Origin of the sequence: Ornithinimicrobium panacihumi, assembly GCF_052073805.1 — a bacterium.
In the GTDB taxonomy this organism is placed as follows: Bacteria; Actinomycetota; Actinomycetes; order Actinomycetales; family Dermatophilaceae; genus Ornithinicoccus; species Ornithinicoccus panacihumi.
The window spans coordinates 112,423-167,504 of the sequence record NZ_JBQGWG010000003.1; the positions used below are offsets into that span (position 1 = coordinate 112,423).

Sequence of the window (55,082 nt, forward strand, 5' to 3'; positions counted from 1 at the left end):
CGCCCCGGCCGAGCAGCCGGCCCCGGCACAGGAGCGCATCTCCGCCCCGGCCGACGCCTGGGAGTACGTCATCGTGCCCGGCGACACCCTGGGCGAGCTGGCCCTCGAGCACGGCACCACGATCGACCGGCTCGTGGAGCTGAACTCCATCGAGAACCCGGACCTGATCTTCGCCGGCGACACGATGCTCATCGGCTGACCGACCGGCACGAGCACCGCATACCGAGCAAGGACCCTCTGCCCACGGGCAGGGGGTCCTTCTCTGCCCCTCGCCCCGGGTCGGGACGCAGGAGGCCTTCGGGGCAGGGCCATCGCAGGCCCCTACGGGTTTGCTCGCCCACAGCGAGCAAACCCGTAGGGGGCCGCGGCAGCCCTCTCACCTGCGCAGATGCGGGATCGGCTGCCGCCAGGTGGGCTGCGGCTACTCGGTGCGGAGCTTGACGAGGTGGCCGACCACCCGCGGGACCCAGCCGGTCTCGCGGCGCATCCACCGGACCGCGACGAGGTTGCCGGGCACGACAACGAAGTCGCCGGCCGCGACCGCCAGGTCGGTGCCGAAGACGTCGGTCACCATCTCCCAGGCGAGGTCGGTGTGGCGGTGAAGGTGCTCCCCGATCCCGATGGCGTAGCGGGCGACGATCTCGTCGTGGTCCTGCCCCTGGCTGCTGGTCCACGCGGCCAGCGCACGGTCCAGCCCGTCGGAGATGGAGCCGAGGTCGTCGACGTCCACCCCCTCGGCCTCCAGCGCCGCCAGACCGGCCTCGACGTGGGCGCGCTCGTCCTCGGTGAGGCGACGGCCCTCGGGCTTCAGCGGAAGCTCCTCCAACGGGGCGTCGCCCGGGTCGGGCAGCACCTTGACCCGCTCGGCGGCCCGTGCCTGCGCGCGTGCGTCGGCCGAGGTCCCCGCGCGCTCGCCCATCGCGTTCTTGAGCCGGTCGAACAGTCCCATGCCCGCCAGCGTAGTGCCGGCCCACGCGCAGGAGTTTGGTCACGGTTCAGTCAAGATCCTTGCGTTACCACGGGGTAGCGGATGGTCTGACCATCACCGAATCCGACCCCAAGGAGACTCCACATGCGACGTATGACACGAACCACCGCCGGACTGGCCAGCGCCGCCCTGCTCGCGGTCGCGATGGCGGGCATCCTTCCCGGAGCGGCCCAGGCCAAGCCGGTCAACTCCCACTGCGGACTCGAGCCCGGCGGCAACCGCGCCAGCTTCGTCGACCACGCCCAGCTGACGAAGAAGCTGGAGCAGATCGAGAGGACGACCAAGGGCACCGTCGACGTGGACGTCGCGGGATACAGCAACCAGGGCCGTGAGATCTACGAGGCCCGCGTCGGCACCGGCGACACGGTGATCCTCATCCAGTCCCAGATCCACGGCAACGAGAACCACGGCACCGAGGCGTTGCTCAACCTGCTCGGGCGACTCGGCGGCAACACCGCCGAGGCCCGCGAGATCCGCGAGAACGTCACGATCGTCGCGGTCCCCCGCCTCAACGTGGACGGCGGCGAGCACGACACCCGGCAGAACCACATGAGCTGGGACGAGGTCGTGGAGGACTTCCCGCAGCTCGAGGGCGTCGACCCGGCGTGGAACTACCGTGGCGCCGTCCCCGGCTTCGACGTCAACCGTGACTTCAACCCGGACCTCGACTACGTGCCCCAGCCCGAGGACTTCCCGGGCAACAGCGCGGACACCGGCTGGTACATCACGCCGGAGGCCCAGACGATGCGCGACGTCTACGCCGGGCTCGAGAGCGAGTTCGGGATCGTGGACTACTTCGTCGACCTGCACAACCAGTGGCCCTGCTACGCCCAGGAGGGCACCGGCAACATGTCGCCGCTGTCGATCTCGGCGAAGTTCATCGAGGACCCGACCGAGTTCGGCGACTGGCCCAACTTCGACTACGACGCCTCCCGACGGGCCAACGTGGCGGTGTACGACGCCCTCCAGGAGCGGGGCAACTCCGGCTTCGGGCACCTGACCCTCTACCCGCAGGACACCAACCTGCCCGGCACCGCGCTCGGCTCGTTCGCCCTGCGCGGCAGCGCCACGGTGCTCTTCGAGACGTCCAGCAACACGCAGTCGGACGGCCAGAAGGCCAACGGCAAGCTGATCAAGCAGGTCGAGACGGGCGTCATGGGGCTGATCACCGCGGTCGCTGACGGCAGCATCGACAGCCTCGACCCGGAGGACTACGAGGAGATCCCCGAGCGGGTCTACCTGCCCGCGGACTGAGCCCGGGGCGTGTGCGCCACACCGGGGCGATGCACGAGCTGAGCGAACTGGGGCTGTCCCCGGAGGCCAACGCCGCCTACGAGGCGTTGCTCCGGGGACAGCCCTTGCCCTGGAGGACGGGCCCGCCGCCGAGCTGGAGGCCGCCGGGCTGATCCATCGCGGGGGCCCGGATGAAGTCCATGTCGTAGGCGGTCTGCTCGGTGTTGATGAAGGGAGCCAGCGGGTCCTCCATGCAGCCGGGGACCCGGGCGGCGTCGTCCTCCCAGGTGGTGTGGTCCTCGTCCGGGACGTAGGAGCAGACCACGCCGTCGCTCTCGCCGACACCGCGGGGGTCGAAGCCGAAGAAGTCGTAGTGCTCGGCCAGCTCGGGCGACATCATCGCCATGCCCGGGCCTCAGATGACACCCTCGCCGCCGGGGCCGCCCGGGTTGACCAGGGCCATGCCCTTGCGGTCCTCACCGGCGGTCTCCGTCTTGGAGACGCGGATGGTGATGGTGTTGCCGTCGGTCGGGTTGTTCCAGTCGCGCGGCACCTCGACGTCGGCGCAGGCGGTCCCGGTCAGGATCAGAGCCGGCGCGCCCGGTCTTCATGCTGGACATCGGTGTCTCTTTCACTGCCACCCAACCCCTCTGGCGGGCGGCCTGCCGTCCACCGTCCCCGCTACCGGTGGCCGGATCAAGGCTTTCCGCTGGCGGGCACCTGCCGTGGCGGAGAACTGCCACCACCGCACCACGTGCGGAACACCGTGCGACCCCGCCCTGTTGTCGCCCACATGAGAGGCGAGTACAAGGTCCCCGGCGGCAAGCTCGTGCAGGTCGAGCTCGAGACCGACGAGGGGAGGATCAGCGAGGCCTTCGTCTCGGGCGACTTCTTCCTCGAGCCGGACGAGGCCCTGGAGGACATCAACGCGGCCCTGGTGGGACTGCATACCGAAGCCAAGGTCGAGGACATCGCCGCCTCGATCGCCCAGCGGATCCCGGACGAGGCCCAGATGATCGGCTTCTCCCCCGAGGCGGTCGGCATCGCGGTGCGCCGGGCGCTGGGGCACGCCTCCAGCTGGGAGGACCACACCTTCGACCTGATCCCGCCGGTGACGATGGACCCGCGGATGCACGTCGCGCTGGACGAGGTCCTCGCCGGTCGGGTCGCGCGCGGTGAGATCGGGCCCAGCCTGCGCTTCTGGGACTGGGACCGCGGCCTGGTCGTGATCGGCAGCTTCCAGTCCTACAAGAACGAGATCGACGACGAGGGCCGCGAGCGCCACGGCATCGACGTCGTGCGCCGCATCACCGGCGGTGGCGCGATGTTCATGGAGCCGGGCAACTGCATCACCTACTCCCTCATCGTCCCGGCGTCGCTGGTGGAGGGGCTGAGCTTCCAGCGGTCCTACGAGTTCCTCGACGACTGGGTGATGGGCGCGCTGGCCGAGCTGGGGATCAGGGCGCGCTACGTCCCGATCAACGACATCGCCTCCGACAAGGGGAAGATCGCCGGCGCCGCGCAGCGTCGGCTCGCCGGTGGCGTGGTGCTGCACCACGTGACGATGGCCTACGACATTGACGCCGACAAGATGCTCGAGGTGCTGCGGATCGGCCGCGAGAAGATGTCGGACAAGGGCACCAAGTCGGCCAACAAGCGCGTCGACCCCATGCGTTCGCAGTCCGGGCTCCCGCGCGCCGAGATCATCGATGCCTTCATGAAGCACTTCGAGTCCCGGTATGCGGTCTCTCGCCGCGACTACACCGACGCCGAGCTCGCGGACGCGGCCGAGCTCGTCGAGACGAAGTTCTCCACGGAGGAGTGGACGCACCGCATCCCCTGACCCGCCCCTCCCCGACCAGGAGCGGCCAGCGGTTGACCGGCGACACGGTCTGCCCTCGTCCGGCGACACACTCTGGCCCCTACGGGTTTGCTACCTGTGGGCGAGCAAACCCGTAGGGGTCTCAGAGGTGGTCTCGGCCGCCGACGAGGCTGCGCCTTCCACCCTCCGCCTTCCGGCTTCCGGCTTCCGGCTTCCGGCTCAGCCTGCCGACTCCCGCAGTGCGGCCGCGCTGGCCTCGGGAGAGAGGTCGAGGCGGCGCAGGAGCTGGGCGTTGAGGGCGACGACCACGGTCGAGGCCGACATCAGCAGCGCACCGATCGCCATCGGCATGACGAACCCGATCGGGGCCAGCACGCCCGCCGCGAGCGGGACCGCCACGAGGTTGTAGCCGGCCGCCCACCACAGGTTCTGCTTCATCTTGCGATAGGCCGCCCGGGACAGCTGGATCACGGAGAGCACCGAGCGCGGGTCGTCGCTGGCCAGAACCACGCCGGCCGAGCCGATGGCCACGTCGGTGCCGGCACCGATCGCGATGCCGACGTCGGCCTGCGCCAGCGCGGGAGCGTCGTTGACGCCGTCGCCGACCATGGCAACCACCCGACCCTGGTCCTGGAGCTCCTTGACCTTGTCTGCCTTGTGCTCGGGCCGGACTCCGGCGAACACCTCGTCGATGCCAAGGTCTTGAGCGACCGCCTTGGCCACGGGCTCGGCGTCACCGGTGATCATCACGACCGAGATCCCGAGCGAACGCAGCGTCTCGACCGCCTCGCGCGACTCCTCGCGCACCTTGTCGGCCACGGCCAGGGCGCCGATCACGGACCCGTCGCGGACCACGTGCAGCACCGTCGAGCCCTCGCCACCCCAGTCTGAGCTGCCCTCGAGGGGTTGGAGGCCTTCCTCCTCGAGCAGGTAGGGCCCACCCACCCGCACCGTCATCCCGTCGACGGTGCCGGTGACACCGACCGCGGGAGCGGCGGAGAAGGCGCTGACGCCGGGCAGGTCGAGGCCACGCTGCTGCGCGGCGGTCACGATGGCGCGGGCGAGCGGGTGCTCGCTGTCGGACTCGACGGCGGCCGCGAGCGCGAGCAGCTCGTCCTCGGAGACGCCCTCGACGGGCAGGATCTCGCCGACGGCCGGGGCGCCCTCGGTCAGGGTGCCGGTCTTGTCGAAAAGGACCGTGTCGACCAGGCGGGTGCGCTCCAGGGCCAGGCGGTCCTTGATGAGCACCCCGCCCTTGGCCGCCCGCTCGGTCGTGATGGACACCACCAGCGGGATCGCCAGGCCCAGCGCGTGGGGGCAGGCGATGACCAGGACGGTGATGACCCTGACCAGCGCGGTCTGGGGCGTGTCGATCATCAGCCACACGACGGCGGCGATCACGGCCGCACCGAGGGCGAACCAGAACAGCCACCGCGCCGCCTTGTCCGCCAGGCGCTGGGCGCGGGAGGACGAGCTCTGTGCGTCGGAGACGAGCCGCTGGATGCCGGCGAGCGCGGTGTCCTCGCCGACCGCGGTGATCCGCACGCGCAGGGCGGAGTCGGTCGCGACCGTGCCTGCGACGACCTGGTCGCCCACCCCGCGCCGCACGGTCGTCGACTCGCCGGTGATCATCGACTCGTCCAGCGCCGCCTCACCGTCGACGATCTCGCCGTCGGCGGGGACGCGGGCCCCGGGGCGGACCACGACGACGTCATCGACCTGCAGGTCGGCGGGCGACACGGTGACGGTGCGGCTCCCCTCGACCTTCTCGGTCTCGTCGGGCAGCAGGGCCGCCAGGGAGTCGAGCGCCGAGGACGTCTGCGCCAGGGAACGCATCTCGATCCAGTGCCCCAGCAGCATGATCACGATCAGCAGCGCCAGCTCCCACCAGAACTCCAGGTCGTGCGGCAGCAGGCCAAGGCTAGAGGCGAGGGAGGAGACGAAGGCGACGGTGATCGCCATACCGATCAGCAGCATCATCCCGGGGCGACGCGACCTCAGCTCATCGACCGCGCCGGTGAGGAAGGGGCGCCCACCCCAGACGAACATGATCGTGCCGAGGACCGGCGCGACCCATCTGATGCCGGGCACGTCGGGCAGCTCGTAGCCCAGAAGGCCGGCGAACATGCCGCTGGTCAGGACGGTCGGCACCGCCAGTGCGAGCATGATCCAGAAGAGGCGGCGGAAGATCGCGACGTGACCCTCATGGCCACCGTGCCCGCCGTGACTTCCGTGCCCGCCGTGACTTCCGTCATGGTCCTCATGGCCTTCCGCATGTCCGTGGTGGTGGTCGTGCTCGACGTCGTGGTGGCCGTCGTGGGCCATTGCTCACTCCTCGGTGTCGGAATGCTCTGACCCAAGCGTCAACGCCATACCCCTGGGGGGTATTCCTCGCGCCTCCATCCCGTCGCCGAGGACGCCCCTGCGCAGGACAAGCTCCTCGCGCTGAACGGGCGCGACCCTGCCTGGTCGGCCTGAGCGCTCCCCTCGCCACAGTCTGAGCGCTCCCCTCGACGCGGGCTGAGCGCCGCGCTCGGCACGGCCTGGGTGGCGCCCCCGGCCTGGGCTTCGTAGCTCCCTACGGGTTTGCTCGCTGTGGGCGAGCAAACCCGTAGGGAGCAGACCGTGTCGCCGGTCGGGGTGGGGGTTGTCGAATCTGCGGTGCTTCGTTCGTCATGGTGGTGAGGTCGCGCCCGCGGCCCGCAGAGGAGAGGATCCAGATCATGACGGAGTACATGGTGGTCATCGTGGGTGACAGCAACCGCTGGTGGTCCACGATGAGCCGGCAGGAGCGTATCGATGGCTACTCGGAGTACACGCGATTCGGGGAGGAGGTCACCCGGCGGGGACACCAGGTCACCGGGGGCGCCGAGCTGCACCCGACCATGGAGGCACGGACTGTCCGGCCCGGTGGCGAGACGGTCACCGACGGGCCTTTCGCCGAGACGGTCGAGCACGTGCTCGGCTTCTATCTCGTCCGGACCGACGACCTGGACGACCTGACCGACTGCTGCCGGATCATCGCGTCGCTCGGTGACGGCGTCGAGATCCGTCGCGTGGTCACCCCTGAGGACCGTGCCGCATCTACGGGAGAGGCGTCATGAAGCACGTGGTCCTGCTGCTGTCCATGGGCGAGATGCCGCCGTGGGAGGAGCTCTCCGAGGAGGAGCAGACCGGGCACATGCAGCGCCACGACGACTTCGGCCAGGCCTGCCGCGAGCGCGAAGGCGTCCAGATCCTGGCGGGTGAGGCCCTCGACGGCACCCCGACGGTCGTGCGCGTCCGAGGTGGCGAACGGCTGGTCACCGACGGGCCCTACGCGGAAGCTGTCGAGCAGCTGGGCGGCTTCTATCTCGTCGAGACGCCGGATCTGGAGACCCTGCTGGAGCTGGTCGAGCTCCTGCCGCCCTACGACATCCAGCTCAGCCCCGTCGGGGAGGAGTGAGCGGCATGCGGCGCTATCTCATCCTCATCGCCTACCCGGCCTCGCCGCAGGCCTGGGAGTCCTTCTCCGCAGAGGAGCAGGCCGCCTTCTTCGAGCAGCACGCGGCCTTCTCCGCCTACGTCGGGGAGCACGGCCGTGAGATCGCCTCCGGCGCGCTGGCCGACACCGACACGGCGACCACCGTGCGTCACGTCGACGGCCAGGTGGTGGTCACCGACGGCCCCTTCGCCGAGACCGCGGAGATGATCGGGGGCTTCTACGAGGTCGAGCTGCCCGACCTCGACACCGCCATCGCAGCGGTGCAGCTGCTACCGAAGGGCTACACCCTCGAGATCCGGCCCATCGTGGCCGTGTCCTGACCGCATGCCCTCCCTGACCGACGGGCCGGTCGAGGGGAGCCTCGACCCGGGCAAAGCCCTGGGGCGCGTCGTGCGCGAGGAGTGGGGACGCCTGGTCGCCCTGCTCCTCGCGCGCTACCGCCGGCTGGACCTGGTCGAGGACGCGCTCGGTGACGCCGTCGAGACTGCCGCCCGCACCTGGCCGGACAAGGGCGTGCCGGACAACCCTGCCGCCTGGCTGCACACGACCGCGAGCCGGCGCGTCCTGGACCGCTTGCGTTCGGAGGCGATGCACCAGCGCCGAGAACCGCTGCTGGTCGCCGAGGCCGAGCGCACCCACGAAGGAGCCGCGGCCATGGCCGACCCGGGCGGGCTCATCGAGGACGAAGTCCTGCGCCTGGTGCTCATGTGCACCCACCCGGCGCTGCCCCCGGAGTCGGCCAGCGCCCTGGCGCTGCGTCTGGTCCTGGGGGTCAGCACGCACGACGTGGCCCGGCTCTTCCTGGTCAGCGAGACGACGATGGCCGCGCGGATCACGCGGGCCAAGAAGAAGATCGTGGGCGCGGGCATCCCGTTCGCGGTGCCCGGCGCGGACGTGCTCCCCGACCGGCTCGACACGGTGGCGCGCACCGCATACCTGGCCTTCACCGCCGGCTATGCGCCGGGCAGCGGCCCCGACCTGCTGCGCGCGGACCTGGCCGGGGAGGCGATCCGGTTGGTGCGGATCGTGCTGGCGCTGCGGCCGGGCGAGCCTGTCCTCACCGCGCTGCTGGCGCTCATGCTGCTCCAGCACTCGCGGCGGGACGCGCGGGTCGGAGGCTCCGGCGAGCTCGTGCTGCTGGCCGACCAGGACCGGTCGCTGTGGCGCAAGGACGAGATCGAGGAGGCGGGGGAGCTGCTGCGGTCGCTGGCGGGCGCGCGTGAGATGTCGCTGCCGGCCGCGGTCTACCTGCTCCAGGCGCAGATCGCGGCCGAGCATGCCCTGCCCGCGACGGCGCGGGAGACGAGGTGGGACCGGGTCGTGGGGCTCTACGACCAGCTCCTGCGCCTCTCCCCCTCACCCGCGGCGCAGCTGGCCCGGGCCGTCGCGGTCGCCGAGGCGTCCGGCCCGGGGGCGGGGCTGGCCGCGCTCGAGGGCCTCGACCTGCCGGGCAGCCACCGCCTCCCCGCGGTCCGTGCCGAGCTGCTCCTGCGGGACGGGCAGGAGGAGGCGGCGAGAGCCGCATACCGTGAGGCGATCCGGTTGTGCCGCAACGAGACCGAGCTCGAGCACCTGCACCAGCGACTGGCCGGCCTCGACCGGTGAGGATCAGTCCTGCGGCGCGGACCCGAGCTCGTCGTCGAGGACGTCCTGCCAATCCTGGCCGCTGAGGTCGAAGGGCGTGCCCCGGGTGAGCATCAGCGCGTCCCGCCAGTCGGTGTCGGCCAGCGCGAGACCGTCGCGCAGCCGCCATGCCGAGGACGGCGATGCCCCGCGCGATGCCGAGGCCCAGGAGGCGTCCGGCGCGCGGGGCCCGGGGGCCGCGGCGGGTTGCGGAGCGACCTCACGCGTCGGGGCGATAGGGGTGATGGTCGGCGCCGGCGATGTCGTCGGGTGCTGGTCGATCAGGGTCACGACTGGTGTATGTCGTGTCGAGACTGATTCGTTCACCTCACCTGATCCGGTGCTCGGGTCGGGCGGATGGCGCCGCGCCGGTTGTGCCGGGGCCGTCTCGGGAGCGCTGCGGGAGGGGCCAGTGGGCCCCTACGGGTTTGCTCGCTGTCAGCGAGCAAACCCGTAGGGCGCGAGGGGCGGGTGTCCGGAGCCGGCGGAAGGCCGGGGGTGGAATGGCCGTGACGTCGGGTGGGACGGTGTGTGCTCCAGCTGTCAGCCGGGACCGACTTTGAGACTTGGCGCACTCCATGGGCTGATTCTGCGACGGGCTCCCCTGCGGAATATGCGACAGAGCGTCCGCAGACAGTCGCCAGCCGACGGGGCCTTCCGCCCCGAGGGCGGGGCCACGGCCTCCCGGGACGAGCACGGTCGTGACAGAAGGAATCCGCCGAGACGCGGGAGCCGAGGCTGCCCGCATGGAGGGGCGAGACATCGCAACTTCGCCGATGGGCGAGCTGGTTGGAATGACTGAGCGGGGCCCGGTCGAAACTGGGCCCCGCTCAGCCCCGGTCGTGTTACCGCTTCATGAATGCGAACGCGCCCCAGCCGAGGTAGCGGCGCTGGTAGCGGACGTACTGTCCCGCCGCGGTATCGAGTTCGGCCCTCAGCTCGGGCACCATCTCGTCCTCAGGGTGGGCGTCGATGAATCGGCGGATGTTGAACCACTGGGCTGCGACGTAGCGATCCCAGGAGTGCTCGTCCGCATGGACCATCTCGACCAGGTCCCAACCCGCGTGCTGGACAGCCTCGATGAGTCCCCACAGCGTCGGAAAGTCCTCGACAGACTGCGCGAAGCTGCCCCTGATGGCTTCCGGGATGGTGGGGACCTCCCGCCAGTAGCAGTCGCCGATGAGGGCGATGCCTCCCGGTTTGAGCGAGCGTGCGAGCAGTTCCAGGGTGCCGATCGGGCCGCCGCCAATCCAGGTGGCACCCATGCAGGACACCACATCGACGGGCTCGTCGCTGACGTATCCCGTCGCGTCGGCCTCGATAAAGGTGACCTGGTGGGCGACGCCGAGCTGTGCTGCCCGCGCGACGGCCGCCGCGACGAAGGGCGGGTTGATGTCCACCCCGGTGCCCGTGATCTCGTGGGCTCGGGCCCACTGACACAGGGTCTCGCCCTTGCCGCAGGCCAGGTCGAGCATGCTCATGTCCGGCCGGAGGCCCAGGGCGTTGCCGAGGTCGGCGACCTTGGCGGGCGTGAACGGGTCGAGGATGCGGTGGCTCGACTCGGCGATGGTGAAGCGTCGTGGAATGGCCACGATGAGAGTCCTTACATAAGGGTCCTTCTACGATTGATGGGCAGCCTGCCGGCAGCAGCCGACGTGCATCGGACCGTCACAAAATCACCTCATGGCTCGGAAGGTATGCCCAATCTAGAGGGCACGCGACCACAGCACCACCGACAAATTCGTAAGCATCCAAGCGCTCCTCCGCTGGGGCGGCCTCAACATCCTGGACTGCCGCGTGGAGGACGGCTACGTTCGTCCGACATTGCCGCGTCGTGCGCATGCCGGAGGACGCCGCACCGAGGCCACGATCTATCAGCCGCGCGGCGGCAGTCCCAAATCCTTCGCTGACACTGTCAACGGTGATGGATTGTTAGACAGGACTCCCGTCTCACACCGATTCTGAGACGGGTTCCGCTGAGGAACTTGAGACGGCGGCATTTTGGCAGCCACGACGATCCAGCCATGCGCGCATCGGACGCCTATCGCGAGACAGGGTTTCGTCATACGATAAAAGCATGACGATGGAAGATGGTGTGACGGAGGAGCAGATCCAGCAGTGGGCCGATGAGGCCGAGGCGGGCTACGACGTCGAGCAGTTGAAGCGACGGGGTCGCGGCCGTCCTGGCCGGGGGGCTGAGCCGATGCAGGTCATTGCTGTGCGCCTCACGGCTGAGGAGATCGCCGCCTTGGATGCCTACGCGGCACGGGAGAACGTGTCCAGGTCAGAGGCGATCCGTCGGGCGCTGGCCGGCCACGCCGCGTGAAAGTCCACTCCAGCGCGCTCAAACACGGCGTGGTGGCCGAAGACGCGACTCAGGCAGCCGACCTGCCGCTGTGGATCGAGCCCCTGGAAGAGGAGGAGTGGCCGCACCGGGAACTCCGGCTCGGCTTCGACACCCAAGCACGCCTCTTGGAGACCGTGGTCCTGATCTTCCGCAGCGGCAACGAGATGGTGATTCACGCCATGCCGGCTCGCAGGCAGTTCTGGGACCTGTTGCCCTGACAGTCGGCGCCGCGCCTGCTCAACGGAGTTGGACCCCCACTTCTGCTGCGACGGCTTCCACCAAAGTCGAGAGTCGCTCGGTCCTCACCGGCATTGAGCCCCGGATAGTTGGCCAGCGTGAGCAGACCCGGGCCGACGAAGGACCAGGTTCGCGCGCGGATCCACGTTTCCTCATCCACATCCGCAACCTTTCGGAACTGCTCGCGCGGTGGTGCATCCAGCATGCTCCAGGCATAGAGGAAGTCGATGGAGCGGTCACCCACTCCCATGCCCCCGAAGTCGATCACCCCGGCCAGACTCCCGTCGGAGCGAACCAAGACGTTCTCCGCGGACACGTCGCAGTGGACGAGGCAGGGCGGCTCCGTCGCGGGCGGGACGTCACGCAGGAGCCGCCACGCCTCGCGAACAGCCCGCTCATCGAAGAGGTCGGCAAGCTCTGCAGCAGCGCGGTCGGCCCACCCGTCGATCGTGTCCGTCACCGGTTCGCCGCACCGGTAGCCCCAGTCCGCCGAACCGGCCGAGGCTCCGTCGGTGTCGATCGCATGCAAGGTGCGCAGGAAACCTCCGAGGGTCACGGCGAGCCGAGCCTGCTGTGCGGCGTCAAGTGTGCCAGGCAGATCACCAGCGACCCACGAAACAATGGTCCAGGGGTGCGGGAACTCAGAGGGGTCGCCGACAGCCACGACTCTCGGCACCGGAGCAGGCAGCTTGTCCGCGATGTGGGGTAGCCAGCGCACCTCATTGAGAAGGTCAGGGACGTAGCCGTCGGTCCGAGGCAGGCGAACGGCAAGTTCATCACCGAGGCGGAAGACCCAGTTGCTGCTGCCGGACGTCGAGATCTCACGAACCGCCAGATGGGCCAAGTGGGGCGCCTGTCGACGCAGGAGTCGCTTGACGATCTCGGGTCCAGGTGCGAGCTCGGACGATTCGTCACCGTCGGCGGTTGGAGTCACAACTCCCATGATGTCCACTTCCGTGGTCCGCACGACTGGGTTTCACGCACCCCGACGCACCACCCTCGGCAACGCCGGCCGGGACCTTGCGATCGAGATCGGAGCGACCGCAATCAACCGACAGATGGGGATGTGACCGGACGAGCCGTCTCAAACTCCGCAGCTGACGTCTCAAGATCCGCCGCTGGAGTGGCGATCTGTCTCACGCCGTCTTGTACTCCCGAGCAGTTCTCAAAATGGCTCGCCGTTGACACCAGCGCGGACGGTCAGGCCTGGGAGCGGAGGTACCGCCCGAAGTGCGGGACGGTGAAGGCGATACGGCCCCGCTCGCCGGAGTAGATCAGCCCCTTCTTCAGCAGGGCGTCCCGCGCCGGCGAGAGCGACTGCGGCTTGCGGCCCAGGTGGGTGGCCAGGTCGGCCGTCGCGACCGAGCCGACCTCGTCGATCTCCTCGCCCGCCTCGACGGAGGCGGCGGCGACGTCGGCCATGGCGCGGAGATACTCCCGCTCCCCCGGCGTCGCGCGCTCGTAGCGGGACCCGAAGAACCCCACGGCCAGCTCGGCCTCGGCCTCGGGCGAGGCGACGCGCACGTCCTCAGCGGTGATGGGTGTCGCCGGCGCGAGGTCCCAGACCTCCTTGCCGTAGGCCTGGATGAAGTAGGGATAGCCGCCGGTCGCCGCATACATCGCCTCCAGCGCATCCTCCGCCCAGGCGGCGTCCTCGTCCTCCGCCGGCGACTGCAGCGCCCGCGCCGCCTCCTCCCGCGAGAGCCGGTCGATGCGGTTGAAGCGGAAGAGCCGCTCGGAGTAGGACTTGCTCGCCGACAGCACCGCCGGCAGGTGCGGCAGACCGGCGCCGACGACGATCAGCGGCAGCCCCGACTGCGACAGCTCGTGGCACGCCGCGCAGATCGCCGAGACGTCGTCGGGCTGCAGGTCCTGCATCTCGTCGATGAAGATCGCCACACCCTTGCCCAGGTCCGCGGCGAGCCCGCCGACGTCGGTGAACAGCTCGACCAGGTCGATCTCGATGTCGCCGGAGTCGGCGCGACCGGTCAGCGCGGGCACGTCGATGCCGGGATTCCACCGGTCGCGCAGCTTGGCGCCCGGCTGCTCCTTCTGGGCGAAGGCCTTGATCACGCCGAGCACGTGGTCGACCTCGCTGCTCTGAGGGTGGCCCAGCTCGCGCACCGCGACGTGCAGCGCGGCGGCCATCGGGCGACGCATGCCCTGGTCGGGGCGAGCCTCATACTTCCCGGTCCCCCACCGCGAGCGCACGGCGACGCCGCGCAGCGCATTGAGCAGCACGGTCTTGCCGACGCCACGCAGCCCGGTCAGCACCATCGAACGCTCGGGCCGTCCGCGCTGGATGCGTTCGAGCACGACGCCGAAGCGGTCGAGCTGCTCGTCACGACCGGCGAGCTCGGGCGGGCGCTGGCCGGCGCCGGGGGCGTAGGGGTTACGGATCGGATCCACGCTGGGACTGTATGCGGCTCTCTAGGCTTTTCGGGATAGGCGCGCAGAGAGAGCGATCAGTCGCCAGACCCGAGCCGCTCCTCCACCTCACGGGCCAGCTTCGCCGGTGCCTGGATGCAGTAGGAGATCGTGAACAGCTCGACCACCTCGTCCCAGTCGGTCCGGTCGTCCAGGACCAGGCCGATCACGTTGCCACCCCACCCGGCCCGGAAGTACGGCATACCCAGGTGCTCGAAGGCGGCCACCTCCTCCGGGTCGCCGCGCAGGGTGATCCGGAAGAGGCCGTCCTCGCCGCCGAAGACGTGCGCGAAGGTCGCCTTGCCCACGCGCCAGCGCGTCCCGACCCACGCGCGCTCGGCGTAGGCCTGCGGCAGCTCGGCGGCGACGGCGACGAGCCGGTCGATCATCGACTCGGGCACCTCGGGTCGTTTCGGCACCCGACCATTCTGCTCGATGCCGGGGTATGCGGCGCTCTAGCGTCCGCGCTAGAGAGCCGGATATCTCGCTCGAGATGGTGGCCGGGTCGGCTCTGCGCCGGAGCTGGATCAGTGATGGATCAGGGATGGATCGGCTCTGAGGCAGCTCTGGACCGGCTCTGGATCGCAGGGCCGCGGCCGCGGTGGGAGGATGGAGGGCATGAGTGAAGTCCCCACGATCACCGTGTCCGAGATCCCCGAGGACGCCGTCGTCGTCGACGTCCGTGAGCACGACGAGTTCGCCGCCGGCCACGCGCCGGGCGCCGTCCACATCCCACTCGGCGACATCCCCGCGCGCCTGGACGAGATCCCCAGCACCGACGAGTCGCTGCCGATCATCTGCCGCAGCGGTGGCCGCTCCGGCCGCGCCGTGCAGTGGCTGCTCCAGCAGGGCTTCGACGTCGTCAACGTCGAGGGCGGCATGCAGTCCTGGGGCCGCGAGGGCAAGGCGATGACGTCCGAGGGCGGCCAGGAGCCCCAGGTCCTCTGACGGGATATCCAGCCATCTCGACCGGACGCTAGATAGCCGAAGATTCACCTCGAGGCGGTATCGTCACCCCCGCCATGACCGACTCCCCTGACCCCAGCGCTCGCCTCGTCGGCGTCCCCGCCGGCAGCCGCGTCGTCGTGCGCCACCTCATCGAGGGCGGCGCGCGGGCGACCGACGTGCTGGGCGAGCTGGTCTCGATGGACCACTCCGCGGTGACGCTCACCAGCCACGGGCGCCGCGTGGTCGTCCCCCGCAGCGCGATCGTGGCGGCCAAGCCGATCATCCCGCGCGGAGGCGGTGGACGCGGCGGCCGCGCCGGCACCTGGCGGGTGGCTGCGTTCCTGCGACGCGCACGGGTGGCGGTGCTCGACCTGGACGGCGTGGTCCGCCGCTTCAACGAGACCGCCTGGCAGGACCTGCACGAGCGATCCCTCGGCCTGCCCGCCGAGGGCCTGCTGGACCTGGCGTTCTCGCTGCCGGAGGCCACGGCGATGGTCGTGGGGAAGGCGACCTACGAGGAGTGGCTCACCGCCTTCCGCCGGCACCTGGGCGGGCTCGGTCACGACGAGCTGCTCGTCGAGGCGCTGATGCGCGACTGGGCCCTCGACCGCGGCACGCCGATCACCGCCACCACGGACGTCATGGACGAGCTCGTCGCCCGGGGCACCCCCGTCTTCGTCTTCACCAACGGCACCGACCGCGTCCCCGAAGAGCTCGAGAGCATCGGCCTGGGACGCTTCGTCCCGCACGTGCTCAACTCTCACGTCCTGGGGTGGGCCAAGCCCGCTCCGGAGGCGTATGCGGTCGCGCACGCCGAGATCCAGCGTCGCCTCGGGCGCACGGTCGGGACCGCGGAGGTGCACTTCACCGACGACCGCCCCGGCAACGTCGAGGCGGCACGGGTCTTCGGGTGGCAGGCGCGGGTCTTCACCGCCCCTGCCTGATCACCCTGCCTGACGACCCTGCCTGACGCTGGTCAGAGCTTGGCCAGGGCGGGGACGAGGACGACGGTGGCCAGCGCCCCGATGATCATGTAGGGACCGAACGCCATGAGGGTCCCCCGGGGCCGCCCCGCCACCATCAGCCCCAGACCGACCACGCCGGCAACCCCGAAGGTGATCAGGCCGGCCAGCAGCGCCAGCGGCCAGGTGAGGGTCCCGGTGAGCAGCCCCAGTGTCGGCGCCAGCTTCACGTCGCCGCCTCCCATCCCGCTGCCGGGCACGAAGACCATCAGGGTGTACACCAGCAGGGCCCCCATCCCGCACGCCAGGATCTCGGTGAGCGGGGCGAACCGGTCCGACCACAGACCTACCGGGACGACAGCCGCCGTCGTGGCGGCAAGGGTCGGCAGGGTCCACCGGTCGGGCAGCCGCTGGACGTCGAGGTCGATCGCGGCCAGCACCACCAAGGGCACCGACAGCACCAGCACGAGCACCAGGTAGAGCGGCTCCTCCGGCCACCAGGCGAAGCCGGCCAGGCCCCAAGTCAGCGCGAGCGCGACCGGCAGCCAGCGACGACCACGCCGGGGCAGGTGCTGCTCGTCCTCGCGACGGTAGCCGTGCGAGAGGAGAGCGACCCGCAGGAGGTATCCGACGACCGCACCCGCGATCGCCAGCAGGGCGGCGATCATCGCTGCTGCTGCGTGCGGACCTGGCGGAACCGCCAGTCGAGGCGCTCCGGCTCCTGGGTGCCGACGACGAGTGCGCCCAGCGACAGCTCGATCATCCATCGGGGCAGTTCCAGCCAGCCGCGGGTCGTGGTGAACATCGTCCAGTCCCCGAGTGCGCCGAGCAGCACGGCCCAGAGCAGCCACGCCAGCGCGCCGGCAGCGATGGCGGTGGGCACGAAGTCGACCGAGGAGTCGACGTCGTGGCGTGCCCGGATGGCACGGCCGACGAAGATCCCGGCGGAGCCGCGCAGCAGCGACAGCATCAGTCCGACAACACCGTTGGCCACGATGGGGTCGAGGAAGAGATACCAGTCCTGGAAGTAGGGCAGGACGAACAGGACCGAGAGCACGGTGATGAGGCACCCGAGCACCCCGCCGATGAGCACCCCGGGCCACGAGATCCGCCAGCTGGACATCCCCATCACCCCTCGCAGTTGGCCAGCGCGCGGGCCGGCTCGCCCGTGCGCATGTCCTGGATCGTGGCCCCGGTCAGCGTCCGGACCGTCTCGGTGTCCGACCAGCTGACCCCGACCGGACCGACCGCGAAGCCGTCCTCGCTCTTGACCTGCGCCGACAGGTCGGTGCCGTAGATGTCATAGGTGGAGTTGATGATGATCGCGTCCTCGTTGGTCCGACCCCACAGGCCGAGCGCGTCGGTGAGCCACTGCTGCGTCGACTCGGGGCTATTGGCGTTGTAGGGACGAGGCATCGCCACCTTCGCCACCGTCCCGTTGGGCAGGGTCACCCCACCCGTGATGAAGAACGCGTCGTAGGCGGCGCGGTTGGCCGGGTCGGTGAGATCCAGGATGCGCTTCTCCTCGGTCGCCGTGCCGGTCTGGGCCCGGGCCTTGCCCGAGACACCCTTGACCGCCGGCGGCGTCAGGCCACCCTTGAGCGACTCGCGGCTCTCCGTGGTGAACGTGATCGAGATCGGGTTGCCGTGCTCGTCGAAGTCGACCGTGTAGGAACCGGTCCCGCCCATCCCGGGAGAGAGGTTCAGGAAGGGAGGCAGGTCGGCGAGCTGACGCTGGGAGTCACCCGGCATCCCCAGCGTGAAATCGAGCTTGCCGTCCCACTTGGCGGTCCCGGTGAAGGAGTTGCTGCCCTTGTCCGGGCCGTCGGTGGTCAGGGCTGCGGTCACGGTGCCGTCGACGCTGGCGCTGATCTCCGCGCCACCCTCGATCAGTCCGGAGGTGATGTCCAGCCCGGCCGAGCCCTGCAGCGAGAGGTCCGCCGAGACCGAGTCGGCCTGGCCCATCCGCTTCGCACGGTCCCGGGCCGCCCGGGACTCCGCGCTCTCCTCCTTGCCCGTCACCGTGTGGTAGCCCCAGTTCCACAGGTCTCCGACGCCGTCCTTGAGCCGGGTCGCGCCTTCGTCGAGCGTCTGCGCGCCGGGGACCGCGGTCTGGACGTACTGCTTCAGTCCGCCCCGCCGGTCGTCCAGGAAGGCGTGGGCCTCTTCGCTGCCGCCGTACTCCTCGGGGAAGTTGTAGGTGTACTTCAGCGAAGTGCCGACGGTGACCTCCGCCTTGCCCTTGACGTCGACGGCGTCCTGGCCCTGTCCGTCGCCGTCCGTGCCGTCGCCCGACTTGCCCCCCTTGCCGTCGTCGTCCTTGCCGGACTTCGGCTTCTTGGCCTTCAGGCCCACCCCGGCCTCGCCCTTCTCCGTGAGGGTGACCGAGCTGCTGCCGTCGGCGTTGTCCTTGATCTGGTCGCTGGTGCCCTTCTCCGCAGTGACCACCTTGACGTTGGCGCCGTAGGAGTTGCCGCGGTTGACCTGGCGCACGGTGCACTTGTTGTCGTAGTCCTTGGTGCGGTCCTCGGTCGCCGCCTCCGGGGGGGCGCAGTCGGGTCCGGCACCGGGCAGCGCCGCGAACGCCCGGCAGAGCGCGTAGGCGACGTTGGGGCCGATGATGTTGGTCGCTGGCGACGCGACCGCCGCCCCCAGCAGCACGGCGACGAGGAAGGTGATCCCCGCCTGCTCGATAGATGCGGCGCCTCGGTCACCGACCCGGCGCTGCCGACTCGTCCCGTGCGTCATCGTGTCCCCTCCACCTGTGGTTCCATCCTCTTCTCGACGGTATGCGGTGCACCCCGCCCCTCCCTAGGCGCAAAGGTCCCCACTTGGTCGCGACCGGTGGGGACCTTCGGCCCATGCCCATCAGCCCTCGACCGGCTCGCCCTCGTCGTTGACCACGCCGCGCACCTCGTCGGGCCGGACCTCGATGGACTCCTTCATCCGCTCCCAGGCGGCCTCGTCGAACTCGGAGACGGGAGCGGCATACCGGAAGCCGAACTTGGGCAGGCCCTCGGTCTCGACCAGGAGCTCGACCTGGCGGATCCGGGTCGCCCGCATCGGCGTGCCGGTGACGGTGCGCTCGACCGCGGCCGAGGTGTAGTAGACGTCGAACTCACGGGCGCTCGCCGCCCCGCTGATCTCCACCTCGGTGCTGCTGTCGAGCGTGGCGTCGGCAGGCAGTCCGCTCTGCAGCTGCATCCGCAGGACCTGCTCGCGCAGGTCGATCTCGCCGACGTGGTCCCGCTCGAGGAAGACCAGCAGCCGTGGGGGCGGCGTGGCCTGCCCGGTGAAGGGCACGCCGACGTCCATCACGCTCTGCCGCACGCGCTGCTCCTCCGGCCTCGGCATCCAGCCCGGCGGGGTGGCGATGCTGAATCCGGCGCTCTGCCGCAGCACCCAGCCACCGGGTGCGGGGGCAGTGCGTTCCGCCGCGTCGCCGGGCGCCACGGTGGCGTGCGCGAAGTCCTGCGCCACCGGCGCCTCGCTGTCGCAGGCGGACAGCAGCAGCGCCAGCGAGGCGCCGGCCAGCGTCAGGAAGGTGCGGCCGCGCATCACGGCACCACGATCTCCACGCGGCGGTTGCGCGCCTGGGCGGCCTCGACCTGCTCCGGCGTGCCGGTCTCCTCGACGGCCGGCCGGCTCATCCCGTGCCACTCGACGGTGATGTCCCAGCCATCACCGAGCTGCTCCTCCAGAGCCTCCGCCACGGCCTGGGCCCGCTGCTCTGACAGCTCCATGTTGCGCTCGGCGCTGCCCTGGCCGTCGGTGTGCCCGGCGACCACGATGGCCCGGCCGTCCTGGGCCTGGAGGGTCTCGACCGCGACCGCCAGCGCCTCGTCGGCCTCCGAGGTCAAGGTGGCCTCGTCGAACTCGAAGAGCACCTCGGTGTCGAGGTTGACGGTGAGCTCCTCGCCCTGCTCCACGGTAGCCCCCGCCTGCTCGGTGCGGGCCGCGTAGGTGCGCAGGCTCTCGGCCGGGCCTTCGGCGGCGGTCCCGGCAGCCTGGGCGACCAGGGGCAGCCCGGCGTCGGGCAGCAGCACGACTTGGTCACCGCCGGGGTCGGCGACAGCCACGTCGAGGCTGATCTGCTGGCCGGAGGGTGGCATCGAGCCGACGTGGCACTGGTCGTCCTTGGCCATCCGACCGGTCGGGTCGGTGGCGGACCATGCCGTCAGGCCCTGGAAGCAGTTCTGCGTCTCCAGCTCGGGGAAGGAGAACTGGTGCCGGGCCAGGGTGTAGGTGGGATCCAGATCCGAGGGGTTGGCGATGGTGGCGCGTGCGGTCACGGTCCCGGCCTCGCGCGCCAGGGACTCGACGGTCAGGACCTCGGCCCAGCCGAAGGGCGTGCTCGACGTGGAGGGGAGATCGGTGACCAGGACGTCCTCGAGGGTCCCGATCCCCATCACCTCGACGTCCAGGGTGTCGACGCCCGACGGCGCCGAGAGCACGACCCAGGCCGGGGCCTCGGGGCCTTCCAGCCCGTCGTAGGGCTGGGTCGACAGGCTGCACAGGCAGCGGTCGTCCGCGTCACGGACCGGCAGGTGCGAGACGCCGTCCTCTCCCCTGACCGCCACGTTGGAGAACTCGTAGCCGCCCATCGTCCGGAAGTAGCCGGGCTCGAACCACTCGGCCGAGGCGGTCGTGCTCTGCGACTCACCGACGATGCGGCCCGTGACGACGACCCTGCCCTCGGCGAGGCGGTGCACGCCGAAGAGGGTGAACTCCTTGCCATCCTTGGTGATCGTGTCGATCGCCTCCGGCCAGGCACGCTCGGTGCCGGCGGCGACCGGCACGAAGGTGTTGATCGGGCCGGCGCTGGTGCTGGCAGCGTCGTCCGTGGCCGTGCCTCCGTCGGGCGCCGCCGAGGTCCCCGCCACGTCGTCCGGGGACTGCGAGCCGGTGCCCACGTCCGTGCCGGCCTCCGAGGAGGTCGGGGCGGTGGGGTCGGTGTCGTCCGTGCAGGCGGCCAGCGTGAGGCTGGTCGCGGCGGCGAGGGCCACCCAGGTGAGGGCACGGTTCATGGGTTGTTCCTTTCCGGTGGAGAACAGGTCGGCCTGGCCGACGTCATTCCACGAGGGCTACCTGCCAGGTGACAGGCTGGCGGAGGACCCGGAGCAGGTCCTCCAGGTCCTCTCCGCCGATCACGACCGGCCCGTCGGGGTCGGGCTCGGGGGTGGGGGTGGGCTCTTCGGTGGGAGGTTCGGTGGGCTCCGGGTCCACGACGGGCGGCTCGAGGACGATGTCGTCACCGCCGAGGCACTCTCCGCCCCACCAGATGCCCAGGTCGCCGGCCCGCAGGCACAGGGGCCCACCGGTGAGCCGGACCTCGGCGGTCGCGGCGAACTCGGGCCGCTTGGACCCACCCTCGACCGAGACGCGGGTGGCCCGGGCCTCGGTGGCGAAGCGGAGCGCACGGGGAGCGGCCTGCACCGAGTAGGCGGTGAGGCGCGACTCGTTCGCCGCGGCCAGCCGGACGGCCTCCGACCTGGACGCGCCGGTCCACGCCGTGCGCGGCTGGTCCAGCAGCTGGCGCAGGTGACCGATCGCGAGGCCCGGGTTGTCGGGCAGACGCTCGAGGTGGTCCTCGACGGCGTCCGCATAGCCCTGGGCGGCGGCCAGCGCCGCGGCGTCGCCGGCGGTGCGGGCCTCGGTCTCGACCGTCACCCCGCGTCCCAGGAGCGCGATGAGGGCCACGGTCAAACTCATCAGCACCGCGACGGACAGCACCATCATCAGCGCCGCCTGCCCGGCCTCCGGCTCCTGCCTGTTCAGGCGGTGCACGAGCGAGATGGTGCCTGTCATAGCTTCTCCCTCCCCAGGGCGCAGCTTCTCCTCCAGACAGTGCTGCGCCCGGTCCACCATAGGGGAACCGGGCGCAGCGCCTCAAACCGAGGGTCAGCCGGTGATCTTGCCGAAGGCCTCGCCGACCTTGGTCTTGATCTGGGTGCCGATGAAGTTGTCGGTGCCCAGCAGCGTGATGGCAGCCGCGATCAGCATGGCGACCAGGAAGACGATGCCGGCGTACTCGACGGCGCCCTGGCCCTTCTCGGAGCGGAGGCGGTCGAAGGCGCCCGCGATGTGGGCGGTGGCGAGGGTGTGGTAACCGATGATGGTCTTCTCGACGTTCTGCATGATGTTGTCTCCTTGACGTGGTGTTTCAGTTCTAGGGATCCATCCCCTGTGGACACCCCTCACGTTATGAGCCCACGAGGTCCCGCCACTAGGTCGCAAGGTCCCCATCCGGGTCCCTACTTCCGTTAGGGACTCAGGTCCCTACCGCTCCAGCCACGCGACGATCGCCCCCGCCCGGCTCGGCACGCCGAGCTTGGCGTAGATGCGCCCGAGGTGGTTCTTGACCGTCTTCTCGGACAGGAAGAGCACGCGGGCGATCTCGGCGTTGGAGCCTCCCCGCACCAGCTGGTCCATGAGCTCGACCTCCCGGCGCGTGAGACCGAGATTCGGCCGCGTCGGGGTGCCGGCATCCGGGGGATCCGCGATCGGATCTGCAGCAGCCGGGGGCCGGCCCGCCCCGCCCGGTCCGGCGTCCGCCCCGGTCGCGGCCGAGGTCGGGTCCGGCCCGGCCGTGGCGGCGCTGAGCGCCACGAGCGCCGCCTGCGGGCTCAGGACCGCCCCTCCGCGGACGCTGGTGCACAGGGCGCCGTGCAGCTCGGCGGCCTCGAAGGAGCCGTGGACGAGATAGCCCACCGCCCCGAGCGAGAGCGCCTCCTTGATGATCGAGGGCTCGTCGGAGTGGGTCAGCATGACCAGCGGGGTCCCGGTCTCGGTCTCGCGGAGGACGGCCAGTCCGTCCTTGCCCGGCATCCGGACGTCGAGGAAGGCCACGTCGAGGCCCCCTTTGCCCAACTCGGCCAGGGCCTGGTGCCCGTCGCCGGCCTCCACGACCTCGCCGACCTCGTCCATCGCCTCGAGCATCATCCTCAGGCCCATGCGGACGATGGGGTTGTCGTCGACGACGAGGACCCGCCAGCCGTGACCCTTCATGTTGGTTCTCCTGCCGTCTGCGGCTGTTGCGCAGTCTCGTCCAGGTGGGCCGGCAGCTCCAGCACCACCTCCGTGCCCTCGCCAGGTCGGCTGAGGATCTCTGCCCGTCCGTGGACGCGGGTCATCCTGCGGACCACCCCGTCGATCCCGTAGTGCCCTCGGTGCACCCAGAAGTCCGGGGCCGTGCTGGTCATGCCGGCCCCGTCGTCACGCACGACCACCCGAACCCAGCCCTCGGACTCCGCCGCCAGGACCTGGACGGTCCTGGCCTGCGCGTGCCGGGCGACGTTCTCCAGCACCTCTTCGACGGCGGAGACCAGCTCGTGGCCGGCCCCCGGTCCGACCGCGAACGGGGAGAGGTCCACCCGCACGGTGAGATCCGGGTGCTCCCGGGCCCAGGCGGAGACCAGTGCCGCGAGCCGGTCGGAGCGGTCGTCCTGCGGGAGCGTGCGGCGCTCCGCCACCAGCCGCCGCGCCTCCTGCCTGGCCTGGTCGATGCTCTCCCGCAGCACGGCCACCTGGTCGTGGGCCGGGTGCCCGTCCCGCTCCAGTCTCATCGCGAGGTGGGAGGACATGAGGTGGATGCCGTGCAGCGATTTGGCCACGGAGTCGTGCATCTCCACCGACAGCCGGGTGCGCTCCTCGGCCTGGGCCGCTCGCAGGCGCTCGGCACGCAGGGTCACCTCCATGTCCCGGTAGGTCCCCAGCAGACCTCGCGTGCGGGCTGCGGCCACGACAGCCAGACCGAGCACGACCATCCGTGCACCGGCTGCGAGGGCCTCCGTGACCTGTCCGAGCAGCAGGTCGGCCAGGGAGAGCACGAGGTAGACGGTGAAGGGTCCGGCGAGCGCCACGAGCCAGGGGCCGGGGCGGTCGATCAGGGCCCACAGGAAGACGGTGGCTGCCACATACCCCAGGGCCCAGCCGCCGGTCCCGAAGCTGAGCAGGATGACGACGGCGAGCAAGGAGTCCAGCGTCGGCATGACCAAGGAGCGCGCGGCGCGTTCCCACCGCTCGGGCCGGCCCAGGTAGAGGGTCATCATCGTCAGCGCGGCCACGGACGACATCACCGCGCCGGGGTCGGCCTGCCGCCCGTCGATGACGACCAGGAGGAGGCCGATGCCGGCCCGGACGGTGAGGACCACGTGGACGACCACGTGGAGCCACTCCACCCCGACCCGGCGCTCACCCACCGAAGATGTCCCCGAAGACGTCTGCCTGGCTCAGGAAGAGCGCAGACACCACGAGCAGCAGCGAGGCGGGCACGATGATCGTGGTGACCACCAGCGAGATCTTGGGGATGGCCTTGGCCGTGGCCTTCTTGACCTCGGCGGCCCGGACACGCCGCACTTCCTGGGCGATGTCCTGGAGGGTCTCCGAGATGGGTGCGCCCAGCTCCTCGGCCTGGAGCATCGAGGTGACCCACGAGTGGAGCGCTGGCGCGTCGTTGCGCTGACGCAGCGCTTCGAAGGCGTCCCGCCTGCTCATGCCCAGGCGCATGTCGGTCAGCACCCGGTCGACCTCGTCGCTCAGCGGGGAGTCACCCTGACCCTGCGCCACCCGGCCCAGGGCGGTGCGCAGCGCCAGCCCTGCGGTCACCGTGACGGCGAGGATGTCGAGGAAGTCCGGCAGCTCCCTGGCGATGGCCCGCTGGCGCTTCTGCGCGGCGCCACGCAGCCACAGCTCCATCCACGACGCGAACGCGACGAAGCAGAAGATCCCGATCACCGGCTGGCCGGCGAGGAAGAAGAAGGCGAAGATAATCGCGCCGAGGGTGAAGAAGCCGGCCTGACGACGGACGTAGGTGCGCACCCGCAGCCCCTCGGGACGGCCCGCCCGGTCCAACCGCCGATCCAGTGCGGAGAGGCGCCGGTCTCCGTAGAGCCGGAGCAGGGCCTGCTCCGAGCGGCGACCGAGACCGTCGAGCACCCGGATCATCAGCGGCACCCGCTCCGGTTGGTCTGCGACCTGGCTGACGAAGCGCTCTTCCACCGCCTCCAGTCCGGTGCTGCGCAGGAGCCGCCACCCGCGCAGCCCCAGGAGGAGCACGAGCACGATCGCGGTCGGGAAGATGATCATGGCGGCGAGGCCGACGTCCATCAGACCTCCAGCCTGGTGATGCGCTGGATGAGGATCACGCCCAGCACGAACATCGCACCTGCCACGACGAGGATGATCTGCCCCACCAACGAGGTCGCCATGAGATCGAGGGAGCCGGGTTGGACGATGTTCATGAGGAAGACGGCTCCCACCCCGATGAGCAGGACCGTGTAGCCGCTGAAGACCGCACCGGAGACCGAGTTGCGCAATTCGCGTTCGAGCTCGCGGCGCTCGTCGAGGGTCGCGGCGATCGTGGTCAGAGAGGTGCTCAGCCGGCCTCCGGCCTGACTCTGCACGAGCAGGGTGCGGACCAGCACCTCAAGGTCTCGGGAGGGGAGGCGGCGGTGGAGGTCGCCCAGCGCGTCATTGAGGCTGTGCCCGAGTGCCATCTGGCGCTGCACCTCCCTGAACTCACCGCTGGCCGGCTCCGGCAGCTCCTTGACGACCAGGTCGACCGCGGTGCGCAGCGCCAGACCCGCCTGGGTGGCGTTGGCCAGCAAGCGGGCCAGGTCGGGGAGCTGGCCGATGAAGGCCACCACCCGCTGCTTGCGGCGTCGCTCCAGCAGCTTGCCGGCCGTGGCGATCACGGCCACGACGACGATCAGCGCACCCAGGTAGCCCAGGAAGGAACGCACGACCAGGGACAGGACGATGGCGATCGCCCCCACCAGCACGGCGAAGTCGAAGGGTCCCAGGGGCAGGTTGGCACCGGCGAGACGCAGGTCGAGCTGCTGGCCCCACCGGCTCCGGCGGAACCACTGGTTGAGGCGCCGCCGCCGTTCCCCGAAGCGGTCCAGTCGCTCGTCGCCCCGGGCAGACGCCTCGATCTCGCTGGACCGACGCATGACCTCGCGGTTGACGCTGATCGACAGGATCAGCGCGACGAGGGTGAAGGCGAGCAGGAGGCCGATCGCGGCAGGCGTCACGGTCACGTCCCGGCCCCCGTCCCGTGGAAGGCGTCCGGGACCCGCTGACCGGAGAAGTGCAGACGTTGGGCCAGGTCGTGGGGCAGCTCGTGGTGCAGGAAGGTGCCGCGAGCCCGCTCCCCGAGGACGGCCGGATCGGCGGCGAAACGGGCCAGCGGCACGGTGCGGAAGGGCTCACGACGCTCCGAGACTAGCGCCGCGACCTCGACGACCTTGCGGGAGCCGTCGTGCAACCGGCTCAGCTGGACCACCACGTCGACGGCCGTGTTGATCTGGTCGCGCAGGACCTCGGTCGGCAGCGCCATCTCGTCCATCGACGCCAGCGTCTCCAGGCGCCCGAGCGCGTCGGTGGTCGAGTTGGCGTGGACCGTGGCGAGCGAACCGGCGTGGCCGGTGTTCATGGCCTGGAGCATGTCAAGGGTCTCACCACCGCGGACCTCACCGACCACGATGCGGTCGGGGCGCATCCGGAGGCTGTTGCGGACGAGGTCACGGATCGAGACCTGTCCCGATCCTTCGACGTTGGCGGGTCGGGACTCGAGGCGGACCACGTGCGGCTGCTGCAGGGACAGCTCGGCGGCGTCCTCGATCGTGATGATGCGCTCGTGCTCGGGGATCATCCCGGAGAGGCTGTTGAGGAAGGTGGTCTTTCCGGTGCCCGTTCCACCCGAGATGATGACGTTCAGTTTGGCCCGGACGAAGGCGCTGAGGAGCTCGGCGACCGGCCGCGACAGGGTCTCGCGGACGACCAGCTCCTCGAGCCGGAAGGGGCGGGGGAAGCGACGGATGGTCAGCGTCGGTCCGTCCAGCGCGAGCGGCGGGATGATGACGTTGACGCGCTCACCGGACTCGAGCCGGGCGTCGACCATCGGGCTGGACTCGTCGATGCGTCGGTTCACCTTGGAGACGATGCGGTCGATGGTCTGCATCAGCTGCTCCTCGGAGGAGAACACCGTGGGGTGTCGCTCCACCCGGCCGCGACGCTCCACGAAGACGGAGTCCGGGCCGTTGACCATGATCTCGGTGATCGTCTCGTCCGCCAACAACGGCTCGAGGACGCCGAGCCCCAGCGCCTCATCCACCACCCTGCGGATGAACCCGGCCCGGTCCCGCGCCGACAGCACCGGTCCGTCGAAGCTGATGATGTCGCTGAGCCGACGCTCCAGGCGGGCTCGACGCTGGACGTCGGTCAGGCCGTGCAGCTCGTCCCGGTCGAGGTCCAGGAGCAGGCGGTTGAGGTACTCACCGACCAGGTTCCGGCCCTCGACCCGCTCCCTCTCTGCGCCTGGCAGTCGATCGCGGAGCGCCATCAGTCCACCCTCGCGAAGGTGGCGTCACGCGTGATCTGGATGTGGGTCACGGTCACCACCCCGGGGATGCCGAGGGGGACGCTCGCCTTGACCTGGACGCACGCGTCGGCACAGCTCAGCGCGCCCACGGAGTCCAGGCGCATCCAGCCAGGGATGGCCTGAGCCGCCGCCGGGCCCGCAGCCCCGCCCTGGCTCGCAGCACGCGCAGCTTCGCGTGCGGCGTGGGTGGTCGCGTCCACGCCGGCGACGATGGCGACGGCGTGGCCCAGGAAGAGGATGACGACCAGCAGGATGGGCAGCATGCCCGCCACCTCCACGGAGGTGGCGCCCCGCTCGCCGCGGACCCTGGCCAGGCCACGACCCCGGCGAGCCCGGATCGTGTCCGCCGCCCGGGCGGCCGAGCACGACGACATCGCGGACAAGCCAGGCGCCATGACGGTCACGGTCGTGCCTCCGGGGTGTAGCTGGCCGACTGGCTGACCCGCATCCGGAAGTCGGTGCCGATGGACAGGACGGTCGGGATCGAGGTGCTCACCGTGACCTTCCCCGCGCCGGTCCGCACGCTCGGGCTGGCGCCGGCCCATCCGGGCAGGGCGTCCGCCGCCTTGGCCTGGGCCGCGCTGGCGGAACCGGACACGGCATACTCCCGAGCCGCCTCGGTCGCGGCGTGACGGGTGAAGACGACGCACGTGGCGGCGAAGAGCACCTGAATCCCGAGCACGGTGGCGAGGAGGAAGAGTGCCACTGCCATCGGGGTCTCGACCGCGGCCTGGCCACGGTCCCGACGCCGACCTCCCTGGCGGCGGGAGGTGGCCGCCGGGGCGGCCACCAGCTCCAGCTCGCGGGCCAGGTCCACGACACCGGCGCGGATGGAGCCGCCCTTGGTCTGGGTCAGGTTGCCAGTGTTGTGCGCGGGCTCGAGCTGGGCGAAGGCATCGGGCAGGGTGACGGCGACCGGCCTGTCGAGGACCCGCTGCAGCAGGGAGCTCTGCACCTCGCGTTTGCGGTCGGCCCGGTTGAGCACGACGGTCACGGCGTTCGCCGGCCGGACCGAGAGGCGCTCCCAGCCGTTCATGGCGTGGCGGGCCGAGTTGACCGAGGCGATGTCGGGGTTGACCACCAGCACGACGTGGTCGGCCATCTCCAGCGCCGCGGCCTGGGCGCTCTCCAGGGTCGACCCGACGTCGATGACGGTGAGGTCGTACTGGAAACGCAGCTGGTTGAGCACCTGCGTCATGGCGCTCGAGGTGACGTCGTCGGCCTGCTCCACCTCGGTCGGGGCGGCGATCACCGAGAAGCCCGCCTCGGCGTCGACGGCCACCTCTCGGACGTTGCGGCCGGTGAGCTCGGTGGCCACGGCTGCGAGGTCGGTGAGGTTGCGTCGCGGCTTGACGTCGGTGAGGTAGGTGATGGACCCCTTGCGCAGGTCGGCGTCGACCAGGCAGACCGTCCCGGTCCGCGCGCACTCGTGGGCCAGCAGGGTCGCGATCGTGGAGGCGCCGGCGCCGCCGCGCGCACCCGCGACAGCCACGATCCGGCCACGCTCGTCGGCGGTGCCGCCGGAGAACTGACGCAGACCCTGGCTCCACTGCCCGACCGAGTCGACCCGTGCCTGGAACTCGTCGAGCGAGAGGGGCTGCAGCAGCACACCCCGGGCACCCAGCTCCATGACCGAGGAGAGCAGCCCCGCGTCGGACTCCGGCGCGATGACGAGGATGCCGACGAAGGGGCGCTGCCGCTGCAGCTCGGCGATGACCGAGGCGTAGCGGGAACGCTGCAGCTCGGTGTGGACCAGGACGACGTCCAGCTCCGGGTCCTCCAGCACCCCAGAGATCTCCGAAGGCGCCGAGCCCATGCCCAGCAGCTCGACGTCCACGGCCTCGGAGGCGACGGACTGGAGCGCGGACCTCAGGTCAAGGTCCTCGATGATGGCGGCGACGGTGATGCGGCTCATGCTCAGCCTTCCTGGCCGGACGGGGAGAAGACGGTGTCGCCGTCGACGCGGGTCTGGTCGTTGCCGGCCCGGAGCGCGAGGCGGAGCTTGACGCTGAAGGACTCGGCGTAGGCGACCCGCAGAGCCTCCTCGGTCGGCAGCGCGAAGGTGATGGGGACGCCCTGACCGGTGCTGAAGCCGCCCGAGCCGTCCTCGACGGTCACCTCTTCGGGCAGACCCACGTCGATCACCAGGGCTCCCTGGGCCCACAGCTGACTCGTGGGCTGCTCATCCTGGGTGCCCTGGAAGGTCGCGATGATGTCGACCAGGTCCCCGGACCGCACCTTGCCCGCCACGCCGGTCTCGGCGTCGACCATGATGGCGATCTCCCGGTGACCGGGTGCGATGCCAGGCCGGTCGATGAACATGCCGCGAGAGGCGTGGGTGCCCGCCCTCAGGTCCGCGACCGGGACCAGGCCCAGCACGTCTCGCGCGTCCCGCACGCTCTCCGAGGAGGTCCACCGCTCGGGCACCTCACGCAGCTCCAGGTCGTCGGCGGAGAGGGGTTCGAAGGCCTCGACGTCCTTGGCCAGGGCGACGATCTGGACGAAGTTGCCGGCGCGGGAGTTGACGTCGGCGATGAAGGCCAGGACCGCGACGAAGACGGCGATCGCCCCGAGGACGGAGACGATCAGGAGCATCAAGCCTCGACGTTGACGTGGGTTCATGCAGATGCCTTTCGATGCTCGGGCGCCTGACGCACGCCGCAGAAGGGGCACAGGGACAGCCGGGTCGGGACCTGGCAGTTGACGCAGGCGACGGCGTCTCGGGAGAGGATCTGGGCGACCACGTCCTCCACGCTGCCGATGAGCAGCGTGCACTCGACGGCGTGGCGGGCGCCCCACGAGGTGGCCGGCAGCTCGAGCGCGACGTCACGGGCGGCGGCACCGGCCGGGAGCAGGTCGGTGGAGAAGCGGGCGGTGGGGGCGCTGATGATCCGCACGCCCGCCTCGGGCACCACCCGCGGCAGGTCGACCGGCTTGAGATAGCGGCCCTCATGGAGGTCCAGGCCGAAGCGCGTCCACGGCAGCAGGCTGGCGAGGTAGGTCAGGAACGGAGGCGCGGGCTGCTCCACCTTGGTCGCCGAGGACAGGACGGCGTAGGTCCGCAGGAAGGGGGGAAGGGCCCTGGCCACCTCAACGCACTCCGCCGCGCCCAGGTCGCTCTCCCGCAGGACCAGATCGGTCATCGCGACGGCCGTCAGGGGGCCCGGGACGGACACCATGGCCAGCCCGGGGTGGGCGGCGACGGCGCGGGCGACCTGCGGGTTGCGCCGGTCTTTCTCCGCGACGACGATCACCGACCGCTCCGGGCCATCGATCGTTGCCAACTGCTCCAAGGCAGCGGTGTAGACGTCCTCTGCCGGGGCATCGGCCGCCAACGGCTCAGGCCACCCGGCAGCCGGGGGCAGAGCAACACGAACTATCGGTTGCATGGCAGCACGAACCCTCCCGATGAGACATCGACCCAACCCACCCCGCATCCCGACGGGGTTCGGGCGTCAGCATCGCACAGGCACGTGCCGATTCGTCAAGTCAGGCCACCGACAACCGGGCTCCCGGCTCGATCCCCCACGCGGTCAACGCCCCGGAGGGCATCTCCACCGTGTCCGAGCGCCCGGGCAGGGGCCAGGTCAGGCCCCATCCCGGACGCAGCGACCGGGTCGCCACGACCACCCCGTGGCGGTCGAGGACCGCCACGTCGATCGGATACCGCATACCGACCATATGCACCGAAGGACAACGGGTCAGCCACAGCGCGCCGATCAGCTCGTCGGTGCCCAGGAGGCCCGTGCGGACCTCGCGGCGGGTGCGTGCGACCGACACCGCGGCGACGTCCCTGCCGTCCACGAGAAGACGGTCCGGGCCGGGCCCGAAGACCCGCCCAGTCCCGCTTCCCGGCCCTCCTCCGGAGACGCCTCGGTCCGGCATCGAGGTCACGGCGCCACGCGGAACGATCCGAGCACCTCGGGCACGCGGGAGGAGTCGAACGCGTCCGGCTCGGCGAAGCCGATCACGGTGCCCGTGCCCCCCTGGGGGAGGTCGGCGAAGACTTGTCGCACGTGCCGCATCGCCCCGGGCGCCATCTCGCTGTCGAAGGTCGCGAGCACGGCGCCGCCCTCATCCACGTCCGGCCAGTCGATCGGCATGAGCTGGACGCTGGTGCCCTCGGCCTCCAGCTCGGCCTTCAGCCGTGCCGCCTCGTCGGCCGCGTCGGAGCCCTGGGGGTCCCAGCGGAGCATCGCCCCTTCCGCCGGGGCACCGTCACGCTCCTGGCCCCAGAAGGCCAGGGTCGGCTCGTCAGTCTGCTCGGCCGGCGTCCACTCCGAGGGGATGGCCACCTGGAAGAGACGCACGTCGTGCACGTCCATCCCGTCGGGGACCTCCTCACCGGGCTCCAGGGACGCCCCGGCCGGTGCCTGCGTGGCTACCGGTGGCTGCGTGGCTGCCGGCGCCTCGCTGGCGCCGGTGCCGTCGTCGGCCGTGGGCGCGACCGTCTCCTCGAGCGAGGGCGTGCCGTCCTCGACGGGCTGACCGCCCTGGTCACCCCCCGGGGTGCAGGCCGCGAGGGCCGTGGCGGTGGCGGCCGAGGCCAGGATCAGGGCGAGTCTGGTGGACACGTGGGCGTTCCTCTCGGTGGTCGGCAGGGCCGGCGGGATCGGCGAGGTGATCGGCGAAGACCGGCGGGTGGTCAGCGGGTGAACCAGGCGATGACCAGGCACAGCCCGGCGAACCCGACGAGGACCACGTCCTGCAGCCCGATCCGGGAGGGGTCGGACATCGTCAGGGTCACCCTCGAAGGGTCCTTCGGGTCGAACCGGCAGGGCACCGTGCGGCCCTCCTTGGACAGGATGCCCTCGTCGTAGAGGTCCACGCTGGTGGCCGAGAAGCTGCCCTGGGACGTCGACACGACACCGTGGACCTTGTAGGTGCGAGTCATGGTGGCCGTCGACTCCCCGCTGGATGTCCAGGGCTGGATCCGCTCGATGCGCAGCCTGCCCCGCTCGAACCCGCGGCTGCGGGTGCGGCGGTTCACGACGACGTAGAGGCACAGCACGGCCATCGCCACGGCGGCGACAGGCATCATCAGATTCTCCTCCCCGGTCGGTCGACGCCCACGAGTGTGCCACACCGACCCTGGACGCTCCCTGGAGCGCGATGGCCGTCAGCGCAGGAGGCGCGACATCCTCCGGTCGGCGAGGGGCTTGCCGCCGGTCTGGCAGGTGGCGCAGTACTGCAACGAGGAGTCGGCGAAGGAGACCTCCCGCACCTCGTCGCCGCACACCGGGCAGGCCTCGCCGGTGCGGCCGTGGACGTTCATCCCGGCCCGCTTGGCGTCCTTGAGCTCGGCCGCCGGCTTGCCCTCGGCCGCCAGCACGGCCGCGGTCAGCGTGGTGCGCAGCGCCTCGTAGAGCCGCGCCACCTCCTCCTCGGTCAACGACGCCGCGAGCGCGAAGGGCGACAGCCGCGCGGCGTGCAGCACCTCGTCCGAGTAGGCATTCCCGACCCCGGCCAGCACGGACTGGTCGCGCAGCAGGCCCTTGACCTGCGTGCGCCGCCCCTCCAGGATCGCCGCGAACTCGGGCAGCCCGAAGTCCTCGGCCAGCGGGTCCGGACCCAGCGACGCGATGCCCTTCACCTCGGCGGGGTCGCGCACGACATAGGCGGCCAGCCCCTTCTTGGTCCCGGCCTCGGTCAGGTCGAAGCCGCTGTCGTCGTCCAGCCGCACGCGCAGGGCGATCGGAGACTTCCCGGGACGGACGCGCGTGGCCGGCACCGCCTCATACCAGCGAAGCCACCCCGCCCGGGCGAGATGGAAGACCAGGTGCGTGCCGTCCACGTCGAGGTCGACGAACTTGCCGTGCCGCGCCACCGCCTCGACCGGGGCGCCGACGAGCGCGTCCGGCGGCGGGTCGAAGGTCTTGAGCACCGCGATCGAGCCCAGCTCGACGTCGGTGACGACGCGCCCGACCGCCCGCTCGGACAGGAAGTCGACGAGCGCCTGGACCTCGGGCAGCTCAGGCATCGCCCGACCCGGCGGCACCGCCGTCGGTCGTCGCCGCGTCGTCCGGCACGACCCCGCCGTTGCCGGTCAGGGCCGTCCCGACCAGCAGCTGGTGCAGCCCGAAACCGTTGGGCGCCTTGAACATCGGCGCCTGCACCTTCTTGCCCAGCAGTTCGTCGGTCGCCACCGGCAGACCGCTGGAGAGCAGCTGCTCGGCCGGGGTCAGCTCACGGATGCAGATCGCCTCGACCGCCTCGGGGTGCTCGACGGCGAACTCGGAGTAGATCACCGGGTCGTGCTGGCCGTCGTCGCCGACCAGGATCCACCGAACCCCGGGGAAGAAGTCGATCAGCTTGCGCAGCTCGCGCTCCTTGTGCTCCTGCCCGGAGCGGAACCAGCCGGTGTTGGTCGGCCCCCAGTCGGTGAGCAGCAGCGGACCCATGGGGTAGTCGTGCCGCCGCAGGAAGCGGGTCAGCGCCGGCGCGACGTTCCACGCCCCGGTGGAGAGGTAGAAGACCGGCATCCGCTCCTCCTGCGCGCGCAGCGAGCGGTACATGGCCGACATCCCGGCGACCGGCTCGCGCACCTGCTCGGAGCGGACGAAGGTGTTCCAGCCGGCGATGAGGATACGGGGCAGGTGGGTGACCATGACGGTGTCGTCGATGTCGCTGACCAGGCCGACCCCCACCTCGGGGTCGACGACGAAGATCGAGACGGTCACCGAGTCGCCGTTGGGCAGGTCGATCGTGGCGTCCTGCCAGCCCGGCCCCATGCCGTGCCCCTCGAGCTCGACCTCGACGTAGCCGCCGCGGTCGGTGACCGTCTCCACGCTCGCGGCGCCGAAGGTCACGCGCGCCTGCGACCCGAGGGCCGGCGCGGTGAGGAAGACGCGCCAGCCGCGCTGGGCGATGTCGAGCAGGGAGTCCTGGTGGTGGGTCAGGGCGGTGCGCCGCTCCTCCGGCTCATGCCTGGACAGGCTCACCCGCCCGAAGATCCGGGCCCGCTGCGGGGTGGCGTAGCCGCTGTAGCCGCTGACGCGCTCGTGCCAGCCGCGCCTGGTCAGTCGACCGTTGACGCGACGGCGCACACCGTCCTCAAGACGGGCTGCGATGTGGGGACGCGCCATGGGACAAGCCTAGTGGCAGGTATGCGGTCACATCCGCCGAGCGGCCACCTCGCCCCGGGTGCGGGGCGGGGTGGGATCACTCGGCGTCGGAGATCGCGGCCTCGTGCTGGCGGGCGGCCCGCTCGGCCGCCTTCTTCTCCGCGGCCTTCTTCTCGGCGGCCTTCTTGGCCTTGGCCTCCTCGGCCTTCTTCTCGGCCTCGAGCCTGGCCTCGCGGGCGGTGGCCGAGCCGGGGGCGCCCTCGGCGCGGCCCTCGGCCAGCGCGGCGGTCTCGACGGCGACCCAGGTGGCGCCGTCGACGACGCCGGTGGGCTCGAGGTCGGCCTGCTCCTGGACCTCGCGCACGGCGCCCTCGGTCATCGGGCCGAAGCTGCCGTCGGCGTCCACGCCGAGCAGGTCCTGGAGGAAGGAGACGGCGCCGCCGGCGTAGGGGATCGAGGTCTCGCCGGCGAGCAGCGCGCTGGTCGCGGCGGTGCCGTCGGGGTCGGCGACCTGGTCGACGTCGCCGATCGCGAGCTCCTGGTCACGGACAACGATCGTCGGGTGCGCCGCGCGCTCCAGGTAGGTCCAGGTCAGGGGCGTGACCGTGGCGGGGCCCTCACCGCGGCGCTCCGCCTGCAGGGCCAGCTCGGGGATCGTGGCCTCCCACTCGGTCAGGGCCTCCGCGGTCAGCGGGCCGAAGGCACCGTCGGCCTCCACGCCGAGCGCCTCCTGGAGGACCTTGACGCCCTCGCCCTCGTCCCCCTGGGTCAGGGTGGTGCGGCGCAGGGTGGTGAACTCGGTCAGCTGCCAGCGGTGAGGGGCCTGGGCCACGCTCGCGCCGGCGTCCTGCGCGCCGTCACCGTCGGCCTGCAGGTCGTCCGGGTGCCCGCCCTCGACCGTGGGCTCCTCGTCCGACTCGGCCCGCAGCTCGGCGGCGTGGTCGGAGGAGGCGAGCTGCTCCATACCGGACCCCTCGGCGAAGCCGGAGTTGGTCAGCCCCTGGGAGGTGAGCGCCGCGACCGCGGCCACAGGGTCGGGGATGACCGAGGAGAGGTTCAGGGACTCGCAGGAGGCGAACCGCGGCCACAGGTGGATCGAGGCGAAGGTCGTCGCGCTCGGCGCGCACGGGCCGAGGTCGGGCTGAGTCACGGCAACACCGGTCCACCACGAGGTGCGCATCTGGGCGCCGTCCCAGGTGAAGGAGAAGTGGATGTGGTCGTCGTGCGGGTGGCCGTCGTAGTAGGACCAGCCGCGGCCGTCGGCATACCAGATCTGGTAGTTCCAGATGAGGTACTCGATGCCGAAGCGCTTGGCCATCTCGCCGTTGTTGTCGGTGAGCCAGAGGATGACGGAGTCGGCGACCATCCGGTCGTTGGTGTCCCACGCCGCCAGCGGCCAGTCCAGGGCCCGGCCGTCGTGGTGGAAGGAGGCATAGCTGATGCAGGGGCGCGCGCCGGAGAAGTTGGGGCGGCCGTAGTGGTCGCTGACCAGCAGCGCGAAGGCGGTGACGCCGGGTCGGTCGAGCGGGTCGCAGGAGATCTGCTGGGCGAAGTCGCCGCGGGCGTCGACCTCGAGCGGCAGGTCGTCGTTCTCCGGCGGGGCGGGCACGACGGCGGGGTCGATCCAGACGGGGCTGAAGGTGGTGCCACCGGCGGGCGGGGCCGGCTCGGGCTCGACCGGCTGGGTCGGCTCGACCGGCTGGACCGGCGCGACGGGGTCGACCCAGCCACCCTGGCCGTCGCCGGGGTTCGTCGGGGTCGTCTGGTTGCCCGGGTTGGCGGGGTCGACATAACCGCTCTCGCCCCCGGACGGGTTGGCCATCGCCATGCCACCGCCGAGGGACAGCGCGCCGCTGAGCAGCGCGACGGCGGACCACCGCGATGCCGCGCCGTTGATGCCGGCCACGCCGCGCGTCGGTGCGCGGTGCGTTCCCTTGGCGTGCGCGCGGCCGCGACGATCGGCGCGGTGCGCTCCCCCTGCTGATGCCATTGAGATGACTGTCCTTACGTTCTTCACTGCTTCGTGACTGCCGGGTCGTGCGTCACGTGCACGACCACCACAGATGACTCTAGGCCGCAAGATTCCCCCCGACCAGTGGTCGGGGGGAATCTTTGCGAACTCTTTATGCTCTGTTCGTCACACCTGTCACAGGCGCAACATCAGGGCTGGTCAGAGGCCGTTGACGCGGTCCTCGGGGGCGGTCAGCGGGCTGCTGGCCTTGATGTAGGCGACCAGGTTGGCCAGGTCCTCCGGACCGCCGACCAGGTTGGTGCCCTCGGTGAAGGCGGTGAAGCCGTCACCACCCTCGGCGAGGAAGGACAGGGTCGAGACCTTGTAGGTCGCGGCCGGGTCGATCGGCTCGCCGTTGAGGGTCATCGAGCCGGGGACGACCGAGTTGGTCGCGGCGTCCCAGGTGTAGCTGAAGCCCTCGGAGACGCCCAGCGCCAGCATCACGCGGGAGCGGTCCGGGTTGTACTGCTGGTTGAGCACGGCCTCGATCTGGGCGCCGGTCATGTCCAGGGTCACCAGCAGGTTGCCGAACGGCGCAACGTCGTAGGCCTCCTGGTAGGTGATCTCACCGGGGGCCTCGCCGTTGGTGATGTCGTCGACCAGGAAGGAGGAGCGGACACCGCCGACGTTCATGAAGGCGATCTGGCCGCCGGCGTCCTGGGTACCCCACAGGATCGCGTCGGCGATGAGGTCGGCCATCGGGGTCTCGATCCCGCGGTTGCCGGAGGCGTCGCCGGTGATGTCCTCGGAGGTGGTGCCGATGACCTCGCCGGCCATGACGGCGGCCATCGCCAGCCACTTGTCGACGATCGCCTGGACCTCGGCGTTCGGCGCGATGGAGCCGTCGGCGCGGACGACGTGGTTCTCGACCTCGAGCGTCTCGCGGACGACGTCCTTGGTCTTGCGGTCCACGCGGAAGGTGGTCTCGGAGAGCACACGGCCCCAGTCGCCCGGGCCGTTGACGGCGCGCAGCTCGCCCGAGGGGTCGGGCAGCAGGCAGGCGAAGCCGTTGTGGGTGTGGCCGGTCAGCAGAACGTCGATCGCCGAGCTGGCGCCGGCGTTGATGTCCAGGATCGGGCCGGAGAGGGACTCGCAGCCGGCGTTGACGTCCTCGTCGGAGATCGTCTTGGGGTAGGCGCCACCGTCGTAGCCACCCTCGTGGACCAGCGCGACGATCGCCTCGACGCCCTGCGCCTGCAGCTCGGCGGCGTAGCGGTTGAGGGTCTCGGTCTCGTCGAGGAAGGAGACGTCGTTGATGCCGCCGGGCGAGACCAGGAAGGGGGTCTCGTCGGTGACGACACCGATGAACCCGACCTTGACGCCCTTGTGCTTCTGGATCGTGTAGGCCGGCAGGATCGGCTCGCCGGAGTCCTTCCAGACCACGTTGGCGGCCAGGTAGGGGAAGTCGGTGCCGGCGTAGGGGTAGTCGAGGTACTGCCCGTCCTCGTGGTTGCCGCCGTTGACGATGCGCATCAGCTCGGCGACGCCCTCGTCGAACTCGTGGTTGCCGACCGCGGAGGCGACCAGGCCCATGGCGTTGAGGACCTCGATGGTGCCCTCGTCGTGGAAGAGGCCGGAGGCGAAGGTCGACCCGCCGATGCTGTCACCGGAGGAGACCAGGTAGGAGGCGGCGTGCTTGTTCTCCGCGGCGAACTCGGCCTCGAGCGCGTCGGCCAGGCCGGCCAGGTAGGCCGCGCCGCCGAACCCACCCTCGGGGGCGAGGTGGCCGTGGAAGTCGGAGAACTGCAGGACCTGCACCGGCACGGTGCGCTGGACCGGCGGCTTGGGCTTCTTGCCCTTGCCCTTGTCGTGGCCCTTGGCCTTGCCGTTGGGCGCCGAGAAGGCCTTCTCGTTGGCGTTGTCGTTGGGGGCGGCGATCGCGGCGGTGCCGACCATCGAGGCGGCGGTGGCCGCGGCCAGGGCGATCGCAAAGGTGCGCTTCATTGCTTGTTTCTCCCTCAGGGACATCTTTGACGTGGGGGTCACGGGGACAGCAGCACGCTACCCCGCAAATCCGCATCCGTCAGCAGTTTCTGCCACATCCGGCCGCTCCGGCCGAGGAGTTCACCAAGATTTCGCGCGGCGGCCAGAAGCCTCCAGCCGCTCCCAGGGCTCGACCGGCCCGGGCACCACGGTGAGGAGCGGATGGGTGAGGGGCTGGGAGAGGTGCTGCGCCGCATACCGATCAGGGCTGCGCGCCGCGAGCTTGGCGAGCAGGTGCGCCCACTCGAGCTCCACCTGGCCCTCCGTCACCGGGATCGGAGTGCGGTCGCGCGGGATGTCGTCGATGCGCTCCGGGTCGAAGCGATAGCCGCGGCGACCGGCCTCCGCACGGACCTCGTCCAGGTATGCGGCGAGCGCGCGGCCCGGGTGCGCGGTCGCCCGGAAGCGCTCGAGCTGCGGGTGGCGGGTGTAGCCCCGGGTGCGCCCGGCCAGCACGGCCTGGGCGAGCAGCCCCTCGCGCCACAGCGCGGTCAGGCCCTGGCGGTCCAGGTGCTGGGGGTGGAGGGACCAGAGGCGCACCGTGCGAGCCTACGCGCCGTCACCGACGCGCGCTCCGGGGAGCACGTCGCCGCTCGGCCGGGCGAGCAGCTCCGCATAGAGCTGGGCGTGGCGGGTGGCGACCAGGTCACGCTCGGCGCCCCGCTCCGACCTGGTGGCGCGGGGAGCCGACCACTCGGCGGCGAGGACGAGGAGCTCGGCGAGCCGGGCCGCCGAGGGAGCCCGGTCGGGTGCTCCCCACGAGAGCAGCGGCCCCTGCTCCCGCAGGTGCCCCACGTCGGGGGCGAGCACCCAGGTCCCCAGGTCGCGGCAGGCCTCCAGCCAGCCGGAGTGGGTGGCCCAGGCGTAGGGCAGGACCGAGACGTCCAGGCCGCAGAGATAGCGCCACAGGGCGGCGTCGTCGAGGCGGCCGGCCACGACGAGCGACTCCCGCTCCGCCACCTCGTGCAGGAGCTGTGCCAGCGCGGGGTCGTGCGCAGCGTGGTGGGGGTCGACCAGCTCGGGGTGGGCGCGGACCTCGAGCCGGGCCGGCACCCTCTGCGCGCGGAGCAGGTCCAGCGCGTCCAGCAGGGCGGGCAGGACGGTGCGGGGATCGAGATTGGCCCGCAGGCTCTTCAGGTGCAGGCCGACCCGCAGGGGCGTCCCGGGGTCACGGGGTGCCGGGGCGGCAGCCGCATCGCCCAGCAGGTCCAGCGGGACGACGTGCGGGTGCGGCACCACCAGCGGCCGGCGCCCGCAGAGGCGTTCGACCCGTCGCGCCGCGCCGTCGGTGAGGGTCAGCAGGGCGTCGGCGCGCTCCAGGAGGAGGCCGAGGTGCTCGCGGTGCCGGCTCTGGTCGCGCAGGTGCGGGTGGTCGAGGTCGTGGACGGTGTGCACCAGCGGCAGACCGACGTCGCGCAGGGCGGCGATCCAGTCTGCGAGCTGCGCGGTGGTGCGTGCCTCGGTGCCGAAGTGGAGGTGGACCACGTCCTGCTCGTCCGCGTGCGAGCGCACCCATTCGGGCTCCAGTGCGGGGTGCGGCCACCACTGGCCCGGCGGCGCTCCCGGCACCGGCGGATCGGGCAGGTGGCGCACCGTCCCGTCGTCGACCACCGGCCGGAGGTGCTCGACATAGGCATGGCCCGCTGGGATGTGCCGGACCCGGATGCTCACCCGGTCACCCGCCAGCCGCCCTCGGGCGTCCGGGCGGCGAGCCCGCGCTCGGCGAAGCCCTCGAGCCAGGACTCCATCGGCCACCATCCCCATCGACGGGCGAAGAGCGTGGCGTTGCGCACCACCGAGGCGACGTGGGCACGGTCCACGGAGGCCGGTGGATGGTGCTGGTGGTAGGCCGTGGCCCCGCCGATCCACGTGAGGCTGCCGCCGAGCCGACCCACGACCTGGCCGAAGTCGGTGTCCTCCCCGCCGTAGCCCACGTAGTCGGGGCAGAAGCCGCCCGTCGCGGCGTAGTCCTCCGCGGTCAGGGCGAAGGACAGCGACCAGAACTGGCGCAGGTCCGGCTCCCGGCGCCGCTCCCCGTCGGCCAGGAGCACCCGGTCGGGGCGGTGCTGCCCGAGCTCGGCAAGCCGCTCCAGGGGGTAGCCGCCCTCATCGGGATGCCCGTCGGGGGCCGGTGGAAGCTGGGTGTGGTCGGGCAGATAGGCGACGTCGCCGCACCAGATCGCCGGACGAGGGGGGTATGGGGTGGCGCGCGCCTCGCGCAGGTAGGTGGCCACCGTCCTGGGTCCGGGGATGCAGTCGACGTCGAGGAAGAGCAGCAGGTCCGCGCCCAGCTCGCGGGCGCGCGCGGCGGCGGCGTTGCGGGCTCCCGCGAGCGGGAGCCCGCGGCTGTCGGGCGGCACGTGGACCACGTCGGTCGTCCACGGCCCGTCCAGTCCGTCCACCTCACCGGCGGTCAGCGCCGGGTCGTCCATCGCGGCGATGACGTGCAGGTCGGGGCGGCGGGTGCCCGCGCGGAGGCCGGCGACCTGGCGGCGCAGGTGGTCGTGCCGGCCGTGCGCAAGGGTCAGGACAGCGATCCAGTCGCTCATCGGCTCTCCGGGGTGGGTCGGCCGAGCCGGTCGGCGAGGGCGTCCAGGTGGGCAGCCGCGGTCGCGGCGCCGTCGCCGCCCCACAGCGCCCACCGCTCACCACCGAGGCGGTGGGCTCGCTCGAGCAGGTCGGGCCAGCGCTCGGCGGCAGGCCAGCCCCGGTCGGTCACCGCCAGGCCCAGGCGGTCCAGCGCGCGGGCGGTGGCCTCCTGCTCCTCGAACGGTCGTGGCTGGGCGAGCACGACGGCGGGGCGTCGCAGCAGCGCCACGTCGGCCACCGAGCCCTGCCCGGCGTGGCACACCACGACGTCGGCGTCACGCAGGTCCTGGACCAGGTCGGGCGAGAGGGGGTGTCCCCCGCCGCGCACCTCCCAGCGCCAGCCGGGGGTGGCGGCCCGGGCGGCCGCGAGGGTGGCACGGTCGAGGTCGGCCCCTCCCGCGCCCCAGAGCACGAGCACGCGTCGCTCCACGTCCGGCTCCGTCGCCACGGCGCCACCGTGCTCGATCTCGGCACCGCCAGCGCCTGCGACTCCGTCTCCGTCTCCGTCTCGTCCATCCTCGGCTGCCGGCCGGAGGGCGCTGATCCCCCCGACGTGCCAGGTCTTGGCCAACCAGGCGTCGGGCCACCCGGCGTCCGGGTGCGCGCCGGCGGGCCACGGGGCGAGGATCGCCTCGGCCAGGTCGTGAGCGAGGGTGTGCGGCCGGTCCGTGCGTCGGCCAGGCATGGCACCCACGACGACGGGGGTGCCGGACAGCCGCACCAGGGTGGTGATCTCGACCGACACGTCGACGACGACCAGCGAGGGCCGGGCGTGGTCCAGCCAGTCCAGGACCTGCCGGTGCCGGGCCAGCAGACCCGCGTGGTGGCGCGGCACCCAGTGGAAGACCCCGTCCGCCTCGACGTCGGCGGTCCCGGCGTCCACCGCGGGGTGATCGTCGCGCGCCAGCTCCACCCACTCCCCGGGCCAGCCCTCCGGCCGGCCGCCGGAGCCGAGGCCGACGACCTCGTGGCGGAGGTGGGAGGCCACCGCGGTCGCGCGCCGGGCGTGCCCGGAGCCGTGGTGGTGGAGGTAGTAGCCGATCACGCGATGACCGGCTCGAAGTCGGCCGTGGGGGTGGTGCGGGAGCGGTAGAGCCGCAGGTAGTCCTCCACCATCCGCTCCGAGGAGTGGTGCCGGAGGGCGTGCTCGCGGGCGGCGTCCCGGGACAGGCCCAGCACCTCCGGCAGCAGCGCCGCGGCACGCTCGACCATGTCCCCGACGTCCGGCCCCGGGGCGACCAGACGCCCGACCTCCGGGCCGACCACCTCGGGCAGGCCGCCGCGCGCGAGCGCCAGCACCGGGGTGCCGCAGGCCAGGGCCTCGGCGGCCACCAGCCCGTAGGGCTCGTCCCACACCGGGGTCACCAGGGCCGCGGCGCTGCTCCCGACGAGGGCGGCGAGCTCCGGGGTGGGCAGGTGGCCGGCATACTCCACGCCGTCCCCGAGCAGCGGCCACACCTGCTCCCGGGCGTAGTCCTCGTCGCTGACCGGGCCGGCCAGCACCAGCGGCAGCCCCGCCCGGCGGGCGATCTGCACCGCCAGGTGGGGCGCCTTCTCCGGCACGATGCGCCCGGACCAGACGAGCTGCTGCCCGCCGGCGCCGGCACCCCATACCCCGGGATCGACGCCGTTGGGGACCACGCGAGCAGGCGCCAGGTGCCGCCAGGCGCGCGCGGTGAAGGCGCTGACCGCCGCGAACGAGAGGCCCGGCCCCCCGACCTGCGCCGCGGTGATCGCCGACTCCAGCCACGGCGTGGGCGGGGTGTGCAGGGTCATCAGCCAGCGGGACCGCAGGGTGGGGGCCATCGCGACCGGCAGGTAGTGCAGCGCATGGTTGTGGACGATGTCGACGTCGTCGCGGTGGGCCAGCTCGACCATGAGCCGCAGATAGGCGTGGTGGCGCTGGAGCCAGCCTTGGTCGGGCATCGAGACATCCCCGAGGGCCGCCTGGCTCAGGTGCAGGGTCTCGGGCCGCAGGTGCTCCACGCCGGTGGGCAGCACGCTGCCCTCGGCGGCGAAGACGCTGACCCGGTGCCCTCGACCGGACAGGCCGGCGGCCAGTTGCCAGGTGAGGGCTTCGAGGCCGCCCGCAAAGGGCTGGGCGATGGGATGGCGGGCGTGCCCGATCAGGACGACATGCACCTGATCTCCCTCCCGCCGCACGGGTCGGCGAAAGGGGCATGCTGTGCGGCAGGTGACGCCCCTCCTTGGGAGGCTATGCGGTGCCGACGCCCCCGGCACCCCCCTTTCGGGTCCACCCGGAAGGGTGAGGCGTCGCCTAGGGTGATGAGATGAGCGCGCGCACCTCGACCCGTCGTGGTCGAGCGACGCGTGAGGAGCTGCTGGCCGCAGCGGCGCGCGTCTTCCTGCGCACCGGTTTCACGGGCTCCTCGCTGCTCGACGTCGCGCGCGAGGCGGAGGTGTCCAAATCGGCGGTGCTCTACCACTTCGGCAGCAAGGACCAGCTGCTGCGCGAGCTGATGACCCCGGTGATGGACGACGTGGCCGCCCTGGCCGGGTCGACGGCGCCCGCCTCCGGTCCGCTCGAGCGGCGCCGGATGATCGAGCAGCTCGCCGTGCTCTACGAGCGGCACCTGCCGGCGGTCCAGGCCGTGGCGGCCGACACGCTGCTGTGGCGTCACCCGGCGCTGGAAGGACGGATGCAGACCAACCACGGGCGGCTGGTCCAGATCCTGGCCGCCGGGGTCGAATCCCCGACCGCGGTGGAGCGCGCCCACACGGCGCTGGCGACGGTTTTCCGGGGTATGGCGTTCGGGTTCGCCGAGTCGGGATCACCGGTGCAGGTGGGCAGCCCGGAGCACCAGATCCTGATCGACCTCGGCACGGAGATCCTGGAGGGCCCCCAGGGAGGGTGAGGCCCGCTGGACTCAGGTGCGGGGACTCAGTTGCGGTTGGCCCAGATCACGGCCTGGCTGCGCCGGGTGACGCCCATCTTGCGGTAGGCGGAGCGGATGTAGGACTTCACGGTGTTGGGGCTGAGGAAGAGCGAGCGGGCGATCTCCTCGTTGGTCGCGCCTGTCCCGATCTGCTCGACGACCCGGGACTCCATGCGGGACAGCTCGGCGTAGCGGTGCGTCCGGCCGGCGTCGTCCGGCTCCTCCTGGTCGGAGAAGGACAAGGCGGTATCCATCCCCCTACTCTACGACCAGATCTGACCGATCGGTCAGATCTGGTCGCCACTGCGGGTCAGGCGTCATGGGGCGCGCCAGGACCTTGGTCGAGGCGCTGTAGGACGGTGCCCGCAGGCCGGCCCACCAGGGCGAGACCCAGGTGCCGGCCGGTGCGGCCCCGACCGGGTCGTGCCGTCGGCCGACGTCCTGCCCGTCCCAGGTGATCCGCAGCTGGCCGCGCCGGTGCCAGGGTCGCCCGGGGGCGGCCACCAGCAGCCGGTAGTCGGTGGGTGGCGCGGCGTCGGCGCCCGGGACCCTGCTGCCGACGGACCCGGGCTCGGGGTCGAGCCGCAGCAGCAGCCGGCCACCTGCGGTCTCCAGCGGCAGCATGGAGGTCAGCGGGCCGTGCCGCCCTGCGCCGCGCAGGGCCAGGACGTGGCGGGTCACCAGGCCGGTGCCGGTCGAGGCGAGCAGGAGATCTCCCCCGCCCACCTCCGCGGGCAGCCGCAGCGCCAGGCCCTCGATGTCGGGGCCGCGCCGCAGCCCCATGGCGCGCGACCAGCGCACCTGGCAGGTGAGCTCGCCGGCCTCCAGCATCCGGACACCGTGGCTGGGCCCCCTCGCCACCCACAAGGTGCCGGTCCCCCCGATCCCGATCGCGTGCAGCGCCCGGGTGCCCCGCACCCGGGCGAGGGCGCCGAAGAAGTCGGCGAGCGCCATACCCCCGATCCTGGCGATGCTGTCCATGCCACCAACGTAGACAGCGGGAGGCCCCGCTGCGCGGTCAACCACCTGACCGCGCAGCGGGGCCGACCCCTGGCGTTACCAGGTCCTCACCGGGTCCTCACCGGGTCTTCACCGGACGTCGATCGCGTCAATCACCTGATCGGTGACCTTGGCGTCCTTGGTCCAGGCCTGCACCTTCAGCGAGATGGTGTCGGCGCCCTTGGGAGCCTTGATCATGACCTTGCGGTCGGCGCCCTTGCCGGTGACCTTCACCGCCTTCCAGGACCCGCCGTCGTTCGTCGACATCCAGACCTTGACGCCCTTGACGCCGGTGGCCCTGTCGCCATCACCGTCGAGGACGCGCAGGCTCAGGCGCGCGACCTTCTGGGTGGCGTTGTAGTCGTCGACGCCGGCGAGGCCGTAGCGGACGTTGAGCAGGTCGGCCGAGACCATCTCCGCCTCGCCGCCGGTCGCCGGCACGCGGTAGCTCCAGTCGGTGCTCGCGGAGGTCGACAGGACCCAGTCAGGGTGGTTGGTCGAGGTCTCGACCTTGACCCGCACCGGGGTGCCCGCCGCGGGGGCCGCCGACTCCACCACGTTGCCGGGCTGGTCGGCGACGAGCTCGCCGTCGAGCCACATCCGGATCCGGCTGCTCATGACCGACTCGTCCCAGGCGAAGTAGGCCGCGTGACCGTGGTCGTCCACGAACATCGGGACGCTGTGCACCAGCCAGCCGGAGTAGCCGTCGTTGTAGGTGCCGACGAACCCGCCGGTCGCGCTGCTCACGTGGTGCACCTGGTGCAGCCACCGCTCGGTGATCGACCCGCCAGGCGTGATCTCCCACGGCTGGACCCGCTCGAAGGGCGCTGCGTTGATCGGGTCGACCGTCGGCCACCACGCCAGGCCGGGCTCGGCGTTGACATATTCGTCGCGCACGATCGGGACCGCGATCGGCCACAGGTTGGCCATGGCCCATCCGGTGGGGTCGAGCAGGTAGCGCCCGCCCACGACCGTCGTCGCGCGGCCCGCCATCGAGTTGTAGTCGGCCCTGACCCGGGTGACGTCCCTGCGCGTGGCCGCGTAGGTCAGGTCGGCCGGGATCGCGTCGTCCTCGAGCCAGGCGACCTCGAAGAGATAGCGGTAGTCACCGGTGTCCAGCGACGCCCCGGGCGGGATGCGGAAGTGGCGGTGCATCCACTGGAACGCGCCGATCGAGACCGGCTCGCTCGGGACGGCGCCCAGCGAGGCGTCCGCCCCGAAGATGCCGCTGCCCAGCCCGACGTCCGCCCACTCACCGGCCCGGTGGAGCAGGTGGTCGGCCGTGACCTGCTCCGTGGGCCGGAAGGTCTCGACGGTCACCGGCACGTAGCCGGAGGCGTCGAGGTGCACCGTGGTGTCCTGGGTCAGCGCGACCTCGGGGATGTTGAGCGCGTCCGAGGAGATCGCCATGCCCGTCTCCCAGTCGCCCTGGGTGATGACGCCCATGACGCCGTAGGTGCCGGCGGGCAGCCGCACGGTGGCCGTGCCGTCCTCACCGAGGTCGGGGAAGACCTGCTCGAAGGTGAGGTCGACGGGCTCGGCGCCGAGCGGGGTCACCCCCGCCGTCCCGCCGTAGACGGCCGGGGAGCCGTCGCGGAAGGAGCCGACGATGGTCAGGTCGTACATCTCCGCCTCGTTGACCGACATCACCGCGGTGCGCACCGTCTCGTCCGCGCCGTCCGTGGCCACGACGACGCCTCCGACGCGGCCCGCCGCGTTGCCGGCGGCGGCCGGGTCGACCGTCACCGTCACCTCGGAAGAACCCCCTGCGGGTATGCGGATCTCGTCGCCGCCGAGGGTGATGGCGCCGGCGGGTGCCGGCGAGCCGTCCTGGAGGGTGGCCTCGACCGACAGGGCGAGGGTGAGCTCGGTGTCGGAGCTGTTGGTGTAGGTCAGCGTCTGCGTCGACGGCGCCAGCGCGTCCTGGGGGAAGGGGAAGATCCCGAAGCCCAGGGACGAGGGGGTCGTGTAGACCTGTTGGTCGATAGCGCTCGGCGCGAAGACACGGCCGGAGCCGACGTCGAAGACGCTGGCCCCGACGTCATCGGCCGAGCCGACGAGGATCGACTTGAGCTGCTGGCTGTCCAGCTCGGGCCGGGCCTGGGCGAGCAGGGCCGCCACGCCCACGACGTGCGGGGTCGCCATCGAGGTGCCGCTGTGGGCGATGTAGGGCTCGGAGGCCTCGGCCGGGTAGCCGACCTGCGGGGCCAGGATCTCCTCGCCGGGGGCGGCGATGTCGGGCTTGGCCATGCCGTCGACGCGCGGGCCGCGGCTCGTGAACCAGGTCGGCATGTCGTTGGCGTCGACGGCGGAGACGGTCAGCGCCAGGGAGGAGCTGCCCGGGGTCGAGATGGTGGTGTAGCCGCCGTCGTTGCCCGCGGCGATGACGAACAGGACGTCGGTCGCGGCGGAGATCTCGTCCACGGCGAGCGCCATCGGGTCCGTGCCGTCGGTGTACCAGCCTGAGGCACCCAGGCTCATGTTGACCACGTCCGCACCGCCGGTCGCGGCCCACTCCATACCCGCGATGATCCCGGAGTCGGAGCCGAAGCCGCTGTCGTCGAGGACCTTGCCGTTCATGATCTGTACGTCGGGCGCAACGCCGACGATCTCACCGCCGGAGGCCGCACCGTTGCCGGTGATGATGCCGGCGACGTGGGTGCCGTGGCCGAAGACGTCGTCGGGGTTGCCGGTGCCGCTGAAGTCCTCGGCGGCGACGACGGCGTCGGCGAGGTCGGGGTGCTCGGCGTCCACGCCCGTGTCGAGCACGGCGACGGTGATGCCCTCGCCGGTGTAGCCGGCCTCCCACGCCTGCGGCGCGCCGACCTGCGGCGTGCTGGTGGCGTCGAGCGCCTTGACCCGGCCGTCGAGCCAGACCTTGGTGATGCCCTGGCCGGCGGCCTCGCCCGCGCTAGGAACGATCCCGCGATGGGTCTCGGCGCCGACGAGGCCCTCGGTCTCCTTGACCGCGTCGACGAGCTGGCCCCTGGCCTTGCCCTTGTCGACCTTGGCCGCCACCGAGCCGATGCTCCTGAGGCTCTTGCCCCTGGCGACGCCGAGCCCCTTCCAGTCCACTCCCCTGGCCGGGTCGGCCTTGGTGCCGGGTGCCCTGGTCTGCACGATGACCGGCAGCGCCGAGGTGCTGTCGTCGTCGTAGCCCGCAGCGATGAGGCCGGTGACGTCGAAGAGGCGCCGGTCCAGCTGGGTCGGCACGAGGTCGGCGACGTCGTCGGGGATGACGTAGTAGTGGCCCTGCCAGAGCTGCTTGGCGAAGGTCGGGACCCGACCATCGGCGCGCTCCGCCGGGGTGATGACCACCGAGGGGGCGCCGCCCTTGCGCTGGGTGACCCGCACCACGTCGCCGGTGATCAGAGTCACCTGGTAGCTGCCGTCGGCGAGGGTCAGCTCGCCCGCGGCGCCGTCCGTGCCGGACCCCTCGCCTGCGCCGCTACCTCCCGGCGCGGCGGGCAGGGCCTGCGCCGTCGGCGGGGCACCCCCCGGAGGCGATCCCGGCAGGGGTGCCCCCTGCGCCATCCCTGGCGCGACCCCTGCCAGGATCAGCGCCAGCCCCGCACCTACCGTCCTGCTCCATGTCCCCATGGCCCCGCCTTTCGGTCGAGGGTCCTTCCCACCGGACCCCATGACTCATCTTGTCCGAAAGAGCGTCGTTGCATCAGGTTTCGGAGCAGAATTTTTCGGCCGGGAGGGCCAAGATGGGTGTGGAGTCGGTTCCAGCTCGACGGCCGGGCTTGTTCACGTGATCCCAAGGCTGAGCGTCCGACCGCGCGTGTCCGGTTATGACAATCCTGGGACAGCGCAGGTGCGTAACCAACGTCTCCAGTCACGTGTATCCACGAGCGAATCCCACTGCTCCACCCACCACCGCGTATCAGCCGACGTGCTCGAAGGTCCCGAGCGCGAAGGCCTCCTCCAGGGTCCGGTCGAGGAAGTCCTGGTCGAGGGTCCGCGCCGCGCGCACCAGGTCGGCCGCCGTCGGCGACCCTGCTCCATTCGTGGCGCCGTCCGCCGGAGTCACCACCACCGACCCCATGGCTGCAGCCACCTCGGCCGCCGCGATCGCCGCAGGGACACCATCCGCGACGAGCCGGGCCATCTCCTGCAGCCGCGCCACGTCCGCGTCGTCATAGCTGCTGTAGCGCGCCACCTACGCTCTCCTTCCGACGCTGGGATTGTAGGCAGCCGGTCGGCGCGGCGTGACGATGCGCACCGGGCCGGGAGTGCGGCGGCCGTCAACCACGACGCCGTCCTGCGTGACGACCGCCAGCCCCTCGTCCGCGAGCTGGCATGCCACCGCGCGGGCGACGTGGGTGAGGCCGGCGGCCAGTCTCGGGTCGACCGCCTCGGCGATCTCGGTCAGATCGATCGATCCCGCCTCGCCCCGCTCGGCCAGGAGCCGCAGCGTCTCGGCGCGCACCCGGCCGACGAGCGCCTCGGCGACGCCGTGCGCGTTGACCGTCTCGTCCAGCCGCCGCAGGAATCCGGCGAAGCCCGCCCCCGCCCTGCCCCGGCGTCGCGCCGAGGTCAGCACCCGCGTGCGGTCGGTGCTCGTCCACGGGAGCCGCTCGACCTCGCGGACCCGGTGCACCAGGTGGGCGTCCTCGCTGTCGTCGAGCGCGGGGAAACCGCCGGCAACGTCGTACGCGCTCAGCCGCACCCCCAGGTTGGCGGCGTGGATGCTGGTGTGCCCCTCCACCAGGTGGTGTTGGGCGTGCCACAGCCGCGTCGACTCCGGATGCTCGCCGTCCTCGACGGGCTCGACCGTGCCAAGCACGAGGTCGAGGCCGCGGTCGGCCAGCTCCCGCTGCTCCTCCAGCCAGGTGGTCGGCACCCTCGAGTCCGCGTCCGTGCTCGCGATCCAGAGCTCGTCCGGGCGCAGGTGGGGGTATGCGGCTCGCCCTGCCTCCACGCCCTCTCCCCTGGCGCCGCCGAGGCTCCCCCTCGTCGCCTCGATCGTGATCCAGTCGACGTGCGGGTGGGCGCTCGTCGCGCGGGCGACGGCCTCGGCCGTCCCGTCGGCGCAGCGGTCCAGGACGGTGACGACGGTGACCGGCAGGGCATCGGATGACGCGCCCTGGCGGGCGGCGCGGGCGATGGCATCCAGCGCACCGCCGATCTCATCCTCCTCGTCGCGTGCCGGCACGACCACGACGAAGGCGGCAAGTGGCGGTCGCTGGGACGGCTCGTCGCGAGGGCGCATCAGGTCTCGTCCCGGTCGGTGGCCGCGTGCCGGGACCAGACGGTGAGCACGACATCGTCCTCCACGAGCTCGCTGCGGCGGGGCAGCCCGAGCCGGGCGTCGAGGATGGCGTGGACGTCGTCACCGCGCAAGGGCCAGCCGACGATCTCGTGGCGCCAGTGGCAGGCGAGGACGGTGGCGTGCTCCGCGTCCGAGAGGGACTCCCTGATGCGGTCGGCGAGCGCCGCCAGCCGTCCGGGCGACATGAAATAGCCGACCTCGGAGACGACGACCAGGTCGGGCCGCCCGTCGCCCGTGTCCTGGTGCAGCCAGTCCCGCTCCAACCGGTCCCACTCCTCGGGGAGCTGGGCGTGGACGAGGTCCACCGATCCGTGGCCAGCGAGCGCCTCCGTGGCGGTGGCGAGCGCGGCCTCGGACTCGTCGACGGCGACTACCCGGTCGCACCGGTCGGCGAGGTCGGCGGCCAGGGCACCGATCGAGCACCCGATCTCGAGAGCGATCGCATATCTCTCCTGCGGGAGCAGGGCGAGGGTGAGGGCGCGCTTGCGGCGTTCATACCAGGACGTCCGCACCTCCCACGGGTCCGCCTGGCGACCGTGCAGCTGCTCGAACGGGCTGGTCTCCCCAGGCCGGACCGGGATGAAGTGCTCCTCCGCGCCACGGAAGTGGTCCAGCAGCTCCTGCGGGATCAGCGCCTCGTCGCCGGGCTGGTCCGAGAGCGGCAGCACCTGCGTCACGTGGGCCTCCAGCGCGCGGGCCTTGAGGCCCAGTGCCCGCTCGCTGAGGGTGCGGAGGTGGATGGAGTCCCAGGGCACCTCGTCAGGGCGCCACTGCCAGAGCCAGATCGGAGCCTGGACCAGCCGGGCGTCGGTGCGCCAGGCGACCGAGGATGCGGCTCCGGCGACCGCCTCGTGGTCGGGGTGTCCGTCCTGGGCGTAGGTGGAGACGATCAGTGTCCTGGCCCCGTCAACGAGCGGCACGACCGCGTCGACGATGCGGGCGATCCACTCCCGGAGCCCGTCGTCGCGCGCGCCGAAACCGTCGGGCAGGCCAAGGAGGTGCAGCCGGGCGTGCGGGGCGATCAGCTGGACGGCCTCGGCCACCTCGTCCCGGCGCAGCCGCGCGAGCCGTTCCCGAGTGTGCGTCGGCGAGCTCGGGTGGGAGGCCTCGCCGTCGGAGGCGACCACCACGTCGACGTCCACCCGGCGGGGCAGGTCCGCCAGCAGCCCACCGGCGATAAGGGTCTCGTCATCGGGATGGGCGACCAGGACCAAGACGTGAGTGAGCCCGTCAAGGTCGAGCTCCGGCAGGCCCTTCACCCCGGGAGGCCATTCACTGGGCGGACCTCTCGCCGGTCGTGTCCCAGGCCACGGGCATGCCGTCAGCGACGGACCGACCCACGACGGCCGCGTCGCGCTCGGCCTTGTGCTGACGCAGGTAGAGCTGCAGGTCCGCGACGCGGGCGGCGTGCTCCTCCTCGCCCGCCAGCGGACCTGGTCCCAGGCCATGTGCGGCGATCTCCAGGACGGCCTCGCAGGCGTCATGGACGATGTGGCGGGCCCGGACCACGCGCGGCCAGGCGTGCTCGCCCTCGACCAGGCCAGCGTCGACGGCTGCCGCGGCCTCGGTGAGCACGGCCGCTGCGGCGGTGAGCCGGGCGTCGGCCTCACCGAGAAGCGCCAGCCCGATCTGGTCGGGCTCCCGCTCCTGGGCCGCCTGGCGGACGCGCCGTGCCAGCCCTGTGGCGCCGCCGAGCCAGCACGCGGCAACGCCGAGGCCACCCCAGGCGAACCCGGGACGGGTGAGATACCACCCCACCGGCCCAATCTGCCGGCCCGGAACCTCATCGAAGTCGATCCCCGTCGACCTGACCTTGCTCAGCCCCCGCGCCGCCCAGGGCTCGTCGACAAGCGACACCCCGGGGTGGCGCAGGTCGATCGCGAAGAGCCCCCGCCGCTCGTCGTCGACCCAGGCGCTGATGAGGGCGTGGTCGAGCCGGTCCGCCAGCGAGCACCACGGCTTGCGGCCGAAGAGCACCGCGTGGCCTTGCGCCTGATCACCGTCCGTCACGTGCGCCTCCAGCCGCGTCCCTGGACCCTCGGCGGCGAAGACGCCCCACGTGCCCGTGACAGGCGGCACTCCATACCCCTCCTGCTGCGCCTGGCCGAGGATCGACAGTGCGTCCAGGTGCGGCTCGAGCGCACGAGCGACCGTCAGGTCCTCCGCTGCGAGGTCGGCCAGGCCGGACCACAGCTCGGCCGTCCGCCCCTGTCCCGGCGGCGGCAGCTGCTCCGCCACGCGCTCTGCGAGCGCGAGCGCCGCGTCCGGATCGCCGGCGGCAGCGCGGGCATCATCCAGGAGGGAGGCCCACGCAGGGTCGGCAGGGGGCGGCGCGCCCCACGAGGTCATCCCCGGCATGGCGTCCACGGTAGGCCTGAAGCGCTCGTCTCTCCTGGCCAACCGACGCGACCGATGGAGGCGACCGTGTCCGACGCGGTCCACCGGGCGTCACAGGTCGCCGCCCTTTACCGTCGTAGGACCGACCTCGGCATCCAGCCGCCGCTCCCCCTGCTAGGAACTTATGGACGCCGTGCTCTTCCTCGGCTTCGCCGGGGCCTACCTGATCCTGCTCGTCTGGGGCATCGCCTTGGCGGTGCGGCACGGCTGGTGGACTCCGGCCAACCTGCCGTTGCTGGTCCTGGCAGCTCTGGTCTTCGACAATCTCATCATCGGGATCGGGAAGTTCATCGGTGACGGGCCGCTGCTGGAGGGGCTCAACCTGGCTCGCTTCTGGATCCACGCCTTCGTCACGCCGGTGCTGGTCGCCTGGGCGCTGCACGCGCTGCGACGGGCCGGTTTCGGCTGGGCGCAGGAGCGGTGGTGGCAGGTCGTCTCGATCGGTGCCGCCCTGGCGCTGACGGTGCTGGAGTGGTTCACCGAGCTGCAGGGGCTGGAGATCGTGCCGCGGGAGGAGTTCGGCACGTAATGCTCCGTTGACTCCTGAGGGACGCCGTCGTCTGTGCGAGCGTGTCGATGCTGGTCGGCCGATCTGTCACGTCGCGGCCGAGGCCGGGATCGCACGCCAGACCTTGGGCAAGTGGTACTCGCGATGGCTCGCGGAGGGCGAGGCCGGGCTGGAGGACCGCTCCAGCCGGCCGGGGTCCAGCCCGAACCAGACCGACCCGGCGATCGAGGCCCGGGTGGTGGCGCTGCGCCGCGAGCACAAGGTCGGACCGGTCCAGCTGGTCGGGCTGGCCGCCGAGGAGGGCATCGTGCTGCCGGCCTCCACGATCTACCGGATCCTGGTTCGTCACGGCGTCTCCCGGCTGCGGGACCTGGACGTGGACGGGCAGGACCTGCGTGAGCCGGTGCGCCGGTACGAGTGGGACCGGCCCGGGGACATGATCCACGTGGACGTGAAGAAGATCGGCCGGATCCCCGACGGCGGCGGGTGGGCGGTGCACGGGCGCGGCTCGGCCCAGGACCGGGCCGCCGGCCGGGCCAAGGCCGCCGGTGCCCGTGCCGGGTACGTCTACCTGCACTCCGCGGTCGATGACCACTCCCGGCTGGCCTACACCGAGGAGCTCATCGATGAGAAGGGCGCGACCGCGGCCGGGTTCTGCGCAGCATCCATCACCGTCGTCAGTTCTTTCGGCACGGAGCAGACTCTCCCGGTCGACGGCGGCTGGCTGGCAATAGAGGCGTCCACCCTGCCCACCTACCTGCGGCTGCCATCCGGCGCCACCGCCACCCCCGAGATCGTCGACTACGGCATCGAGGCAGCCCGGACGATGGGCGCGCTCGCCACGTCAGACTCTGCCGGCAACGGGCCAGAGAAGGTCATCAACGGCATCTACGAGAACGATCGTGGCGGCGGCGTGGTCGAGTACCGCGCCGACGAGACCGACGTCATGCCCTCATGGGTACGGCTGGACTTCACCCCCCACGCCGCTTCGACATCGTGCGCGTCATCTGCCCCCGACCCTGGCAGGCGTCCGGCGCGATCCTGGACGCCGACGTCGAGGGCATTCATCGGCGGAACCTGGCAAGTGCTCGGCACCATCAACGAGGACCCCGCCACGTTCCAGTGGACCTCCGCCCAGGCGCTGGGCGCGTGCTTCACCGACTCCTACTGGAACCGTGCCTGCAAATGGGAGATACGCCTGGAACGCCCGGTCGAGGCCACAGCCGTCCGCCTCTCCGTGCGTGCGGTCTCCTACGGCGGCGGCGCGACGCTCGACACGACCAACCACGCCGGAGTCCAAGAGGGCGCGGGAGGTCAGACCGGGCCGGCCCGCCTGACCCTGCGCGAGATCGAGGTCTACCTGTCCTCGAACAAAGGCCCCGGCGTCCACGCGGGTTACGCAGGCAAGTTCGTCATCACCTAGTGATGGCACAGTGCTCGCACCCGCAGGCCAGGTCGACCTCGCCACCCACTAGGCACTGGGGCCGATCCCGGAGAAGCAGATCGAGCAGAGACCGGCGACCCACCCAGGCATGACCACAGGCCGGGCAGGCGCGACGTCGAGACTTCATAGCGTGCGATGCTACTCCTCATGCTCGGATGGGACCACGCACTGAACCGTCGCGCCCGGCAGGTCCGGCGCATCACCACCGCCGCCGCCCGGGCAAGCACCACCCGCCTGACCCGAGCCTTCTGGTGGGACGGTCACCCCAACTTCGGCGACGCCATGACCCCCTGGCTGCTCTCGCGCCACGGCATGGTGCCCTACCTGCGTCCCGCCGAGCAGGCCGACCTCATCGGCGTCGGCAGCATCCTGGAGATGGTCCCTACCGACAGCAACGCCGCGGTGTGGGGCGCCGGACTCATGCACGAGCACCCTCGGCAGATGCCGGCCGCGGCCTT

Annotated in this window: 59 protein-coding genes (2 of these 59 only partly in view); 15 read left to right on the forward strand and 44 right to left on the reverse strand. The window is 71.5% G+C overall.

Features of this window, described 5'->3' with window-relative positions:
- Positions 1-199: the 3' portion of a transglycosylase family protein gene (locus tag ACTMMA_RS04345; protein WP_441188870.1), read on the forward strand. 482 nt of this gene lie to the left of the window's left edge; the window shows 199 of its 681 coding nt (coding positions 483-681); its start codon lies off the left edge, out of view; the stop codon is at positions 197-199.
- Between the two features lie 222 nt (positions 200-421).
- On the opposite strand, the gene ACTMMA_RS04350 is transcribed toward ACTMMA_RS04345, so the two are convergent.
- Positions 422-949: a DUF3806 domain-containing protein gene (locus tag ACTMMA_RS04350; RefSeq protein WP_441188871.1), complete on the reverse strand. Its 528-nt coding sequence runs from the start codon at positions 947-949 to the stop codon at positions 422-424.
- Between the two features lie 123 nt (positions 950-1,072).
- Between ACTMMA_RS04350 and ACTMMA_RS04355 the strand changes: the two genes are divergently transcribed.
- Positions 1,073-2,242 carry a M14 family zinc carboxypeptidase gene (locus tag ACTMMA_RS04355; RefSeq protein WP_441188872.1) on the forward strand — a complete coding sequence of 390 codons (1,170 nt, stop codon included), beginning with the start codon at positions 1,073-1,075 and terminating at the stop codon, positions 2,240-2,242.
- Between the two features lie 76 nt (positions 2,243-2,318).
- On the opposite strand, the gene ACTMMA_RS04360 is transcribed toward ACTMMA_RS04355, so the two are convergent.
- Entirely contained in the window at positions 2,319-2,627 is a 309-nt protein-coding gene (locus ACTMMA_RS04360; protein ID WP_441188873.1) for a hypothetical protein, read from the reverse strand.
- Positions 2,628-2,636: 9 nt separating this feature from the next.
- A complete protein-coding gene (locus tag ACTMMA_RS04365) occupies positions 2,637-2,774 on the reverse strand; it encodes a hypothetical protein (RefSeq protein ID WP_441188874.1) in 138 nt (45 codons plus the stop codon).
- Positions 2,775-3,014: 240 nt separating this feature from the next.
- Here ACTMMA_RS04365 and lplAB point away from each other — a divergent pair, with 240 nt between their 5' ends.
- The gene (gene lplAB / locus ACTMMA_RS04370; RefSeq protein ID WP_441188875.1) at positions 3,015-4,064 is read left to right on the forward strand and encodes a lipoate-protein ligase LplAB; all 1,050 of its coding nucleotides are present in this window, start codon (positions 3,015-3,017) and stop codon (positions 4,062-4,064) included.
- 198 nt (positions 4,065-4,262) lie between these two features.
- On the opposite strand, the gene ACTMMA_RS04375 is transcribed toward lplAB, so the two are convergent.
- Positions 4,263-6,368 (reverse strand): copper-translocating P-type ATPase, encoded by a 2,106-nt coding sequence (locus ACTMMA_RS04375; RefSeq protein ID WP_441188876.1) that lies wholly within the window; start codon positions 6,366-6,368, stop codon positions 4,263-4,265.
- Between the two features lie 398 nt (positions 6,369-6,766).
- Here ACTMMA_RS04375 and ACTMMA_RS04380 point away from each other — a divergent pair, with 398 nt between their 5' ends.
- From ACTMMA_RS04380 to ACTMMA_RS04395, 4 genes are read left to right on the forward strand one after another with little or no spacing between them, the layout of a single operon-like run.
- Positions 6,767-7,147: a YciI family protein gene (locus tag ACTMMA_RS04380; protein WP_441188877.1), complete on the forward strand. Its 381-nt coding sequence runs from the start codon at positions 6,767-6,769 to the stop codon at positions 7,145-7,147.
- On the forward strand, positions 7,144-7,488 hold the full coding sequence (locus ACTMMA_RS04385) for a YciI family protein (RefSeq protein WP_441188878.1): 345 nt from the start codon (positions 7,144-7,146) through the stop codon (positions 7,486-7,488). The genes ACTMMA_RS04380 and ACTMMA_RS04385 overlap by 4 nt, the downstream gene beginning before the upstream one ends.
- A gap of 5 nt (positions 7,489-7,493) precedes the next feature.
- Positions 7,494-7,847, forward strand: coding sequence for a YciI family protein (locus tag ACTMMA_RS04390; protein ID WP_441188879.1), 354 nt, complete (start codon positions 7,494-7,496; stop codon positions 7,845-7,847).
- 4 nt (positions 7,848-7,851) lie between these two features.
- Positions 7,852-9,132, forward strand: a complete 1,281-nt coding sequence (locus tag ACTMMA_RS04395; RefSeq protein ID WP_441188880.1) for an RNA polymerase sigma factor — start codon at positions 7,852-7,854, stop codon at positions 9,130-9,132.
- 3 nt (positions 9,133-9,135) lie between these two features.
- Here the strand turns inward: ACTMMA_RS04395 and ACTMMA_RS04400 are convergent, their stop codons facing one another.
- Together ACTMMA_RS04400 and ACTMMA_RS04405 are read right to left on the reverse strand one after the other, a co-directional pair.
- A complete protein-coding gene (locus ACTMMA_RS04400; RefSeq protein WP_441188881.1) occupies positions 9,136-9,441 on the reverse strand; it encodes a hypothetical protein in 306 nt (101 codons plus the stop codon).
- 554 nt (positions 9,442-9,995) lie between these two features.
- Positions 9,996-10,742: an SAM-dependent methyltransferase gene (locus tag ACTMMA_RS04405; RefSeq protein ID WP_441188882.1), complete on the reverse strand. Its 747-nt coding sequence runs from the start codon at positions 10,740-10,742 to the stop codon at positions 9,996-9,998.
- A gap of 485 nt (positions 10,743-11,227) precedes the next feature.
- On the opposite strand from ACTMMA_RS04405, the gene ACTMMA_RS04410 reads away from it, so the two are divergent.
- Positions 11,228-11,476 carry a DUF6290 family protein gene (locus tag ACTMMA_RS04410; protein WP_441188883.1) on the forward strand — a complete coding sequence of 83 codons (249 nt, stop codon included), beginning with the start codon at positions 11,228-11,230 and terminating at the stop codon, positions 11,474-11,476.
- Positions 11,473-11,715: a toxin gene (locus tag ACTMMA_RS04415; protein WP_441188884.1), complete on the forward strand. Its 243-nt coding sequence runs from the start codon at positions 11,473-11,475 to the stop codon at positions 11,713-11,715. The genes ACTMMA_RS04410 and ACTMMA_RS04415 overlap by 4 nt, the downstream gene beginning before the upstream one ends.
- Here the strand turns inward: ACTMMA_RS04415 and ACTMMA_RS04420 are convergent.
- The 3 genes from ACTMMA_RS04420 to ACTMMA_RS04430 form a co-directional block, all read right to left on the reverse strand.
- Positions 11,670-12,578, reverse strand: a complete 909-nt coding sequence (locus ACTMMA_RS04420) for an aminoglycoside phosphotransferase family protein (protein WP_441188885.1) — start codon at positions 12,576-12,578, stop codon at positions 11,670-11,672. The genes ACTMMA_RS04415 and ACTMMA_RS04420 overlap by 46 nt on opposite strands.
- A gap of 356 nt (positions 12,579-12,934) precedes the next feature.
- Complete coding sequence (locus tag ACTMMA_RS04425; RefSeq protein WP_441188886.1) at positions 12,935-14,143, reverse strand: ATP-binding protein; 1,209 nt, start codon at positions 14,141-14,143, stop codon at positions 12,935-12,937.
- Between the two features lie 56 nt (positions 14,144-14,199).
- On the reverse strand, positions 14,200-14,580 hold the full coding sequence (locus ACTMMA_RS04430) for an MmcQ/YjbR family DNA-binding protein (RefSeq protein ID WP_441188887.1): 381 nt from the start codon (positions 14,578-14,580) through the stop codon (positions 14,200-14,202).
- Positions 14,581-14,779: 199 nt separating this feature from the next.
- On the opposite strand from ACTMMA_RS04430, the gene ACTMMA_RS04435 reads away from it, so the two are divergent.
- Together ACTMMA_RS04435 and ACTMMA_RS04440 are read left to right on the forward strand one after the other, a co-directional pair.
- The gene (locus ACTMMA_RS04435) at positions 14,780-15,109 is read left to right on the forward strand and encodes a rhodanese-like domain-containing protein (RefSeq protein WP_441188888.1); all 330 of its coding nucleotides are present in this window, start codon (positions 14,780-14,782) and stop codon (positions 15,107-15,109) included.
- 74 nt (positions 15,110-15,183) lie between these two features.
- A complete protein-coding gene (locus tag ACTMMA_RS04440; RefSeq protein WP_441188889.1) occupies positions 15,184-16,053 on the forward strand; it encodes an HAD family hydrolase in 870 nt (289 codons plus the stop codon).
- A gap of 32 nt (positions 16,054-16,085) precedes the next feature.
- On the opposite strand, the gene ACTMMA_RS04445 is transcribed toward ACTMMA_RS04440, so the two are convergent.
- The 28 genes from ACTMMA_RS04445 to ACTMMA_RS04580 form a co-directional block, all read right to left on the reverse strand.
- Positions 16,086-16,739, reverse strand: coding sequence for a prepilin peptidase (locus ACTMMA_RS04445; RefSeq protein ID WP_441188890.1), 654 nt, complete (start codon positions 16,737-16,739; stop codon positions 16,086-16,088).
- Positions 16,736-17,194, reverse strand: coding sequence for a hypothetical protein (locus ACTMMA_RS04450; protein ID WP_441188891.1), 459 nt, complete (start codon positions 17,192-17,194; stop codon positions 16,736-16,738). The genes ACTMMA_RS04445 and ACTMMA_RS04450 overlap by 4 nt, the downstream gene beginning before the upstream one ends.
- A 5-nt stretch (positions 17,195-17,199) precedes the next feature.
- Positions 17,200-18,819, reverse strand: a complete 1,620-nt coding sequence (locus tag ACTMMA_RS04455; RefSeq protein WP_441188892.1) for a hypothetical protein — start codon at positions 18,817-18,819, stop codon at positions 17,200-17,202.
- Positions 18,820-18,939: 120 nt separating this feature from the next.
- Complete coding sequence (locus ACTMMA_RS04460; RefSeq protein ID WP_441188893.1) at positions 18,940-19,629, reverse strand: hypothetical protein; 690 nt, start codon at positions 19,627-19,629, stop codon at positions 18,940-18,942.
- Positions 19,629-21,098: an OmpA family protein gene (locus ACTMMA_RS04465; protein WP_441188894.1), complete on the reverse strand. Its 1,470-nt coding sequence runs from the start codon at positions 21,096-21,098 to the stop codon at positions 19,629-19,631. Before ACTMMA_RS04465 ends, ACTMMA_RS04460 begins: the two co-directional genes overlap by 1 nt.
- 43 nt (positions 21,099-21,141) lie before the next feature.
- Positions 21,142-21,879, reverse strand: coding sequence for a hypothetical protein (locus ACTMMA_RS04470; protein ID WP_441188895.1), 738 nt, complete (start codon positions 21,877-21,879; stop codon positions 21,142-21,144).
- Between the two features lie 93 nt (positions 21,880-21,972).
- The gene (locus ACTMMA_RS04475; protein ID WP_441188896.1) at positions 21,973-22,209 is read right to left on the reverse strand and encodes a Flp family type IVb pilin; all 237 of its coding nucleotides are present in this window, start codon (positions 22,207-22,209) and stop codon (positions 21,973-21,975) included.
- Between the two features lie 141 nt (positions 22,210-22,350).
- The gene (locus tag ACTMMA_RS04480) at positions 22,351-23,079 is read right to left on the reverse strand and encodes a response regulator (RefSeq protein ID WP_441188897.1); all 729 of its coding nucleotides are present in this window, start codon (positions 23,077-23,079) and stop codon (positions 22,351-22,353) included.
- Entirely contained in the window at positions 23,076-24,272 is a 1,197-nt protein-coding gene (locus tag ACTMMA_RS04485) for a sensor histidine kinase (RefSeq protein WP_441188898.1), read from the reverse strand. Before ACTMMA_RS04485 ends, ACTMMA_RS04480 begins: the two co-directional genes overlap by 4 nt.
- Positions 24,265-25,179, reverse strand: a complete 915-nt coding sequence (locus ACTMMA_RS04490; RefSeq protein ID WP_441188899.1) for a type II secretion system F family protein — start codon at positions 25,177-25,179, stop codon at positions 24,265-24,267. Before ACTMMA_RS04490 ends, ACTMMA_RS04485 begins: the two co-directional genes overlap by 8 nt.
- On the reverse strand, positions 25,179-26,111 hold the full coding sequence (locus tag ACTMMA_RS04495; protein WP_441188900.1) for a type II secretion system F family protein: 933 nt from the start codon (positions 26,109-26,111) through the stop codon (positions 25,179-25,181). The genes ACTMMA_RS04490 and ACTMMA_RS04495 overlap by 1 nt, the downstream gene beginning before the upstream one ends.
- On the reverse strand, positions 26,108-27,415 hold the full coding sequence (locus tag ACTMMA_RS04500; RefSeq protein WP_441188901.1) for a TadA family conjugal transfer-associated ATPase: 1,308 nt from the start codon (positions 27,413-27,415) through the stop codon (positions 26,108-26,110). Before ACTMMA_RS04500 ends, ACTMMA_RS04495 begins: the two co-directional genes overlap by 4 nt.
- The gene (locus tag ACTMMA_RS04505) at positions 27,415-27,849 is read right to left on the reverse strand and encodes a hypothetical protein (protein WP_441188902.1); all 435 of its coding nucleotides are present in this window, start codon (positions 27,847-27,849) and stop codon (positions 27,415-27,417) included. Before ACTMMA_RS04505 ends, ACTMMA_RS04500 begins: the two co-directional genes overlap by 1 nt.
- Before the next feature lie 5 nt (positions 27,850-27,854).
- The gene (locus tag ACTMMA_RS04510; RefSeq protein ID WP_441188903.1) at positions 27,855-29,369 is read right to left on the reverse strand and encodes a CpaE/TadZ family protein; all 1,515 of its coding nucleotides are present in this window, start codon (positions 29,367-29,369) and stop codon (positions 27,855-27,857) included.
- 2 nt (positions 29,370-29,371) lie between these two features.
- Positions 29,372-30,076 carry a Flp pilus assembly protein CpaB gene (gene cpaB, locus ACTMMA_RS04515; RefSeq protein WP_441188904.1) on the reverse strand — a complete coding sequence of 235 codons (705 nt, stop codon included), beginning with the start codon at positions 30,074-30,076 and terminating at the stop codon, positions 29,372-29,374.
- On the reverse strand, positions 30,073-30,747 hold the full coding sequence (locus ACTMMA_RS04520) for a hypothetical protein (protein WP_441188905.1): 675 nt from the start codon (positions 30,745-30,747) through the stop codon (positions 30,073-30,075). Before ACTMMA_RS04520 ends, cpaB begins: the two co-directional genes overlap by 4 nt.
- A 196-nt stretch (positions 30,748-30,943) precedes the next feature.
- On the reverse strand, positions 30,944-31,258 hold the full coding sequence (locus tag ACTMMA_RS04525) for a DUF192 domain-containing protein (protein WP_441188906.1): 315 nt from the start codon (positions 31,256-31,258) through the stop codon (positions 30,944-30,946).
- 86 nt (positions 31,259-31,344) lie between these two features.
- Positions 31,345-32,028: a hypothetical protein gene (locus ACTMMA_RS04530; protein ID WP_441188907.1), complete on the reverse strand. Its 684-nt coding sequence runs from the start codon at positions 32,026-32,028 to the stop codon at positions 31,345-31,347.
- 71 nt (positions 32,029-32,099) lie between these two features.
- The gene (locus tag ACTMMA_RS04535; RefSeq protein ID WP_441188908.1) at positions 32,100-32,495 is read right to left on the reverse strand and encodes a hypothetical protein; all 396 of its coding nucleotides are present in this window, start codon (positions 32,493-32,495) and stop codon (positions 32,100-32,102) included.
- Between the two features lie 78 nt (positions 32,496-32,573).
- A complete protein-coding gene (locus ACTMMA_RS04540) occupies positions 32,574-33,434 on the reverse strand; it encodes an Fpg/Nei family DNA glycosylase (protein ID WP_441188909.1) in 861 nt (286 codons plus the stop codon).
- The gene (locus ACTMMA_RS04545) at positions 33,427-34,539 is read right to left on the reverse strand and encodes an App1 family protein phosphatidate phosphatase (protein WP_441188910.1); all 1,113 of its coding nucleotides are present in this window, start codon (positions 34,537-34,539) and stop codon (positions 33,427-33,429) included. Before ACTMMA_RS04545 ends, ACTMMA_RS04540 begins: the two co-directional genes overlap by 8 nt.
- A gap of 76 nt (positions 34,540-34,615) precedes the next feature.
- The gene (locus tag ACTMMA_RS04550; protein WP_441188911.1) at positions 34,616-36,508 is read right to left on the reverse strand and encodes a peptidoglycan-binding domain-containing protein; all 1,893 of its coding nucleotides are present in this window, start codon (positions 36,506-36,508) and stop codon (positions 34,616-34,618) included.
- A 180-nt stretch (positions 36,509-36,688) separates the two neighbouring features.
- Positions 36,689-38,473 (reverse strand): bifunctional metallophosphatase/5'-nucleotidase, encoded by a 1,785-nt coding sequence (locus ACTMMA_RS04555; RefSeq protein ID WP_441188912.1) that lies wholly within the window; start codon positions 38,471-38,473, stop codon positions 36,689-36,691.
- A gap of 120 nt (positions 38,474-38,593) precedes the next feature.
- The gene (locus tag ACTMMA_RS04560) at positions 38,594-39,052 is read right to left on the reverse strand and encodes a pyrimidine dimer DNA glycosylase/endonuclease V (RefSeq protein ID WP_441188913.1); all 459 of its coding nucleotides are present in this window, start codon (positions 39,050-39,052) and stop codon (positions 38,594-38,596) included.
- Positions 39,053-39,061: 9 nt separating this feature from the next.
- Positions 39,062-40,183 (reverse strand): glycosyltransferase family protein, encoded by a 1,122-nt coding sequence (locus ACTMMA_RS04565; protein ID WP_441188914.1) that lies wholly within the window; start codon positions 40,181-40,183, stop codon positions 39,062-39,064.
- A complete protein-coding gene (locus ACTMMA_RS04570; RefSeq protein ID WP_441188915.1) occupies positions 40,180-41,061 on the reverse strand; it encodes a glycosyltransferase family 2 protein in 882 nt (293 codons plus the stop codon). Before ACTMMA_RS04570 ends, ACTMMA_RS04565 begins: the two co-directional genes overlap by 4 nt.
- Positions 41,058-42,146, reverse strand: coding sequence for a glycosyltransferase (locus ACTMMA_RS04575; RefSeq protein ID WP_441188916.1), 1,089 nt, complete (start codon positions 42,144-42,146; stop codon positions 41,058-41,060). Before ACTMMA_RS04575 ends, ACTMMA_RS04570 begins: the two co-directional genes overlap by 4 nt.
- Complete coding sequence (locus tag ACTMMA_RS04580) at positions 42,143-43,243, reverse strand: glycosyltransferase (RefSeq protein ID WP_441188917.1); 1,101 nt, start codon at positions 43,241-43,243, stop codon at positions 42,143-42,145. The genes ACTMMA_RS04575 and ACTMMA_RS04580 overlap by 4 nt, the downstream gene beginning before the upstream one ends.
- Positions 43,244-43,392: 149 nt before the next feature.
- Between ACTMMA_RS04580 and ACTMMA_RS04585 the strand changes: the two genes are divergently transcribed.
- Positions 43,393-43,977 carry a TetR/AcrR family transcriptional regulator gene (locus ACTMMA_RS04585; RefSeq protein WP_441188918.1) on the forward strand — a complete coding sequence of 195 codons (585 nt, stop codon included), beginning with the start codon at positions 43,393-43,395 and terminating at the stop codon, positions 43,975-43,977.
- Between the two features lie 26 nt (positions 43,978-44,003).
- On the opposite strand, the gene ACTMMA_RS04590 is transcribed toward ACTMMA_RS04585, so the two are convergent.
- The 7 genes from ACTMMA_RS04590 to ACTMMA_RS04620 all read right to left on the reverse strand — a co-directional run bounded on the left by ACTMMA_RS04590 (position 44,004) and on the right by ACTMMA_RS04620 (position 52,633).
- Positions 44,004-44,252 carry a response regulator transcription factor gene (locus ACTMMA_RS04590; RefSeq protein WP_441188919.1) on the reverse strand — a complete coding sequence of 83 codons (249 nt, stop codon included), beginning with the start codon at positions 44,250-44,252 and terminating at the stop codon, positions 44,004-44,006.
- 4 nt (positions 44,253-44,256) lie between these two features.
- Positions 44,257-44,979, reverse strand: a complete 723-nt coding sequence (locus ACTMMA_RS04595; protein WP_441188920.1) for a hypothetical protein — start codon at positions 44,977-44,979, stop codon at positions 44,257-44,259.
- Between the two features lie 108 nt (positions 44,980-45,087).
- The gene (locus ACTMMA_RS04600; RefSeq protein ID WP_441188921.1) at positions 45,088-48,597 is read right to left on the reverse strand and encodes a S8 family serine peptidase; all 3,510 of its coding nucleotides are present in this window, start codon (positions 48,595-48,597) and stop codon (positions 45,088-45,090) included.
- Positions 48,598-48,886: 289 nt separating this feature from the next.
- Positions 48,887-49,162, reverse strand: coding sequence for a MerR family transcriptional regulator (locus tag ACTMMA_RS04605; RefSeq protein WP_441188922.1), 276 nt, complete (start codon positions 49,160-49,162; stop codon positions 48,887-48,889).
- Positions 49,163-50,215: a DUF3253 domain-containing protein gene (locus ACTMMA_RS04610; RefSeq protein WP_441188923.1), complete on the reverse strand. Its 1,053-nt coding sequence runs from the start codon at positions 50,213-50,215 to the stop codon at positions 49,163-49,165.
- Positions 50,215-51,534 carry a PIG-L family deacetylase gene (locus tag ACTMMA_RS04615; protein ID WP_441188924.1) on the reverse strand — a complete coding sequence of 440 codons (1,320 nt, stop codon included), beginning with the start codon at positions 51,532-51,534 and terminating at the stop codon, positions 50,215-50,217. The genes ACTMMA_RS04610 and ACTMMA_RS04615 overlap by 1 nt, the downstream gene beginning before the upstream one ends.
- 13 nt (positions 51,535-51,547) lie before the next feature.
- On the reverse strand, positions 51,548-52,633 hold the full coding sequence (locus tag ACTMMA_RS04620; RefSeq protein WP_441188925.1) for an acyl-CoA dehydrogenase family protein: 1,086 nt from the start codon (positions 52,631-52,633) through the stop codon (positions 51,548-51,550).
- Between the two features lie 163 nt (positions 52,634-52,796).
- Here ACTMMA_RS04620 and ACTMMA_RS04625 point away from each other — a divergent pair, with 163 nt between their 5' ends.
- From ACTMMA_RS04625 to ACTMMA_RS04635, 3 genes are all read left to right on the forward strand, one after another.
- Entirely contained in the window at positions 52,797-53,201 is a 405-nt protein-coding gene (locus ACTMMA_RS04625; RefSeq protein ID WP_441188926.1) for a hypothetical protein, read from the forward strand.
- 7 nt (positions 53,202-53,208) lie between these two features.
- Complete coding sequence (locus tag ACTMMA_RS04630) at positions 53,209-54,603, forward strand: helix-turn-helix domain-containing protein (RefSeq protein ID WP_441188927.1); 1,395 nt, start codon at positions 53,209-53,211, stop codon at positions 54,601-54,603.
- 168 nt (positions 54,604-54,771) lie between these two features.
- A protein-coding gene (locus ACTMMA_RS04635) for a polysaccharide pyruvyl transferase family protein (RefSeq protein WP_441188928.1) crosses the window boundary here: on the forward strand, positions 54,772-55,082 show its 5' end (the start). 532 nt of this gene lie beyond the right edge of the window; 311 of the gene's 843 nt are visible here — the first part of the coding sequence; the start codon lies at positions 54,772-54,774; its stop codon lies beyond the right edge, outside the window.

Coding starts and splice junctions, on each gene's coding strand:
- ACTMMA_RS04350 (WP_441188871.1), bottom strand. CDS start 949: ATGGGACTGTTCGACCGGCTCAAGAACGCGATGGGCGAGCGCGCGGGG.
- ACTMMA_RS04355 (WP_441188872.1), top strand. CDS start 1,073: ATGCGACGTATGACACGAACCACCGCCGGACTGGCCAGCGCCGCCCTG.
- ACTMMA_RS04360 (WP_441188873.1), bottom strand. CDS start 2,627: ATGGCGATGATGTCGCCCGAGCTGGCCGAGCACTACGACTTCTTCGGC.
- lplAB (WP_441188875.1), top strand. CDS start 3,015: ATGAGAGGCGAGTACAAGGTCCCCGGCGGCAAGCTCGTGCAGGTCGAG.
- ACTMMA_RS04375 (WP_441188876.1), bottom strand. CDS start 6,368: ATGGCCCACGACGGCCACCACGACGTCGAGCACGACCACCACCACGGA.
- ACTMMA_RS04380 (WP_441188877.1), top strand. CDS start 6,767: ATGACGGAGTACATGGTGGTCATCGTGGGTGACAGCAACCGCTGGTGG.
- ACTMMA_RS04385 (WP_441188878.1), top strand. CDS start 7,144: ATGAAGCACGTGGTCCTGCTGCTGTCCATGGGCGAGATGCCGCCGTGG.
- ACTMMA_RS04390 (WP_441188879.1), top strand. CDS start 7,494: ATGCGGCGCTATCTCATCCTCATCGCCTACCCGGCCTCGCCGCAGGCC.
- ACTMMA_RS04395 (WP_441188880.1), top strand. CDS start 7,852: ATGCCCTCCCTGACCGACGGGCCGGTCGAGGGGAGCCTCGACCCGGGC.
- ACTMMA_RS04410 (WP_441188883.1), top strand. CDS start 11,228: ATGACGATGGAAGATGGTGTGACGGAGGAGCAGATCCAGCAGTGGGCC.
- ACTMMA_RS04435 (WP_441188888.1), top strand. CDS start 14,780: ATGAGTGAAGTCCCCACGATCACCGTGTCCGAGATCCCCGAGGACGCC.
- ACTMMA_RS04440 (WP_441188889.1), top strand. CDS start 15,184: ATGACCGACTCCCCTGACCCCAGCGCTCGCCTCGTCGGCGTCCCCGCC.
- ACTMMA_RS04445 (WP_441188890.1), bottom strand. CDS start 16,739: ATGATCGCCGCCCTGCTGGCGATCGCGGGTGCGGTCGTCGGATACCTC.
- ACTMMA_RS04450 (WP_441188891.1), bottom strand. CDS start 17,194: ATGTCCAGCTGGCGGATCTCGTGGCCCGGGGTGCTCATCGGCGGGGTG.
- ACTMMA_RS04455 (WP_441188892.1), bottom strand. CDS start 18,819: ATGACGCACGGGACGAGTCGGCAGCGCCGGGTCGGTGACCGAGGCGCC.
- ACTMMA_RS04460 (WP_441188893.1), bottom strand. CDS start 19,629: ATGCGCGGCCGCACCTTCCTGACGCTGGCCGGCGCCTCGCTGGCGCTG.
- ACTMMA_RS04465 (WP_441188894.1), bottom strand. CDS start 21,098: ATGAACCGTGCCCTCACCTGGGTGGCCCTCGCCGCCGCGACCAGCCTC.
- ACTMMA_RS04470 (WP_441188895.1), bottom strand. CDS start 21,879: ATGACAGGCACCATCTCGCTCGTGCACCGCCTGAACAGGCAGGAGCCG.
- ACTMMA_RS04475 (WP_441188896.1), bottom strand. CDS start 22,209: ATGCAGAACGTCGAGAAGACCATCATCGGTTACCACACCCTCGCCACC.
- ACTMMA_RS04480 (WP_441188897.1), bottom strand. CDS start 23,079: ATGAAGGGTCACGGCTGGCGGGTCCTCGTCGTCGACGACAACCCCATC.
- ACTMMA_RS04490 (WP_441188899.1), bottom strand. CDS start 25,179: ATGGACGTCGGCCTCGCCGCCATGATCATCTTCCCGACCGCGATCGTG.
- ACTMMA_RS04500 (WP_441188901.1), bottom strand. CDS start 27,415: ATGGCGCTCCGCGATCGACTGCCAGGCGCAGAGAGGGAGCGGGTCGAG.
- ACTMMA_RS04505 (WP_441188902.1), bottom strand. CDS start 27,849: ATGGCGCCTGGCTTGTCCGCGATGTCGTCGTGCTCGGCCGCCCGGGCG.
- ACTMMA_RS04510 (WP_441188903.1), bottom strand. CDS start 29,369: ATGAGCCGCATCACCGTCGCCGCCATCATCGAGGACCTTGACCTGAGG.
- cpaB (WP_441188904.1), bottom strand. CDS start 30,076: ATGAACCCACGTCAACGTCGAGGCTTGATGCTCCTGATCGTCTCCGTC.
- ACTMMA_RS04535 (WP_441188908.1), bottom strand. CDS start 32,495: ATGATGCCTGTCGCCGCCGTGGCGATGGCCGTGCTGTGCCTCTACGTC.
- ACTMMA_RS04540 (WP_441188909.1), bottom strand. CDS start 33,434: ATGCCTGAGCTGCCCGAGGTCCAGGCGCTCGTCGACTTCCTGTCCGAG.
- ACTMMA_RS04545 (WP_441188910.1), bottom strand. CDS start 34,539: ATGGCGCGTCCCCACATCGCAGCCCGTCTTGAGGACGGTGTGCGCCGT.
- ACTMMA_RS04550 (WP_441188911.1), bottom strand. CDS start 36,508: ATGGCATCAGCAGGGGGAGCGCACCGCGCCGATCGTCGCGGCCGCGCG.
- ACTMMA_RS04555 (WP_441188912.1), bottom strand. CDS start 38,473: ATGAAGCGCACCTTTGCGATCGCCCTGGCCGCGGCCACCGCCGCCTCG.
- ACTMMA_RS04570 (WP_441188915.1), bottom strand. CDS start 41,061: ATGAGCGACTGGATCGCTGTCCTGACCCTTGCGCACGGCCGGCACGAC.
- ACTMMA_RS04585 (WP_441188918.1), top strand. CDS start 43,393: ATGAGCGCGCGCACCTCGACCCGTCGTGGTCGAGCGACGCGTGAGGAG.
- ACTMMA_RS04590 (WP_441188919.1), bottom strand. CDS start 44,252: ATGGATACCGCCTTGTCCTTCTCCGACCAGGAGGAGCCGGACGACGCC.
- ACTMMA_RS04595 (WP_441188920.1), bottom strand. CDS start 44,979: ATGGACAGCATCGCCAGGATCGGGGGTATGGCGCTCGCCGACTTCTTC.
- ACTMMA_RS04600 (WP_441188921.1), bottom strand. CDS start 48,597: ATGGGGACATGGAGCAGGACGGTAGGTGCGGGGCTGGCGCTGATCCTG.
- ACTMMA_RS04610 (WP_441188923.1), bottom strand. CDS start 50,215: ATGCGCCCTCGCGACGAGCCGTCCCAGCGACCGCCACTTGCCGCCTTC.
- ACTMMA_RS04620 (WP_441188925.1), bottom strand. CDS start 52,633: ATGCCGGGGATGACCTCGTGGGGCGCGCCGCCCCCTGCCGACCCTGCG.
- ACTMMA_RS04625 (WP_441188926.1), top strand. CDS start 52,797: ATGGACGCCGTGCTCTTCCTCGGCTTCGCCGGGGCCTACCTGATCCTG.